The organism is Kouleothrix sp. (genome assembly GCF_046328425.1).
Taxonomy (GTDB): domain Bacteria; phylum Chloroflexota; class Chloroflexia; order Chloroflexales; family Roseiflexaceae; genus Kouleothrix.
Window position 1 is genome coordinate 401,045 of record NZ_JAXLWP010000003.1, and the last position, 57,671, is coordinate 458,715.

Below are 57,671 nucleotides of genomic sequence, written 5' to 3' on the forward strand. Positions count from 1 at the left end.
CGATCACGTTTCTGCCGAGCACGATACCGCTCGAGATCACGCCCACCCACGTGCTGCTCGCGCCCGCAGCCGGCGGCGCGCCGGTCGCCCACGCCACCGACTTCGTGCTGCTGAATACCGGCTTCCGCGGCGACCAGCAGCTGCTCGAAATGGCCGGCGTCGAGCTGCGCGGCGAGAATCGCGTGCCCTGCTTCGACCCGGACACCATGGAGACGAATGTGCCCGGCCTGTACCTGGCCGGCACCGTGGCAGCTGGCGTGCAGCAGCGCTACACCCTGTTCATCGAGAACTGCCACGCCCACGCCGGCAAGATCGCCCAGGCGATCACCGGCAGCTGGCCGGCGCGTCTGGGTGGCCCGACCGCGCGCAATTATGATCTGGCCTTCGAGCACATCCAGGCCAACTAGCCCGTGAACCAGCCCACGCCGACAAAAGTGAAGCGCGCCGCCGGCTGCGTGGTATACCGCCACGACACCGCCGGCGCGCTGTGGCTGCTGCTCATTCACGATCGCTACGGCGCCTGGACGCTGCCCAAGGGCCACCTCAAACTCGGCGAGAGCGACGCCGACGCGGCAGCACGCGAGGTGTGGGAGGAGACTGGCGTGCGCGGCCAGCTTGGCGCGCTCGTCGCCGAGATCGAGTACTCAGTGCTCTCGAAGCGGGGCCAGCCGCGCCTGAAGCAGGTGGCGTTTTTCCTGATGCGCGCCGCCGCCGCCGAGGCCACGCCCAGCGCCGACGAGGGCATCACCGCAGCTGAGTGGCACGCCCCAGCCGACGCGCTGGCGCTGATCGGCTACTCGCAGGTGCGCGAGGTGCTGCGGCGCGCCCTGGCGCTGTTGGTATGAGCCGCCCGTCATTCCAATGGCCTACCGCCGATCACCCTGCCGGCCGATGCTGCGCCGCCACGCCCGCGCTATACTGCACTCATCAATCTTGATATAGATCCGGTGCAGCAGCCCCACCGAATCACCAGCCAGGCGCCGAGCGTGCGCCGGCCCAACTGCCATCCAGCGCTGCCGCTCCTCCTTCCACTTTCAGGCCGCCCACGCGCGCGGCCTTTTTGATACCCTCGGCCGTTGTTTGCAGCCACTGAAAGCGCTTTCGGCGGAAGCGCGTAGTTGCGCGCATTACACACATAGTTCGCCGGCATCGCGCCGCAAACATACGCAAATACGCCGTAGCGCCACAGCAGCAATACCTGCCAAAAGAAACAATGTGGTAGCTAATCGAAGCAACAATACCTATTGAGATAATCATCACAATATCGAACAATATATACAAACCAGCCGCAAACACCGTTCGCCTTGACAGAAGAAGCGAACACCGAGTATTATTAGGCAATCATGGATCGAGAATAAATCTGGATACCATTTTTCCTGGTTGCACGCATGACGGTTCGGCCAGCTGAACCGCCGTCTGCTGCACCTTAAAAAGTAAATAGGAGGACACTGTGGATTGGCTCCTATTAGCTGTGCTATTGGTGGTCGGTTTGGCCGCCGGTTATGGCATCAGCTTTTTTGTCTACACGAGCAATTCCAAAAACCGCATCCAGCAAAACGAAGCCGAGGCAAAGCTCAAGCTTGAGGCCGCCCGTTCCGAGCAGAAGGAGATCATCCTGAATGCGAAAGACGAGGCGCTGCGGCTACGGAACGACGCCGAGGCCCAGTTGCGCGAAATGCGCGCATCGATCGCCAAGCAAGAGGAGCGGCTACAGCGCAAAGAGGAAAATCTCGATCGCAAGCTCGAAGGCTTGGAGCGGCGCGAGCGCCAGGTTCAAACCCGCGAGCGGCAGACCGAGCAGATCCAGCGCGATGCCGAGCAGCTCCGCGTACAGCAGCACACCGAGCTCGAGCGCATCTCGGCGCTGAGCCAGGACGAAGCCCGCACCATTATTCTCAAACGGGTCGAGGAGGAGGCCCGCGACGAGTCGGCGCGGCGGATCCGCGAGATCGAGAAGGCTGCCCGCGACGAAGCCGATAAGCTTGCCCGTAAGGTTATCGGCCTGGCCATCCAGCGCTGCGCCTCCGAGTATGTGGCCGAAGTCACGGTTTCGACGGTGGCGCTGCCCAGCGAAGAGCTGAAAGGGCGCATCATCGGGCGCGAGGGCCGGAATATCCGCGCCTTCGAGCAGATCACCGGCGTCGATATTATCGTCGACGATACCCCCGAGGCGGTGACGCTCTCGTGCCACGATCCGGTGCGGCGCGAGGTTGCGCGGGTCGCGCTGATCAAGCTGCTCAAGGACGGCCGCATCCACCCTACCCGCATCGAAGAGGTCGTATCAAAAACCCAGCAGGAGATCGAGCAGATCATGCGCGAGGAAGGCGAGCGCGTGGCCTATGAGGCCAATGTGCAGGGCCTGCACCCCGACTTGATCAAGCTGCTTGGCAGGCTCAAGTATCGCACCAGCTACGGGCAAAACGTCCTCCAACACTCGCTCGAGTGCGCGCTGCTCGCAGCTCATATGGCAGCCGAACTCGGCGCGAATATCAGTGTCGCCAAGACAGCGGCGCTGCTTCACGATATCGGCAAGGCCGTGGATCACGAAGTCCAAGGGCCACACGCGCTGATCGGGGCAGATATCGCGCGGCGGCTTGGCCGATCGCCCGCGATCGTTCACGCTATCGCCGCACACCACAACGACGAAGAGCCACAAACCGTCGAGGCTTTTCTCGTGCAGGCCGTCGACGCGATCTCGGGCGGGCGCCCGGGCGCGCGCCGTGAAACGCTCGACCTGTATATCAAGCGACTGGAAGCACTGGAGACCGTCGCTACGTCGTTCACCGGCGTCCAGCGCGCCTTTGCCATCCAGGCAGGCCGTGAAGTTCGTGTGATGGTTCAGCCCGACTCAATCGACGACCTGGGGAGCATTCACCTCGCGCGCGATGTCGCGAAAAAGATCGAGGAAAGCTTGCAGTACCCCGGGCAGATCAAGGTCACGGTTATTCGTGAAACGCGCGCCGTCGATTATGCTCGGTAAGAGCTATTCCAGTGCAGGGTTGCGGGGTATACGCGAACCCCATTGCCCTGGCTCTTAGAGGAGTCTCGACTATGAACCCCGACATCCACGACTCGGAGACCATCCGACCGGCTTCTACACTAAATTCAACACCACCGGAGGAGGAACGTATGACTACCAATACATCGCAGGCTGCGCCAATCGCACGCGCCGTCGGTGACAGCACCGGCGCCGCGCCCGAGCGCCACACCGCGGAAGTGCTTAAGGTCTCCACGCGATCGCGGCCCAGCGCCGTGGCCGGCGCCATTGCTGGCGTCATCCGCGATAGCGGCATGGCCGAGGTACAGTCGATCGGCGCCGGGGCTACCAACCAGGCGATCAAGGCAGTGGCGATCGCCCGCAGCTACCTGAGCGAAGAGGGTGTCGATATCGTCTGCACCCCGTCGTTCATCGATGTCTCGATCGACGACGAAGAGCGCACCGCTATTCGGCTGTTGGTCGAGCGCCGCGCCTAGCTGTTCTGGCGTCCCCGCAAAACCTACGATCAGCGATCGTATGCCCGCACATAGCGCGGGCGTGCGGTCGCTTTTTGCTGCGCTCGCTAGCGCCGCGGCCCACCGCGCGAGATCACCACCGATACCAGCATCCCGGTGGTAATCGCACCACCCAGGTTCACCGCATCCTGCCACGAGATCAGCCCGCTGAGAATTGGCGCGCCCAGCGCCAGCGCCAGCCATGGCAGCCACGAAGGGATCAGCAGCAGCCGCTTGCGCCGGCCGCTGAGCTTCGAGCGGCTGATCACAATGATCGTGGCAAACCACCCCACCAGCGCAATAACTATCGCACCGGAGACAATCGTAGACATGATCTATTTACTCCTTTGCCATATCGATGCCGGCATTGTACCAGCCTCAGCGCGCCACGGCAACGCATAACGTAGCCCGATAGTACTGAAACACGCCGGTACTCTTGCTTCACAGCACAAAAAGTTCGGCCAAACGGCCGAGCTCGCAAGCCTTGACATTGCGCTACGGGCTGGCTACAATGCTCGCAATGGTGTTCGCGTGATGAGTACGCGCCGTGCCCTCACAGAGATGAAGCGCCGCCGGCTGAGAGCTGCTTCAAGTGCGCACGCGCCGAACGTGGCCCGCGAGAGACCGCGCCGGGGAACACGCGCAGGGTTGAGCCTGGATCGTCTGCTCAGCCAGCGCGCCCAGTAGCCGGCGCCGGGGGTGCCCGTTACAGCACGCACGAGGGTGGCGCACGGCGCCGCCGAATCGGGGTGGTACCGCGGAGGCATGCCTTCGCCCCTGGCCGGGGCGAGGGTTTTTTCGTTGGAAGGGGCCTGTTGTGCGCTTGTTGATCCAGACCACGCGCCGCCTACTTGTTGGCGCGGCATGCTGCTACTGCGTTGTTCTTATGGTTCTGGCTACGCTGTGGGCGCTCGATCCGCGCGCGGCCTGGTGGGTCGAGCTGAGCGCGATGATCGCGCCGTTGCTGTTCGTGCCGCTGCTGCTGCTGCTGCCGCTGGCGCTGGCAGTGCGCTCGTGGCCGCTGCGCGGCGCGGCGCTGCTCACGCTGGTGCTGTTCCTGGCGCTGTTCGGCGGGCGCTTTCTGCCGGCCGCCAGGGCTACGCCCGAGGGTAGGCCGCTGCGCGTGATGACATTCAACCACCTGTTCAGCAACGGCCGCGCCGCCGATGTGCTGGCGGCTATTCGCGCGCAAGACGCCGACGTGGTGGCGCTGCAAGAGCTCTCGAAGCCGGTGGCCGCCGCCATCCAGGCTTCGCTGCGCGACATATACCCATACCAGTACCTGCGGCCGTTCGAGAACCAGCAGGGCCTCGGGATCATTAGCCGCCAGCCGTTCATCAGCGCCGACGAAGTGCAGAACAATGTGCGCGGCCAGCAGGTGACGCTCTCGATCGACGGGCAGACCCTCACAATTATGAATATCCACCTTGGCGGCCCGGTGATCGACACGCGCCATATCGCCGGCATACCGCTGGTGGTGGGCTACGATCCGCAATCGACGGATCGGCAGGTCGGCCGGCTGGCGAGCCTGACCGACGCGATCGACGGGCCGCTAATTGTGATGGGCGATTTCAACACCAGCGACCGCGAGCCACGCTACAGCGTGCTGGCCGCACGTATGCACGACGCATTTCGCGAGACAAGCTGGGGCTTCGGCTTCACATTCCCCGATCACAAGCGCTTCGGCCCGATCACGGTGCCGTTCCCACTGCTGCGGATCGACTATGTGTGGAGCAAGAACGGCGTGCTGCCGGCCGCGGCGCACGTCGAGTGTAATAACACCGGGGCCGACCACTGCTTTCTAGTGGCTGATCTGCGGCTCGCCGCCGCGAATGGAAGGGGGTGATCGCATGCCAGGCGATCATGTAGGTGCCGTTTGCAACGCTCGTATCTACTACAAGGAGCATCGATTATGGGCCTTTCACCACGCTACGACGCGGGCGCCGCCGAGCGCCGCTGGCAAGCAACCTGGGCGCAGCTGGGCCTGCACGAGTTCGACCCGCGCGACCCGCGCCCGCTGTTCGCGATCGACACCCCGCCGCCCACCGTCTCGGGCGAGCTGCATATCGGCCACGTGTACTCGTATGTCCAGGCCGAGGCGATGGCGCGCTTCTGGCGTATGCGCGGCTACAATGTCTACTACCCGTTCGGCTTCGACGACAACGGCCTGCCAACCGAGCGCTATGTCGAAAAGCTGCGCGGCGTGCGCGCGCGCGACCTGAGCCGCGGCGAATTCATCGCAATGTGCCTCGAGGTGTCGCAGGCGGTTGAGGATCGCTTCGAGGCATTCTGGAAGCGCTTAGGTTTCAGCGCCGACTGGCGGCTGCGCTACTCGACAATCGACCCGCAGGCGCGGCGGATCTCGCAGTGGTCGTTTCTCGATCTTTATCGCCAGGGCCTGATCTACCGCGCCCAGGCGCCCAACCCCTGGTGCGTCGAATGCCAGACCGCGATCGCCCAGGCCGAGATGGACGACGCCGAGCGAGCGACGGTCTTTTACACTCTCGCGTTCGCAATCGAAGATGAAAGACGAATGAACAATGACGAAGGTGGGTTCGCGGCTGGCGAGCCTTCGTCCTTCGTCCTCGATTCTTCGTCCTCGCTGCCGATCGCCACGACGCGCCCCGAGCTCCTGCCGGCCTGCGTCGCCGTGCTCGTGCACCCCGACGACGCGCGCTACGCCGCGCTGATTGGGCATTCGGCGATCGTGCCGCTGTTCGGCCGGCAGGTGCCCATCGTCGCCGACGCAGCGGTCGACCCACAAAAGGGCAGCGGCGCGGTGATGTGCTGCACATTCGGCGACGCCACCGACGTGGCCTGGTGGCAGGCGCACGCGCTGCCGCTCATCCCGCTGCTGACGCGCGCGGGCCGGCTTGGCGCCGATGGCGGCGCATACGCCGGGCTGACGCTCGCCCAGGCGCGCCAGCGGATCGTCGCCGACCTGGGCGAGCGCGGGCTGCTGCTGGGCCAGCAGGCCAGCCGCCAGTCGGTGCGCATCCACGACCGCTGCAAGACGCCGCTTGAGATCCTTGAGACCAGCCAGTGGTTCGTGCGTGTGCTCGACGCCAAGCCGGCGCTGCTGGCGGCTGGCCGCGCGATCGAGTGGCACCCGGCGCATATGCAGGCGCGCTACGAGCACTGGGTGGCCAACCTGGGCTGGGATTGGTGCATCTCGCGCCAGCGCTTCTACGGCGTGCCCTTCCCGGCTTGGCACTGCGGCGCCTGCGGCGCGGTGGTGCTGGCCGATGAGTCGCAGCTGCCCGTCGACCCGACCAGCGCCGCACCGCCACGCGCCTGTGCCTGTGGCAACGCCGATCTGCGACCCGACACCGACGTGATGGACACATGGGCCACCTCGTCGGTGAGCCCGCTGATCGCTGCGCTGCGCTGGGACGACGTGGCCGGCGAGCGGCAAGGGGCGCCGATCGGCGAGCGGGCGCGCGCCACGCAGCTGCTGCCGATGCACCTGCGCCCGCAGGCCCACGATATCATTCGCACCTGGGCATTCTACGCCATCGTGAAGTCGCACTACCACTTCGGGCGTACACCCTGGAGCACGGTGATGATCTCGGGGCACGGGCTCGACCCGTCGGGCCACAGTATTCACAAGTCGCTGGGCAACTCGCCGATAACCCCCGAGGCGCTGATTGCGCGCCACAGCGCCGACGCGGTGCGCTACTGGGCATGCAGCGGCAGCGTCGGCGCCGACCAGTCGATCGACGAGGCGACGATGCGCCAGGGCGTGCGGCTGGCCAACAAGCTGTGGAGCGCGGCGCGGCTGATCGAGGCGCAGCTCGCCGACGGCGAGCCGGCAGGCTCAGCGGCGCTGTGGTGGAGCGATCGCGCGCTGCTTTCGTGGCTGCAGCGGCTGGTTGGCCGCGTCACAGCCAGCTTCGAGGGCTACGAGTACGCCGCAGCGCTGGACGCGACCGAGCGTTTCTTCTGGAATACGTTCTGCGATAACTACCTGGAGTGGGTGAAGAGCCGGCTGTACGACGCCGGCGGCGCCGAGCGCGACGCCGCGCGCCTGGCGCTGGCGCGTACGCTGCGCACGATCCTCAAGCTGCTCGCCCCGGTGCTGCCGTTTGTCGCCGAGGAGATCTACCAGCAGCTGTTTGCGGCCGATGGCGAGCGCTCGATCCATACCAGCGCCTGGCCTGCAGCGGATCAAGCGCTGATCGACCCGGCAGCGGAGCGCGCCGGCGAGGCGCTGCTGGCGCTCACCGGCGCGGTGCGGCGCTTCAAGAGCAGCCAGCAGCTTGGGCTGGCGGCGCCGCTGGCGCGGCTGACGATCGCCGCCGAAGCGGAGGTGCGCGACCAGCTCGCGGCCTGCGCCGCCGACATCCGCAGCGTTACGCGCGCCCAATCCCTAGCCTTCGCCGACACGCCCGCCGATGGCTTCGAGCAGCTCGGGCCGGGCTTGTGGCTCACAATCGAGCGCTAGTAGCTTCTGTGGAAGGTTTGGAGGGTCTGCGGCCCTCCAAAGGTTTCCGTTTTTCGGGCTCTGGCAGAACGGCGGCTCTGCCAGAGCCCGAAACAGCATCTGCCGGGCGTCAAAGCCGCCCCGCAGCATCAAGCAAGTGATCAGCCTGATGCCGGGTTCTCGGGTGGTGGTTCCGGGCTCCTGGCGCGGCGCAGCCGGCGCACAAGCACGGCGATAAAGAAGTCGAGCGCCTCGACGCGCAGCAGCACGCAGACGCCGAAATAGATCGCTGCGCCCGCGCCGCCGGCCAAAACCAGCCGCAGCAGTGCGCCGCCCGGCAGCACGCGCGCCAGCAGCACGATCGCGCCGGCCATCGCCGCGCAGCCCAGCAGCGACTTCAGCAGCGCTTCGCCCAGCCGCAGGCCACGCAGGCTCACCAGGCCGCGCGAGAGCAGCAGCAGCAGCAGCAGGTGGCTGACCCACTGCGCCGAATTGCCCAGCACCAGCGCGCCAAAGCCCATGTTCGAGAACGCCAGCAGCGGCAGCGCGGTGAGCAGGTAGGCGCCAATCGCCGCGCCCTGCACCAGGTTTGGCGCCAGCGTGCGCTTGTGGGCGTAGAACGCGAACAGCAGCATCTGATCGAGCGCGGCGGCTGGCAGGCCCGGCAGGTACAGCAGCAGCGCCTGTGCGGTGAGCAGCGTGTCGGCGCTGGTAAAGCGCCCGCGCTCAAACAGCAGCGCGGTGATCGGCCCGGCCAGCGCCGCCAGCCCGGCGGTGGCCGGCAGAATCAACAGCAGCACGACCTTCAGGCCCATGCCAAGCGTGCGGCGGAAGGCGCTCTCGTCGGCGGCGCTGGCCTGCCGCGAGAGGGTTGGCAGCACCGCGAACGATACCGCGGCCGCCACCAGCCCCAGCGGGAACTGTATCAGCGTAGTGGCGTAGCGCATAGCCGAAAGCGCGCTTGGGAAACGTGAGGCCAGCGTGCGGTCGATCACCACGCCGATCGTCGAGAACGTGATGCCAAGCGCCACCGGCGCGTACAATCGCATGATCCGGCGCACGCCGGGGTGGCGCAGATCGAGCGCGGGCCGGTAGTGCATGCCGCGCAGCCCCGGCAGCTGTAGCAGCACCTGCAGCAGCGCGCCGATCAGCACGCCGGCCACCAGGCTCAGCGGCCCCAGCAACGGCGCCAGCAGCAGCGCGCCAAGGATGATGCCGGTGTTGTAGGCGCTGGTGGTGAAGGACGGCAGCAGAAAGCGCTGGCGGGCATACAGCAGCGCCGTAACAAGGCCCGACAGACCCATCAGCACCACCGCGGGCAGCAGCAGCCGCACCATCAGGATCGTCTCGGCGCGGGCGGCGCCCACAAAGCCACTGGCCAGCACCGACACAACCTGCGGCGCGAGCAGCGCCAGGAACGCCGCGAGCGCCGCCATAGCCAGCAGCACCAGGTTGATCATGCTCGACGCGACACGCCAGAACTCGCGCTCGTCGCCCTCGGCATACTCGCTGAACACCGGGACGAGCGCAGCGCTGATCGCGCCATTGATCAGCAAGTCGTACAGCTGGGTCGGCACGGCCGACGCGGCGGTGAAGGTGTCGACGCCGGTACCAAACGTGCCGGCGATCACCGACTCGCGGGCAAGGCCAAGCACGCGGCTGGCGATATTGCCGGCGGCGATCAGCACGGCGGCAATAGCAATCCGGCGCGCGAGGCTCGCGGCCGGATTGGCGGGAGTTTCAGAGGCGGTTTGGCTCATGAAGTTAGCTGAACGGGCGGGCTCGATAGGGCGCTAGCGCGCAGGCTCTTCGCCGCCAGCCGAGGCGACGCTCGGATCGATCATCTGGCTCACCAGGCGGCGCAGCGCCTTTTGGTCTTTCAGCAGCAGCACGTACGCCGGCTGGGTGCGCGGAGTCACCATCTTGGCGTCGATCGCGAAGCGCTGGATATCCTCGGGGTGCAGCCGGGTGCCCACGCTGGCGAGGCCAAGCATTTCGCCGCGCGAGATATCGGTGCGAATGTAGTTGCTGAGCACGTCGGTGTAGTCGTCGAGGCTGGTGAGCTGGCTCAGCAGGCCCTGCTCGCGCACGCGGTCGAAGATCGCCATGAGCACCTGCTGTTGGCGCTGGTTGCGGCCGAAGTCGCTGTCGGCATGGCGCGTGCGAGCGTAGATCAGCGCGCGGTCGCCGTCCATGAGCTGGCGGCCTGGGTCGAAGTGTATCTTGATCGTGCGGTAGTCGTCGGTGGGGTAGGCCGGGTCGTCGATCGTCTTCGGCACGTCGACATAGATGCCGCCGAGCTTGTCGATCACTGCGCGGAAGCCCTCGAAGTTGATCAGCATGAACCGATCGATCCGCAGGCCAGTCAGGTCGCCGACGGTTTGCTTCAGCAGCGCCGGGCCATAGCCCTTGCCAAGCTTGGTTTCGCCAAGCAGGTAGGCAGTGTTGATCCGGTTCTGGGCAAAGCCAGGGATATTGACCCACAGGTCGCGGGGGAACGAGAGCATGCCTACGCGGTTCGAGTGGCTATCGAGGTGCACCAGCACCAGGGTGTCGGTGCGGCTCACGTTTTCGCCGGGGCGAGCGTCGGTGCCGACGAGCAAGATATTCGACACGCCCTCGGGCTCGGGGATCGCGGTAGGCATAGGCTCGGCGGTGGGCGCCGCCCCGGCCGGCGACGACGCGCCCGCAGCCTGCGCGCCAGGCGTGGCGGTTGGCAGCGTGACGGTGGGGACGATCATTTTGTCGACGTTCGACAGCGCCCGGTTCCATTTCGAGCCCAGCCAGATCGCCGGCAGTGCAGCTATCAGAAGGGCAACCGTGGTGATACCCAAAACCATCCGTCGTCGCGAAACGCGCATCCAATCTCTCCGTAGCTCAACATGTGACCGCCAGACCGCTACACTCGCGTACGCACAACTCGTGCCGCGATTGCATGCCAAAACGCCTGGCAAAGCGTCGTCGCCGGTTCATGTTGGTGTGTCAAATCGGCTCGTCGTGAGCCTGTGGGAAGAATGCGGCCTGGCATTCAGCCCGGTCGAATTTATACGCCGCCGAAGTAATATGCGTACTATACCATAAATTCCGCACTGGTATCATACGCATAGCTGATAGGACGGTGAGACTGCGGCTTTTCCGGGCCATTGCGCGTAGAAATACCGGCGCCTGGATGGGCTGCGTGCCTCCAAAGCACTCTTTTCAGCGCTCTAGCCGGCGCTGCCGGGCGCCGCAGGCGTTTCGATCTCGCGCGGGTCGACGGGCGTGAGGCGCGGGATGAAGCGCGGCACCAGCTGGCAGTAGCGAATGTAGGCGCCGCCGAAGCGCGCGCGCAGTTCGCGCTCTTCCAGGCGCAGCTGCATGATCAGCTGGGTGATATACGCCGCCAGCAGCAGCACAATGCCCCAGTTTTGCGTCAGCAGCGCGGTGGCGGCGATCAGGGTCATGTCGGTGTCGTACAGCGGGTTGCGCACGTAGCGATACGGCCCCTGCACCACCAGCTTCTGCGGGATGTTCTGCTCTTCGGCGCCGCGGCCAGGCGGGAACAGCGCAGCGGCGAACAGCACGCGCGCCCAGCCCATCTGCCCCACCGCCCAGACGCCAATCAGCACCGAGGCCGCCAGCAGCAGCGCGCCAAGCGCCTGGAGCGCGCGCGGCCCCTGCCAGCTCCACTCGAGCCAGCGCGGGCCAACAAGGCCCACGATCGCCAGCACGATCGTCGTCCCGATCCACATCAGGCCAACTTCGACGAAATACCAGGCCCACACGCCGCGCGGCTGGAGCCAGGCGCGCCAGCGCTCGAGCATGGGGTAGGTGAACAGGTCGATCACGATCATGCCGCCGTAGAAGCCGGCGATGTACAGCGGCAGCAGCACCCAGCGGCCAAGCAGCACGTCGGCGCCAATGCAGATGAAGAACGAGAGCAGCCAGAGCCAAGCCGGGCCGTGATGCCACGCCGGGCGCGCCGATGGACGGGTCGCGGTCTGGGTTGACATACGCTCCTCTTTGTTTACAGGGCCTGTGCGGACGCTAGTATCTTCTCGTACGCCGCCGGGGTATGCGCCGGATCTCTGCGCAGCGGCTGCGCGCACAATGCCTACGCGACAACAAAGACGCGGTCGCCGGGGCGCACCTCGGCGCCGGGGCCATCGGCAAGGCGCGCGTAGAAGCCGCGCACGCCGTCGTTCAGGAACTGCAGCGCCGCACGCAGCTGCTCGGGCGTGAGCGGCCCATCGGCGAGGCAGGCGAACTGGCTGAACTCGACGCACGGCGCGGCGACGATCAGGTCGGTCAGGCGCGCTTCGCGGCCGTCGTCGCCGCGGATCAGCAGCGCCGCCCCCAGGTCGGCCAGTGCAAACGCGCGCTCGCTGGCGATCAGAATATTTTCGCCTGCCACGCCGTCGGCCAGGTGCTGGCCGAAACGATCGCGCATGGCCGCGTAGTGGCTGGTGAAGCCGAACGAGAGGCTGTTCGGCCCTTGATTGCGGGTTGCGGCGTGCTGGCGGTTGTGCACGTCGAGCAGCTCGTCATCGCCGCTGATGCCAACCGCGCCGCTAGGCGTCAGGCGCAGGCGCGGCACCGCCAGCAGCGGCGCCGGGTCGTAGTAGCGAAACGGCTTCTGCCCGACCTTCAGCGACGAGCGCTGGATCTGCGCCAGCGCGACGCGGCCGATCTCGATCATTGGGGTTCCTCCGCTGGTGGCCTCAGGCGTATTTCGCCGAACTGCTCGGGGCGCTTGCCGACCACGCCGATGTAGAAGGCGCGGATCGCGGCCATATCGGCCTCGGCGTCGCCGCTGGGCATGATCGCCGGGCCAAGCCCGCCGACCTTGCGGCGGTAGTCGGCGAAGCCAAGCACCATTGGCACGCGCGCACCATTGGCGATGTGGTAGAAGCCGCTCTTCCAGTAGGGCGTGCGCTTGCGGGTGCCCTCGGGCAGCACCGCCAGCACCAGCCGGTCGCTCGTGCGAAACGCGGCCACCGCCTGATCGACGACATTATGGCGCGCGGTGCGGTCGATCGGCAGGCCGCCCAGCCGGCGCAGGATCCAGCCAAACGGCGGCCGGAACAGGGTGTGCTTGCCCATCCAGGTGGCTTTGATGCCAAGCGCGACCGCCAGCAGCAGCATCACCGGGAAATCCCAGTTCGAGGTGTGCGGCGCCACCACCAGCACGATCGTACGCGCGTCGGGCAGGGCGCCGACGGCACGCCAGCCGAACAGCGCCAGAACCGCGCGCGCGAGCTGTCGCCTCATACGTCGCCTAGCTGCTGAATGCGCTCGCGCAGCTTGGCTGCCGTCTGGCGCGCAGCCGCAAGCCCGTCGCGCTCGCGCTGCACCACATTGGCCGGCGCCTTGTCGGCGAAGCCGGGCTTCTCGAGCTTGGCCGCGCGGCGCTCGGCCTCGGCCTCGGCCTGCTCCAGCTCTTTCGCCAGGCGCGCGCGCTCGGCTGCCAGGTCGATCAGGCCGGCCAGCGGCAGAAACACCTCGACATCGCCAACCACCAGCGCCGCGGCGTTGGCCGGCTTGGCAGCGAGCGCATCGACAACCAGCAGCTGGTCGTCGGCGACGCGCGCCAGCCGCACGATCTGCGCGCGCTGGTCGTTCAGCAGCGCGGCGCGCGGGCCAGCCGCCACCGTGGCCGCAACCCAGCGCGCCGGCTCGACTTTATACTCGTTGCGGACATTGCGCACGCCGCTGATCAGCTCGCGCAGCAGCGCGAAATCGCGCTCGGCGGCATCGTCGAGCGCACCCGCATCGGCGGCGGGGTAGGGGGCCACCATAATCGACGCAGCACGAAGGGCGAACGACGAAGGAGCATTTGCTTCATCGCTACTTTCGTCTTTGGTCATTTGTCCTTGGTTCTGTGTGAGGTACTGCCAGGCCTCTTCGGTGACAAATGGCATGAACGGGTGCAGCAGCCGCAGCGCGCCTTCGAGCACCTCGTACAGCACCGCGCGGGTTGCCGCCTGGCGCGTCGCGTCGCCCTCAAGCTGCACCTTGGCCAGCTCGACATACCAGTCGGCGAACTCGCTCCAGAGAAACTCGTGGATCTGGCGGCCGGCCTCGCCGAAGTTATAGGCGCGCATCAGGCGGTCGACATCGCCGAGCAGCCGGTGGTAGCGCGAGCGGATCCATCTGTCGGCAAGTGTGAGCGACGAAGGGCGAAGGGCAAAGGGCGAAGGATCGCCTGCAGTGGCGTTGCTTTCGTCTTTCGCGATTGGCCTTTCGCTGCCAAGCTTGCTGATCACAAACCGCGTGATATTCCAGATCTTATTGGCGAAGTTGCGCGCGGCCTCGATCCGCTCGGGGTTGAGGTTCAGATCCTGGCCGGGCGTGCCGCTGGTGGCAAGCGTGAAGCGCAGCGCGTCGGTGCCCTGCTGTTCCATGACTTCGAGCGGGTTGACGACATTGCCGAAGCTTTTGCTCATCTTGCGGCCCTGCTTGTCGCGCACCAGGCCGTGCAGGTAGATCGTGTGGAACGGCGCGGCGTCGGTGAGGTAGCAGCCGAGCATCATCATGCGCGCCACCCAGAAGAACAGGATGTCGTAGCCCGTCTCCATCACGCTGGTGGGGTAGAAGTAGCCCAGATCCTCGGTGGCATCGGGCCAGCCCAGCGTCGAGAACGGCCACAGCCCGCTCGAGAACCAGGTGTCGAGCACGTCGGGATCCTGGTACACCCCCTCGCCCTGCGGCTCGGGGTCGTCGGGGCCAGGCACGATCATCTGGCCATCGGCGGTATACCACACCGGGATGCGGTGGCCCCACCACAGCTGGCGGCTAATGCACCAGTCCTGGATGTTCTCGAGCCAGTGGAAGTAGACTTTCTCAAAGCGCTCGGGCACGATCCGCGTATGGCCCTCGCGCACGGCTGCGAGCGCGCGATCGGCGAGCGGCTTGGCGCGTACAAACCACTGCTCGCTCAGCAGCGGCTCGATCACCTCGCGGCCGCGCTGGCTGATGCCCACCGACAGCGTGTGCTGCACCGTCTTCACCAGCAGGCCCTCGCGCTCGAGGTCGGCCACCAGGTTTTTGCGCACCTCGAAGCGATCCTGGCCGGCATACGGCCCGGCCTCGTCGTTCAGCGTCGCATCCTTGTTCATGATATTGATCATCGGCAGGGCGTGGCGCTGGCCCATGGCGTAGTCGTTCGGGTCGTGCGCGGGCGTGACTTTCACGGCGCCGGTGCCAAAGCTGGCGTCGACGTAGCTGTCGGCGATGATCGGAATGCGCCGGCCAAGCGCGGGCAGAATGGCGTAGCGCCCGACAAGCTCGGCGTAGCGCGCGTCGTCGGGGTTGACGGCGATCGCCGTATCGCCCAGGATCGTCTCGGGCCGGGTGGTGGCCACGGTGATCCACTCGGCCGCGCCGCCGGCCCAGTGGCCACTGCCCCAGGCGTTGGACAAAGAACCAACCACCAAAGACGAAGGCTCTGCCCCTTGGTCGTTGGTCTTTCGTTCTTCGTCGTTCGTCGGCAGAAGCGGATAGCGCACATACCACAGATGCCCCTGGCGCTCTTCGTGCTCGACCTCAAGGTCGCTCACGGCGGTCTGGAGATTCGGCGACCAGTTGACCAGGTAGGTGCCGCGGTAGATCAGGCCGTCGTCGTACAGGCGCTTGAAAGCGGCACGCACCGCGCGCGAGAGGCCCGGGTCGAGCGTGAAACGCTCGCGCGACCAGTCGCACGACGCGCCGAGCCGCCGCAGTTGGCGGGTGATCTCGCCGCCGTACTTGGCCTTCCACTCCCACGTGCGCCGCAGGAACTCCTCGCGCCCGACCTGCTGGCGGCTAGTGCCCTCGCTGCGCAGCAGCTTCTCGACCTGCGACTGCGTGGCGATGCCGGCGTGGTCGGTGCCGGGCAGCCACAGCGTCGGCTCGCCCAGCATGCGGTGCCAGCGCACGATCACGTCCTCGATCGTCACAAACATCGCGTGGCCCATGTGCAGCTCGCCGGTGACATTGGGCGGCGGCATCGAGAGTGTAAAGGGTTTACGTTCTGGGTCGATGCTCGGCTTGAAGAAGCCCGATTGCTCCCACCAATCGTAGAGCCGCTGCTCGACCTGCTGGGCTTCGTATGCTTTCGCCATCTCGGCGGGGCGCTGCGTCGCGGGGTTTGTCATGATCCGTAGCCTTTTGCCTTGCTTGAGAGCCTGTTTGAAAAGGGGGTCCGCGAGGAGCTATGCCCCCGCATTTCCCTTCTGGAGCCGTTTGTGGCCGCCACCCGCCAGAAAAAGTGAATACTTGGAGGGACTTCGTCCCTCCAAACCACCCTTTTCAAACAACTTCTGAGCGATCGTCTGTGTTTTGGCGCGATCAGTGAGCGCGCCAGCTGAGCGCAGGAAGCGACAAACTACCTTGCACAAGCCATTCTTTTCCAGAAGATTATACCCGGTTTTGGGGCATGCGCAACGCGCGGGCCGATCGCGCCAGGGTGCTAGCCGCCCAGCACCTCCGAGAGCTTCTTCACCTCGAAGCCCATGGCCGCGAAGCGATCGAGGATTTGCGGCAGCGCCTCGGCGGTGGGCTGGCTGCCACAGTGCGCCAGAATGATCGCGCCGCGCAGCTGCTCGGGCGTGAGCTTGGCGGTGACGCGCTCGAGCAGGAACTCGGGCGTCTTCGGCTCGCCGACCGAATCGAGGCTGTCGAGCGTCCAGTACACCGGCAGGTAGCCGCGCGCCTCCGCCAGCTGCAGCACGCGCTCGTCGTAGGCGCCGTAGGGCGGGCGAAAGAACGGCCGGATCGACGCGCCCGGCGCCGTCGCGCTCAAGATCGCCTCGGTGTCGTCCAGCTCATTGCCGATCGCCTCGGCGCTCAGGTTGCGCATGTCGGGGTGGTTAAAGGTGTGGTTGGCGATCTCGTGGCCCTCGGCTACAATCCGGCGTGTCAGCTCGGAGTTGTCTTTGATCCATTTGCCGGTGAGAAAGAACGTGATCGTCACGCCGCGCTCGCGCAGAGTATCGAGCATACCGGCCACCGGCTCGGCGCTAGCGCCAGCGTCGAGCGTCAGCGCGACCCACGGCCGTGTTGCGGGGCCGCGCTGCACCAGCAGCGGCTGGCTGGGCAGAGTACTGGTGGCGCCCGCCAGCTGCGGCACGATCAGCGCGCGGCCGGGCTGGGGCGCGCCCGCCAGCCGGTTGTAGCGCGCGATCAGGTCGGGCGTGCTGCCGCCGGCGGCCGCAAGTGTATCGAGCGTTTCGCCCTCGGCCAGCGCGTGCCCGGCGTAGCCCGTGATTTCCGGGGCAGGCGTGGCGCTCGGCGCCAGTGTGGGCGGCACGGTAGGCTGTGCAGTAGGCAGAGCAGTGGCGGACGGGGCAGCGGCGGGCATGGCGCTGGCAGCCGGCGGCGTGGGGGCAGCCGCGCCCAGCGTAGGCGCCGGCGCGGCTGCCGGGGTGGCGCTGGCTGGTGGCTGGGCAGGTGAGGGAAGCAGCCAGGCGCTCAGGTCGCGCAGCAGCCAGCCTAGCGCGATGCCGGCCAGCAAGGTCAGCGCGATCAGCGGCAGGCTGGTGTTGCCCAGCGGGCGATTGCGTGGCTCGCTCATCTAGGGAATCACCAGCTCTTGCCCAACGCGCAGCGAGTCGGCCTCGGCCGGCGTCAGCCGGTTGGCGTCGATAATCGCCTTCACCGATACCTTAAACTGGTCGGCAATCGAGCGTAGTGTGTCGCCGGGCTGCACGGTATACTTGCGCTGGCCGCTGGGAGCCGGGGGTGGCGCAGCGGTTGGCGCCGCGGTCGGCACGGCGGTTGGCACTTCCGTCGGCGCGGCAGTAGGCGCGGCGGTTGGCACTTCCGTCGGCGCGGCGGTGGCCGTGCTCGTCAGCACGGCTGTCGCGAGCGAGGCCGGCGTTGCAGCGGGAAGGCTGGTGGCGCCTGCGGCCGGTGCGGTGGCCAGATCCTCGGCCGGCGGCGTGGCAGGCAGGTTCAGCTCGGCGTCGCCCGGCGACGACACCGGCAGCAGGATCGACAGGCTGCCGATCTGCAGGCTTGGCACATCGGCGCGGGCCAGCAGCAGCACGCTGATCAGCACCAGCGCCAGCAAGCCGGCCGCAAAGCCGTAGAAGCGCACAGGCGTGAGGCGCGGCCCCAGCAGGCGCAGCGCAATCGCGCCAAGCACTGGCAGCACAAGCGCGAACAGCAGCAGAATGTAGACAACCGTTTGGGGCATAAGACGTTGCGAGCGCTAGGCTTGGAGCGCAGCGCCGTACCTTTATCGCTCGGCAAGGCGCGCGACCGTCACGCCTTCGCCGCCATCGGCGCCGCCGCCGCCAAACGAGGCAACCAGCGGGTGGCCTTTGAGCACATCGCGCACGATCTGGCGCAGCGCCCCGGTGCCCTTGCCGTGGATGAGCCGCACAAACGGCAGCCCCGCCAGGTAGGCATCGTTCAGGTAGCGCTCGAGCTTGTCGGGCACATCGCCGGCGCGCCAGCCGCGCATGTCGAAGTTCATCGCGACATCGGGCGTAGCCGGCAGCGTGGCGCGCGCCGGCTCGGCGCGGCGCTGGACGGCCTGCTTGCGCTCGGCACGGCTGGGGCGGCGCAGCTCGGCCAGCTCGGCCTGCATGCGAAACCCGCCGACCTGCACTTCAGCGGTGCCATCCTCTTCGTCGATCGACAGGATCTCGCCCTCGAGGCCAACCGAGCGCACCAGCACGGTGTCGCCCACCTGCAGCGGCCGCGGCGCCTGGGGCTGCTCGGCGGGCGCTGGCGCGGCCACCACCTCGGCAATACGCGGCGGCTGCGGGCGCTGCGCCTCTTTGGCCTGGCTCTGCACTGTCTGCAGACGCTGCTCGGCCTCTTCCATCCACTGGCGCGTCAGCGACACCGAGCGGAACTCGTCGCGCAGGCGGCGCAGCTGGCCGCGCACCTCGCGCAGCTCGTCGTCGATCTGCGCGCGCGCGGCCTGCCACTCGGCATCGCGACGGCCCTCGAACTCGTGCAGCTCGGTCGCCAGCCGGTCGCGGTACTTTTCGGCGTCGGCGCGCAGCTCTTCCACGCGCTTTAGCTCGGCCGCGCTGGCGGCGCGCTCGCGGTGGATGCCGGCCAGCAGATCTTCGACCTGCGCATCTTCGCGCGCCATCATGCCGCGCGCCCGGCCTACCAGGTCGGGGTCGAGCCCCAGCCGGGTGGCGATCGCCAGCGCGTTTGAGCGCCCGGGGATGCCGATCGTCAGGCGGTACGTCGGCGCCAGCGTCTCGACATCAAACTCGACCGAGCCGTTCTCGACGCCCTCGGTGGCATAGGCGAACGCCTTCAGCTCGGCGTAGTGCGTGGTGGCCACGCCCAGCACGTCCAGGTCGAGCAGCCGCTCGATGATCGCGCGCGCCAGCGCCGCGCCCTCCACCGGGTCGGTGCCGGCCCCAAGCTCGTCGAGCAGCACCAGCGCGGCCGTAGGCTCGGCCGACTGCCAGTCGGCGCGGGCGGCCTCGAGCGCGGCAAGGATGCGAATGATATTGCTCATGTGCGACGAGAAGGTCGAGAGGCTCTGCTCAATGCTCTGCTCGTCGCCGATGTCGGCGAAGACCTGGCCGAACACCGGCAGCCGGGCCGGCGCCGACGCCGGGATGTGCAGGCCGGCCTGAGCCATCAGCGCCAGCAGCCCGGTGGTCTTCAGCGCCACAGTTTTGCCGCCGGTGTTTGGGCCGGTGATCAGCAGCATGCGGAACTCGCCGCCGAGGTGCAGGTCGGTCGGCACCACCGTCGCCTGGTCGAGCAGCGGGTGGCGCGCCTGCGTCAGCAGCAGCGGGGCATTCCCAGGCGGCACGTTCGAAGACTGCACGTTGGGTACATTCGCGGCGTCAGAACCTTCAACGTTGGCAATCTCCGGCGCGACGCACTTGAGCGCCAGCGCGTACTTAGCCTTGGCGAACGCCAGGTCGATCGCGGCGATAGCCTCGACGCCGGCCACAATCTGCGGGGCGAACTCGCCCACGCGCTCGGAAAGCTCGGCCAGAATACGCGCGACTTCCTCTTCCTCGGCCAGCTGCAGCTCGCGGTAGCGGTTGTTCAGCTCGACGATCACCAGCGGCTCGATATACAGTGTCGCGCCGCTGGCCGACTGGTCGTGCACCAGGCCGCGGATGCTGCGCTTATTGCCGGCCTTCACCGGCACCACGTAGCGCCCGTTGCGAACGGTGATGATCGGCTCCTGCAGCGCGTCGGCGTACTGCGACGAGCTAATCATGCTCTGGAGCTTGTCTTGCAGGCGGCCGAACGCCACGCGCACCTCGCTGCGCAGGCGCGCCAGCGTGGGGCTGGCGCTATCGAGCACAGTGCCGTCGTCGCCGATCGTCGTGGTGATCGCGTCTTCGACCGCCGGCAGGTTCGGCAGGTCGTGCCCAAGCTCCTGCAGCAGCGGGAACTGCGCGGCGTCGAGCTTGAGCAGCAGAGCGCGCAGCCGCCGCCCGCTGGCGAGCGTAGCCGCCACCTCGAGCAGCGCGCTGGCCTCGAGCACGCCGCCGCGCCGCGCCAGCCCGATCGGGCCGCGGATGTCGCGCGCGCCGCCAATGCTGGTGTCGGGCCGGTCGTCGAGCAGCCGGCGCGCCTCGCTAGTCAGCGCGATCCCGCGGCGGATCACATAGGCGTCGGTGCTCGGCAGCAGCCCCAGCGCCAGCTCGCGCGAGGCCGAAAACGAAGTGTGGCGAGCCAGCCGTTCAAGGATCTTAGAGAACTCGAGGGTTTCGAGGGTTTGCGCACTTATTGCCATCTATCGTACCCGGAAAATAATATCGGCCTCGCGCGGCAGCACCGGGCGCACCGACGTATAGATCAGCGGCAGGATGTTATCGCCAAAGAAGCGCACCAGCGTCGATGCGCGCACGCTGCTCTGCGTCGCGATCATGAACGGCAGCGACGCGCTCGAGGCCGGGCTGCGAAACACAAACAGATCTTTCAGCAGCACCGCCAGCATGCCCATGAACAGCGCGGCCATCAGCAGCCCCAGCAGCGTGCCCAGGATTTTATCGATGAAATCGAGGCTGACCGGCATTCGAAAGTACCGAAATGTGTACAGTCCGGCGATCGTCAGCAGCAGAAAGCTCACCATCAGCACCACCGCGAACGCAGTGATCTGGCCGACATCGGCGGTGGTGTTGAAGCGCAGGCGAAAGAAGTTCCCCACCGACTGAAAGTACAAGCTCGCCAGCACGATCGCCACGTAAAACGCGACGATCGCCACCAGCAGCTTCACCGTGCCTTGAAAGAAGCCCAGCGCAAGCCCGCCTAGCAGTATCAGGATGAAGATTAGGTCGACGCCGTTCATCGCGCTCCTCCGGCACTAAAGCCTTTCTTCCGCACGCGCCGCGCCATTATAGCATAGCGCCTGCCCAGGCGCATAGCGCGGCGCCATGCGCCCCCTGGCAACGCCGCCTGGCACGCGCGGCAACAAACCTGGCACGCGCGGGCTGCCGCGCCGCCCAACTGCCACTGCGGCTTTCGCCCGCACGAATGCCCCTTTTTACACTTTTTTAACATTTCTCGCAGCCGGCGCGCGGCGCTGAACATTTGCCGAGCATCCAGCCGTAGACGCTGGCCCTTGCGCGGTGCTACCCTGGTGCAGGGTTAAGGAGCCGTTAAAACACATCGCAGCCACCCGGCTTCGCACCTTAACAACCAGGGAACACACCAGGCAGGTTCCGCGAGCCGCCCAAGCGGCGTGCGGAAACGCAGCCGGCGCGCCGGGCCTACCGCCCACGCGCCCGGCCCAATCCAGCCCTTCGTCCCGCCCGACACAACGCCCGTACCACTTTCACATCGCCCGCAACGTTTAAGGAGGCACACGATGAACCATCGTATCGCAACCGAAGCGCAGCACCCCAGCCACTCGCGCAAGCCGGGGCTGGCCAAGCTGCTCGGCACCATCTTCCTGCTCACCTGCCTGATCGCCAGCGCCGTGGCGGTTGGCCTGCCGCAGTTCTCGAAGGCCGCCAGCGGCTCGGCTACCGTCAAGGCCGCCGCCGACACCTTCGCCACCAGCCGCCGCCCCGACAAGGGCTACGGCCGCACGAGCCGGCTCGAAGCGCGCGGCGACCCACGCACGCTGATCTTCCTGCGCTTTGCGGTGAACGGCCTTGGCGCGAACAGCGTGGCCGCCAGCCACCTGCGCCTGTACACGATCAAGGGCAGCGACCAGCCGGTTGGCCTGAAGCTGTTCAGCGCCGCCGCCGACTGGGACGAGCAGGCCCTGAGCTGGCAGCAGCAGCCCGCGCTTGGCGCGCAGGTGGCTGAGCTGGCGCCTGCGCCGCTCGCCAAAGGCCAGTGGGTCGACTTCGACCTCGGCCAGCTGATCACCGGCGACGGCACCTACGCCTTCGCGCTCAGCGCCGACACAGCCTCGGGCGTGCAGTTCCGCTCGCGCGAGCGCGCCGAAGCCCCCGAGCTGGCGCTCACCACCCAGCCTGGCGTGGCGCCGAGCGACTCGACCGCGCCTGCGCCTACCGCTGTAGCCGACCCGGCCGATGACGCCGATATTGCCGACGACGCGGCCGACACCGCCGCCCCCGACGAGGGCATGCCCGTCGCCGACGCCGCGCTCGCAGCCGACACTGCCGCCACTGCGGCGGCCGGCGGCCCGCTGGTGCTGGTGCAGCCCGCCACCGGCGGCTACCTCGGCAGCAGCGCCGAGCTTGCCCAGCGCATCCAGCTCGCCAACCAGGGCGTCGAGCCCTACAAATCGGCCTACTCCAACGTCGTCGCCTTCGCCAATGGCAAGCTCGGCAGCAATCCTTCGCCGCAGAACCCGCTCAACATCGGCGGCACCACTGGCCCGTTCGTCGACGACACCGCCACCGCCTATGGCCTGGCGCTCGCCTACAGCGCCACCGGCGACGCCCGCTACGCCCAGAAGGCCCGCGCCTTCATCATGGCCTGGGTCACGACCACCAAGAGCACGACCAACACCTGCACCAACAGCGGCTCGTGCCAGACATCGCTGATCATCAGCCGCGTGGCGCCGGGCTTCGTGTTCGCCGCCAACCTGATCAAGCCCTCGGGCGCGTTCAGCGCCGCCGACGATACCGCCTTCCGCGGCTGGCTGCGCAGCGTCATCCTGCCCACCGCCTCGACGCGCACGAACAACTGGGGCGACGCCGGCACGTTTATGCGCATCGCGGTGACCGACTACCTCGGCGACGCGGCCGGCTTCAGCGCCGCGATTGCCAAGTGGAAGTCGCTGGTCGACCTGATCGCCGCCGACGGCCACATCCCCGAGGAGACGCGCCGTGGCACCAGCGGCCTGAACTACACGCAGGAAGCGCTCGACTACAAGGTCGCAGCGGCGGTGATTGCGCAGCGGCGCGGCATCGACCTGTGGAGCTACGGCCGCTTCAAGCTGGCGATCGACTACGCCGCCAAGTATGTGACGAACCCGAGCGCGTGGCCGTGGGCCAGCGGGGCCTCGTCGAGCATCCACCCGCTGTGGGAAGTGGCGTACCAGCGCTGGCAGAACCCAGCCTACCAGCCGATCATCAAGCAGCGCCGGCCGTATGGCGCCGATGGCCACTCGGCGGTGCGCTGGACCACCCTCACCAACGGCCTGCCGTTCTAATACCGGCCGGCGGCCTTCCCCGCATCACCCCCCGCTCCCTCCCCCATCCCCCTCGCCCACCACGGGCGAGGGGGCTTCTCGTTGGCTTTGCGCTATTGGCATGCGGCGCGTGGCGCAGCCACGAGCGAGCATTGCGCCAAACTTCGGAAAAGCATAGGGCTTGACGTTTGCCCAAGCTTGATATATACTCAGCCTCGGATACTACAATGTATCCAAGCCCATATCCACAGCTCTCAACTCCGCCAGATAGCTATACATCGACAGGGAACCGTTTCAGCGATGAGTTCGGTGCTCTCAACGACATAGGCGTCGGTTGCAGTATGGTGCTCGCTCGAGCGCCAGCACAATGTCGATTCGTCTCATCATCACCCGGCAACCCGTCAATATGCGTTTATATCTCGCCCGCAGGGCGAGAGTTCTGTGTGTGCCCGGCGCTTGTGCCGCTGGCACCGCAGCGCGGTGCTGTGTCCAACGAGGTGGTGATGAGCCAGATATTCGCGAGTCTGGTCGAGCTTGCGCGCGCGCGCGCGCACGCGCAGCCGGCTCAATCCGGCTACACATTTCTGCGCGACGGCGAGCGCGACGAGGCCACCCTTTCGTACGCGGCGCTCGACCGGGCGGCGCGCGCGATTGCCGCACAGCTTCAGCAGCACGCCGCGCCAGGCGACCGGGCGCTGCTGATCTTTCCTCCCGGCCTTGAGTTTATCGCCGGGCTGTTTGGCTGCCTGTACGCGGGCGTGGTTGCCGTGCCGGCCTACCCGCCCAACCCCGCGCGCCTCGGGCGCACCCTGCCGCGGCTGCGCGCGATCGTGCGCGACTGCCAGCCCGCGCTGGCGCTGACGACCCAGCCGAGCATGGAGCTGGCCGGGGCGCTGGCCGCGCAAGACCCGCTGTTTCAGCCGATCCGCTGGATCGCGGCCGACGGGCTGCCCGGCGCGCAGGCCGACGAGTGGCGCGAGCGCAGCATTGAACCCGACGACATCGCGCTGATCCAGTACACCTCGGGCTCGACCGCCGACCCCAAGGGCGTGGTGCTGACGCACGCCAACCTGCTGCACAACTCGGCGCTGATCCACCAGGCGTTCGGCCATACGCCGGCCAGCCAGGGCGTGATCTGGCTGCCGCCGTACCACGACATGGGGCTGATCGGCGGCATTCTGCAGCCGCTGTACGGCGGCTTCCCGGTGGCGCTGATGGCCCCGGCGGCGTTTCTGCAGCGGCCGGCGCGCTGGCTTCAGGCGATCACACGCTTCGGGGCCACCACCAGCGGCGGCCCGAACTTCGCCTACGACCTGTGCGTGCGCAAGATCGCCGACGACGAGCGCGCGGCGTTCGATTTGCGCTCGTGGCAGGTGGCTTTCAGCGGCGCCGAGCCAATCCAGGCGGCTACGCTCGATCGCTTCGCCGCAGCATTCGCGGGCAGCGGCTTCCGGCGCTCGGCTTTCTTCCCCTGCTATGGCCTGGCCGAGGCCACGCTGCTGGTGTCTGGCGGGCCGCCGACCGCCGAGCTAGTGGTGGCAGAACTCGACGCGGCGGCGCTCGAGCAGCATCGCGTGGCCGACGGCGGCAGGCAGGCGCGCCGGCTGGTGGGCTGCGGCCGCGCCAGCCTCGACGTGCAGATCGCCGACGCCACGACGGGCGAGCCGCGCGCGCCCGGGCAGGTTGGCGAGATCTGGGTGCGCGGCGCCAGCGTGGCCGCAGGCTACTGGGGCCAGCCCGACGCGACGCGCGAAACCTTCGCGGCCAGGCTCGCCGGCGGCGACGGGCCATTTCTGCGCACCGGCGACCTGGGATTTGTGCGCGCGGGCCAGCTGTTCGTCACCGGCCGCATCAAAGACCTGATCATTCTTCGCGGGCGCAACCACTACCCGCAGGATATCGAGCAGACGGCCGAGCAGGCGCACCCGGCGCTACAGCGCGGCGGCTGCGCCGCGTTCACCGTCGAGCGCGACGGCGACGAGCTGCTGGTGGTGGTTCAGGAGGTCGACCGGCAGCAGCGCCGGGGCAGCCTTGAGCCTGCGATCGATGCCATTCGCCAGGCGGTGGCCGAGGCCCACGAGATCTCGGCCGGCGTGGTGGCGCTGATCAAGCCGGGCACGCTGCCGAAGACGACCAGCGGCAAGATCCAGCGCCGCCGCTGCCGCGAGCGCTTTCTCGCGGGCGAGCTTGAGCTGCTGGCGCTCAGCGATCGGGCCGAGGTGGCCGAGGTGGCCGAGGGCGTGGCACCGGCGGCCAGCCCTGCGGCGCGGCGCGCGCAGCTGCAGGAGTACCTGCGCGATCAGGCCGCGCGCGCGCTGCGCGTCGCCCCCGCCGCGCTCGACATGGCGCGGCCGATCAGCGCGTATGGCCTCGACTCGCTGGCGGCGATCGAGCTGCAGCACCAGGTCGAGAGCGACCTGGGCGTGCCGCTGGCGGCGGTCCGGCTGCTCGAAGGCGCCAGCCTGGCCGAGCTGGCCGACGATCTGCTTGCGGCGCTCGACGCGCCAGCACGCGGCCAGCCCGCGCCGGCCGCGCCGGCCAGCGCGGAATTCGAGCTGACCTACGGCCAGCGCGCGCTGTGGTTCCTGCACCAGCTCGCGCCCGAGAGCCCGGCCTACAACATCGCCAGCGCCGTGCGCCTGGCCGCCGACCTGGACGCCGAGGCGCTGCGGCGCGCGTTTGTGGCGCTGGCGAGCCGCCACGCGGCGCTGCGCACGACGATCAGCACCGCGCGCGGCCAGCCGACGCAGCGCGTGCATGCCAATGCCACGCTCGATCTTGCAACTCACGATGCCAGCGGCTGGAGCGAGGCCGAGCTGCGCGAGCGGCTCGACGCCGCGGCGCTGCGGCCGTTCGACCTTGAGCGCGGGCCACTGCTGCGGATCGAGCTGTTCGGCCGGGGCGCGCGCGAGCACGTGCTGCTGCTGGTGATACACCACCTGGTGGCCGACTTCTGGTCGCTGGCGGTGCTGCTGCGCGAGCTGCTGGCGATCTACCAGGCCGAGCGCGCGGGCACACCAGCCCAGCTGCCGCCGCCGCAGATCGAGTACGCCGAGTTTGTGCGCCGCCAATCGGCGCTGCTGGCCAGCCCCGAGGGCGAGCGCCTGTGGAGCTACTGGCGCGGCCAGCTGAGCGGCGCGCCGCCATCGATCGAGCTGCCAACCGACCGGCCGCGCCCGCCGGTGCAGACCTACCGCGGCGGCGCGCGCGCGCTCCGCCTCGGCGCCGAGCTGTCGCAGGCCGTGCGCGACCTCGGCCAGGCGCACGGCGCCACGCTGTATATGACGCTGCTGGCGGCATTTCAGGTGCTGCTGCTGCGCTACACCGGCCAGGACGATATGCTGATCGGCTCGCCCACGGCCGGCCGCACCTCGGCCGATACCGCCGATCTGGTGGGCTACTGCGTGAACCCGCTGGTGCTGCGCGCCCAGCTCGCGGGCGACCCGACCTTTGCCGAAGTGCTGCACCAGGCACGATCCACCGTACTGGCGGCATTCGAGCATCAACAATTTCCATTCGCATTATTAGCGGAAAGATTGGATACAATACGGGATACAAGCCGATCGCCGCTATTTCAGGTTATGTTTACGCTGCAGCAGGCGCCGCACGCCGGCGAGCTAGACATCGCGCCGCTGGCGCTGGGGCTGGAGGGCGCGCGGGTGGCAGCTGGCGAGCTGGTGCTGGAGTCGGTTGAGCTTGCCAGGGCGGCGCAGTTCGACCTGACGCTGATGGTGGCGGCCGACGGGGCCGAGCTGACCGCGGTGATGCAGTACAACGCCGACCTGTTCGACGGCGACACGATCGCGCGCATGCTCGAGCACTACCAGGTGCTGCTGGCCGGGGCAGCCGCCGACGCCACGCGCCCGATCGGGCGGCTGCCGCTGCTAGGCGCGGCCGAGCGCCGGCGGGTGCTGCACGAGTGGAATGCCACCGACACCAGCTACCCGCGCGAGCGCTGCATTCACCAGCTGATCGAAGCGCAGGCCGCGCGCGCGCCCGGCGCCACCGCCGTGATCTTCAACGACCAGCAGCTGAGCTACGGCGAGCTCGACAGCCGCGCGAACCGGCTGGCCGCGCACCTGCGCGAGCGCGGCGTCGGGCCTGATGTGATTGTGGGCGTGTGCCTGGAGCGCTCGCTCGACCTGGCCGTCGGGCTGCTGGCGATCCTCAAGGCCGGCGGGGCCTACCTGCCGCTCGACCCGAGCTACCCGCGCGAGCGGCTGGCGTTCATGCTGGGCGACGCGCGCGCCGCCGTGGTGCTGGCGCAGCGGCGGCTGGCCGAGCGCCTGCCCGACCTGGCGGCCGCGGGCGCGCCGCAGGTTGTGTGGATCGACGACGACTGGCCGGCGATAGCGCGCCAGCCTGGCGAGCGCGCGGCGTGGGGCGCCAGTGCCGAGCAGCTGGCGTATGTGATCTACACCTCGGGCTCGACCGGCCGGCCCAAAGGCGTGATGATCGCGCACCGCAGCGTGGTGAACTTCTTCGCGGGCATGGACGCGCGGGTGGGCTGTGGCCCAGGCGACACGCTGCTGGCGGTGACGAGCATCTCGTTCGATATCTCGGTGCTCGAGCTATTCTGGCCGCTGGCGCGCGGCGCGCGCGTGGTGCTGATGGCCGAGGGTGGGCTAAGCGCGCCGCCAGCCGCAGCCACGCAGGCGCGGCCGCTCGATTTCAGCCTGTTCTACTTCGCCAGCAGCGACACCGCCGGGCGCGAGCGGTACCGCCTGGTGATGGAGGGCGCGCGCTTCGCCGACGAGCACGGCTTCGCGGCGATCTGGACGCCCGAGCGCCACTTTCACGCATTTGGCGGGCTGTACCCGAGCCCGGCAGTGATGGGCGCCGCGCTGGCCGCCATTACGCAGCGCGTGCAGATCCGCGCCGGCAGCGTGGTGCTGCCGCTGCACCACCCAATCCGCGTGGCCGAAGATTGGTCGCTCGTGGACAACCTGTCGGGCGGAAGGGTTGGCGTGGCATTCGCGGCAGGCTGGCACGCCGACGATTTTGTGTTCTTCCCCGAGCACTACGACCAGCGCAAGCAGCTGCTGGCTCAGGGCATCGCAACCGTGCGCCAGCTCTGGCGCGGCGAGCGCGTCGCGGCGCGCGGCGGCGGCGGCAACACGATCGACATCGCGATCTTCCCCAGGCCGATCCAGCCAGAGCTGCCGATCTGGATCACCGCAGCCGGCAACCCCGAGACATTCGAGCAGGCTGGCGCGCTGGGCGCGCACGTGCTGACGCACCTGCTGGGCCAGAGCCTGGACGAGGTGGCCGAAAAGATCGCGCGCTACCGCGCGGCGCGGGAGCGGCACGGCCACGACCCGCAGGCCGGTCGCGTGACGCTGATGCTGCACACGCTGATCGGCGCCGACCGCGAGGCGGTGCGCGAGCTGGTGCGCGCGCCGTTCACCGAGTACCTGCGCTCGTCGGTGGGGCTGATCGGCAACCTGGCGCGCAGCCTGAACCTGCCGGCCGACCTGAGCAAGCTCGGCGCGCAGGACATGGACGACCTGCTGGCGTTCGCGTTCGAGCGCTACTTCGAGAGCAGCGCGCTGTTTGGCAGCGTCGCGAGCTGCCGGCCGATGATTGAGCGCCTGAAGGCGATTGGCGTCGACGAGGTGGCCTGCCTGATCGACTTTGGCATCGACGCCGACGTGGTGCTCGAGGGGCTGCGCGCGCTCGACGCGCTGCGCGCCGACGCGAACGCCGCGCCGGCCGCCGACTACTCGCTGGCGGCGCAGGCCGCGCGCCACGGCGCGACGCTGCTGCAGTGCACGCCCTCGCTGATGCGCATGCTCGCGCTCGACCCGGCGGCGCTGGCGGCGCTGGGCGGCCTGCGCGCGCTGCTGCTGGGCGGCGAGGCGCTGCCGCAGGCGCTGGCGCGCGAGCTGCTGGCGGCGCTGCCGGGCTGCCAGCTGATCAACATGTATGGCCCAACCGAGACGACGATCTGGTCGGCTACGCAGCCGGTGGCCGAGCCGGCCGACGCCGCGCTGATCGGCCGGCCGATCGCCAACACGCGCTGCTATATTCTCGACCGCTGGCTCGAGCCGGTGCCGGTGGGCGTGGCCGGCGAGCTGTACATCGGCGGGGCGGGGCTGGCGCGGGGCTACCTGGGCCGCCCGGAGCTGACCGCCGAGCGATTTGTGCGCGACCCGTTCGGCGCCGAGCCTGATGCGCGGCTGTACCGCAGCGGCGACCTAGCGCGCTTCCGGCCCGGCGGCGCGATCGAGTTCCTGGGGCGCGCCGACGACCAGGTGAAGCTGCGCGGCCACCGGATCGAGCTTGAGGAGATCGAGCGCGTGCTTGGCGAGCACCCCGATGTCGGCGCGGCCGCGCTGGCTGTGCGCGCGCTCGGGCCCGACGACCAGCGGCTGGTGGCGTACGTGGTGCCGCGCGGCGGCCAGGCCGGCGGCGAGATCGAGCGCGACGCGCTGATCGGCACGCTGCGCGCGTTCCTCGGGGCGCGGCTGCCCGAGTATATGCTGCCCTCGGCGTTTGTGCTGCTCGGCGCGCTGCCGCTCACCGCCAACGGCAAGACCAACCGGCGGGCGCTGCCGGCCCCCGAGCCGCGCCAGATCAACGGCGCGAGCGGCTTCGTGGCGCCGCGCAGCCAGCTCGAGCAGCAGATCGCCGCGATCTGGCGCCAGGTGCTCCAGGTCGAGCAGATCGGCATTCACGACAGCTTTTTCGACCTAGGCGGCCACTCGCTGCTGATGGCCCAGGCGCACAGCCTGCTGCGCGAGGCGCTCGGCCGCGACCTGCCGCTGATCAAGCTGCTGGAGCACCCGACCGTCGGCGCGCTGGCGCAATACCTCAGCCAGGACCAGCCGGCGCAGCAATCGTTCGAGCCGAGCCACGACCGCGCCAAGAAGCAGCGCGAGATGCTGGCGCGCCAGCGGCAGCGCGTGAAGTATGGAGCATAGGGCAGCATGACCGATGCATCGAGCAGCGCGGCGCGCGAGGGCCTGGATGTGGCGATCGTCGGCATGGACGGGCGCTTCCCCGGCGCGCCCGACCTGGCGACATTCTGGCGCAACCTGCGCGACGGCGTCGAGTCGATCAGCTTCTTCAGCGACGCCGAGCTGGCGGCCATGGGCGTCGACGCGGCGGCGCTGCGCCACCCCAGCTATGTGAAAGCCGCGCCGGTGCTGGCCGACGCCGACCGCTTCGACGCGGCATTCTTCGGCTACAGCCCGCGCGAGGCCGAGCTGATCGACCCGCAGCAGCGCGTGTTTCTGGAATGCGCCTGGGCCGCGCTCGAGCACGCCGGCTACGACCCCGAAGCCTACCCTGGCCTGATCGGCGTGTTCGCCGGCGCGAGCCTGAGCACCTACCTGCTGTTCAACCTGCTGGGCCACCCGCGCTTCTCGGCGGCCGAAGACAGCTTCCCGGTGATGCTGGGCAACGACAAAGACTTTCTGGCCACGCGCGTGGCCTACGAGCTGAACCTGCGCGGGCCGTGCATGAGCGTGCAGACCGGCTGCTCGACCGCGCTGGTGGCGACGCACCTGGCCTGCCAGAGCCTGCTGAGCTACCAGTGCGACATGGCGCTGGCCGGCGGGGTGTCGATCCACATGCCGCAGCGCACCGGCTACTTCTACCAGGAAGGCGGCATCAACTCGCCCGACGGCCACTGCCGCGCGTTTGACGCTGACGCGCAGGGCACGCTGTTCGGCAGCGGCGCGGGCGTGGTGGTGCTGAAACGGCTGGAAGACGCGCTGGCCGACGGCGACAGCATTCTGGCGGTGATCCGTGGCTCGGCGATCAACAACGATGGCGGCCACAAGATCGGCTTCACCGCGCCGGGCGTCGACGGGCAGGCCGAGGTGATCGCGCGGGCGCTGGCGGTGGCCGGCGTGCCCGCCGACACGATCGGCTATGTCGAGGCTCACGGCACCGGCACCGCGCTCGGCGACCCGGTGGAGGTGGCGGCGCTAACGCGCGCGTTTCGCGCCGAGACCAGCGCCCGCAGCTTCTGCGCAATTGGCTCGGTGAAGACCAATATCGGCCACCTCGACGCCGCCGCCGGCGCGGCCGGGCTGATCAAGACGGTGCTGGCGCTTCAGCACGGCGAGATCCCGCCGAGCCTGCACTTTCGCCAGCCGAACCCGCGGATCGACTTCGCCGCCAGCCCATTCTACGTGAGCGCCCGCCTGGCCGCGTGGCCGGCCGGCGACACCCCGCGCCGCGCCGGCGTCAGCTCGTTTGGCATTGGCGGCACGAACGCCCACGTGGTGCTCGAGCAGGCGCCCGCGCCCGAGGCCGGCGCGCCGGCGCAGCCCTGGCAGCTGCTGGTGCTCTCGGCCAAAACCCCGGCGGCGCTCGAGCAGGCCGGCGCGAACCTGGCCGGCTTCCTGAGCGCGAACCCCGGCGCGAGCCTGGCCGACGTGGCCTATACGCTGCAGGCTGGCCGCAAGGCGTTCGCCTACCGGCGCGCACTGGCCGCGCGCGACCACGCCGGCGCGCTGAGCGCGCTGGCGGGCCAGGCGAGCACCGCCAAGGCCGATCCAGGCGAGCGGGCGGTCGCGTTTCTGTTCCCCGGCGGCGGCGCGCAGTACCCGAACATGGGCCGCGAGCTGTACGCCGGCGAGCCGGTGTTCCGCGCGGCCGTCGACACATGCGCCGAGCTGCTGGCGCCGCGCCTGGGCTACGACCTGCGCGCGGCGCTCTTCCCCGCCGACGAACGCGACGCCGCCGAGCGCATGCGCCAGACCGCGCTGGCCCTTCCCGCGCTGTTCACGGTCGAGTACGCGCTGGCGCAGCTGTGGATGGCCTGGGGCGTGCGGCCGCGCGCCATGATCGGCCACAGCTTGGGCGAGTATGTGGCAGCGTGCCTGGCCGGCGTGCTGACGCTGGAAGACGCGCTGGCGCTGGTGGCGCTGCGCGGCCAGCTGTTCGAGCAGCTGCCGGCGGGCGCAATGCTGAGCCTTCCGCTAGCCGAGGCCGAGGTAGCGCCGCTGCTGGGCGGCCAGCTCTCGATCGCGGCAGTCAACGCGCCCGAGCAGTGCGTGGTGTCCGGCCCGGCCGCGGCGATCGACGAGCTGGCGGCGACGCTGGCCGCGCGCGGGCAAGAGTTCCGGCGCATCCCGATCGACGTGGCCGCGCACTCCGCGATGGTCGAGCCGATCCTGCGGACACTGAGCGCGTTCGCGACGCGGCTGCGGCTGCGCCCGCCCACGATCCCGTACATCTCGAATGTCACCGGCGATTGGATCACCCCGGCCGAGGCAACCGACCCGAGCTACTGGGCCAGGCACCTGCGCGCGACGGTGCGCTTCGCCGACGGCCTGCGCGCGCTGCTGGAGCAGCCCGGGCTGGCGCTGCTCGAGGTGGGGCCGGGGCACACACTGAGCACGCTGGCGCGCCAGCAGCTGGCCGACGCGCGCGAGCGGCCGGTGCTGGCGTCGATCCGCCACCCGCACGACCGCCAGCCCGACCAGGCGTTTCTGCTCGGCACGCTGGGCAAGCTGTGGTCGGCCGGCGCGCAGATCGACTGGGCGGCGCTGCACGGCGGGCCGCGCCGGCGCGTGCTGCTGCCGACCTACCCGTTCGAGCGCCGGCGCTTCTGGATCGATCCGCACGCGCCCGTGCCCGCCGCCCGGCAGGCCGACCTGGGCGACTGGTTCTACCTGCCGAGCTGGAAGCGCACGCCGGCGCCGCGCGCGGCCGATGCGGGCGGCCCGGCCGAGCGCTGGCTGATCTTCGCCGACGCGTGCGGCCTCGGCGACGAGCTGGCCGACGCGCTTGAGCGTGGCGGGCACCAGGTGGTGCGCGCCCGGCCCGGCGGCTCCTTCGCGCAGGAGAGCCTGCGCAGCTACACGCTCGACCCGCGCGCGCGCGAGCAGTACGGCCGGCTGCTCGCGGCACTGCGCGAGTCCGGCGCGTGGCCCGACTGCATTGTGCACGCGTGGAGCGTCAGCGGGGCCGAGCAGCCCGGTCTCGACCCGGCCGCCATCCGCGCGACGCTCGACGCTGGCTTCTATAGCCTGCTCTGGCTGGCGCAGGCGCTGGGCGAGCAGGCCGGCGACCAGCGGCTACGCCTGTGGGTGCTGGCCGACGGCGCGCAGCGGGTGGAGAGCGGCGACGCGACCTGCCCGACCAAAGCCACGCTGCTGGGGCCGTGCCAGGTGATCCCGCAGGAGTACGAGCAGCTCGCCTGCGGCCTGGTCGACATAGCCGTGCCGCCCGCCGCATCGGCGCGCCGCCGGCAGCTGATCGCGCAGATCGCGGCCGAGCTGCGCGCCGCCCCCGACGCCAGCGTCGTGGCGTACCGTGGCGGCCAGCGCTGGGTGCGGGCGTTCGAGCCGGCGCGCATAGCTGCGGCCGGCCCGGGCGCGCTGCGCCAGCGCGGCGTGTACGTGATCACCGGCGGGCTGGGCGGCATGGGCATGGCGCTGGCCGAGCACCTGGCGCGCACCGCAAGCGCGCGGCTGGTGCTGCTGGCGCGCACGGCCCTGCCCGCGCCGGCCGAGTGGGATGCGTGGCTGGCTGGGCACGGCGAAGAGAGCCCGGTCGCCCGCGCGATCCGGCAGGTGCGCGCGCTCGAGGCGCTTGGCGCCGAAGTGCTGGTGCTGAGCGCCGACGTGACCGACGCTGAGCAGCTTGGCGCGGCGCTTGAGCTGGCGCGCGCGCGCTTTGGCACGATCCACGGCGCCATCCACGCCGCAGGCGACCCAGGCGGCGGCGTGATCCAGCTCAAGACGCTCGCGATGTGCGAGCGCGTGCTGGCGCCGAAGATCGCCGGCGCGCTGGCGCTTGAGCGGCTGCTGCGCGACGACCGGCCCGACTTCGTGCTGCTGTGCTCGTCGCTCAACGCCATATTGCCCGAAGTCGGCCAGGCCGACTACTGCGCCGCCAACGCGTTTCTCGACGCGCTGGCCGCCGAGCGCGCGGCCGAAGGCGCCAGCCCGATCGTGTCGGTCAACTGGAACCGCTGGCAGGGCGTGGGCATGTCGGTAGCGGTCGAGCAGCTGCACCACCAGATCACCGGCCGCGCGCTCGAGGGCGGCATGAGCACGGCCGAGGCCACCGAGGCGTTCGAGCGGATCGTGGCGGGCAACAGCGCGGCCCAGCTGATCGTCTCGACCGCCGACCCGGCCGCGCTCGACGCGCAGCGCCGCGCCTTCAAGCTCTCGCAGTCGCTCGACGAGCTGGCCTCGGCCCGGCTGGCCCAGCCGGCGCACCAGCGGCCGAACCTGGCCACCGACTACGTCGACCCGGCGAGTGCGACCGAGCGCACGCTCGCGGCGATCTGGCAGGAGTTGCTCGGAATCGAGCAGCTGGGCGTGCACGACAACTTCTTCGAGCTTGGCGGCAACTCGCTGATCGGGCTGAAGGTGATCGCGCGGATCAAGCACGAGCTGCAGGTCGATATCCCGATCGTCAGCCTGTTCGAGGGCCCGACCGTCAGCACGCTGGCGCGGCTGATCGACCAGGGCGGCAGCCAGCCGAGCAGCTATGCCGAGAGCCAGAGCCGCGGGGCGCGCCGGCGCGAGAAGCGGCTGCAGCAGCGCACGCTGGCAGGGGGTGAGCATGCCTGAGGAGCTGCTTGGCACCGAGATCGCGCTGATCGGCATGGCCGGGCGCTTCCCCGGCGCGCCCGACATCGACACGTTCTGGCGCAACCTGCGCGACGGCGTCGAGTCGATCGTGCGCTTCAGCGACGACGAGCTGCTCGCGCGCGGCCTCGACCCGGAGGTGCTGCGCGACCCGGGCTTTGTCAAGGCCGGCGCGCCGATCGAGCATTCCGAGATGTTCGACGCGGCGTTCTTCGGCTACTCGCCCAAAGAGGCCGAGATGATCGACCCGCAGCAGCGCGTGTTTCTGGAATGCGCCTGGGCCGCGCTCGAGCACGCCGGCTACCACGCCGAGGGCTACGGCGGGGCGATCGGCGTATATGCCGGTTCGTCGCTCAACACCTACCTGCTGGTGAACCTGGCGACCCACCCCGAGGTTCAGCGCGCGCTCGACCGGCGCCTGGTGAACAAGCAGATGGCGATCAGCGTCGAGAACGCCGGCGACTTCCTGACCACGCGCGTGTCGTACAAGCTGAACCTGCGCGGGCCGAGCCACCTGGTGCAATGCGCCTGCTCGACCGCGCTGGCGGCGGTACATATTGCCTGCCAGGGGCTGCTGAGCGAGGAGTGCGACATGGCGCTGGCCGGCGGCGTGTCGATCAACCTCAACCAGCACACCGGCTATTTCTACCAGGAAGGCGGGATCGCCTCGCCCGACGGCCACTGCCGCGCGTTCGACGCCGACGCCGCAGGCACGATCCTGGGCAGCGGGGTGGGGGTGGTGGTGCTGAAGCGGCTGGAGGACGCGCTGGCCGATGGCGATACGATCTATGCCGTGATCCGCGGCTCGGCACTCAACAACGACGGCGCGCTGAAGGTCGGCTTCACGGCGCCCAGCGTCGACGGGCAGGCAGCCGTGATCGCCGAGGCGCTGGCGAATGCCGGCGTGCCCGCCGACACGATCGGCTATGTCGAAGCCCACGGCACTGGCACCCCCTCGGCGACCCGATCGAGATACAGGCGCTGACAAAAGCATTTCGCGCCAGCACCGCGCGCAGCAGCTTCTGCCCGGTCGGCTCGGTGAAAACCAATATCGGCCACCTCGATATCGCCGCCGGGATCGCCGGGCTGATCAAGACGGCGCTGGCGCTGCATCATCGCCAGATCCCGCCGAGCCTGCACTTCCACCAGCCCAACCCGCAGATCGACTTCCCCGCCACGCCGTTCTATGTCAATACGCACCTCGCCGACTGGCCCGCCACCGGCGCCCCGCGCCGCGCCGGCGTCAGCTCGTTTGGCATCGGCGGCACGAATGTGCACGTGGTGCTCGAAGAGGCGCCGCCAGCGCCAGGCCGCCCGGCGCCCGAGCGCGCACAGCCGCAGCTGCTCGTGCTCTCAGCCAAGACCGCACCGGCGCTGGCGCTGGCCGCCACCCGCCTGGCCGCGCATCTCGACGCGCATCCCGACCTCGCGCTGGCCGATGTCGCCTTCACGCTCCAGGCCGGCCGCCAGGTATTTGCGCATCGCCGCGCGGTGGTGGCGCACGACGCGCCCGAGGCCGCCCGCCTGCTCAGCGCCAGCGTCGCCGCCCCAGCCCAAGCCGCGAGCGAGCGGCCGATCGCCTTTCTGCTGCCGGGGCAGGGGCGCAGGCGGCGGGCATGGGCCTCGCCCTCGCCCAGACCACCCCTGCCCTCGCCCAGACCCTCGCCCTCGCCGACCGCGTCCTCCTCCCGCTCCTCGGCCGCTCCATCCACGCCATCCTCGCCGACCCGGCCGCCCTCGCCCACACCGCCCTCGCCCAGCCCGCGCTCCTCGCCCTCGAATATGCCCTTGCCCACGTCGCCCTCGCCGCTGGCCTCCGCCCCGCCGCCCTCCTCGGCCACAGCCTCGGCGAGCTTACCGCCGCCACCCTCGCCGGCGTCTTCTCCTTCCCCGACGCCCTCGCCCTCGCCGTCACCCGTGGCCGCCTGCTCGAAGCCGCCCGCGGCGGCCAGATGCTCGCCGTCGCGCTCGCTCCCGACGCCCTGGCCGCCTGGCTCGCCCACGCGCCCGCCCTCGACCTCGCCGCCGTGAACGGCCCGCAGCAGTGCGTGCTCAGCGGCCCGGCCGCCGCCGTCGCCACCTTGGCCCAGCGCCTGGCCGCCGCAGGCATCACCACGCGCGTGGTGCAGACCGACTACGCCTTCCACAGCGCGCAGCTCGACGGCGCGGCGGCGGCCTTCAGCCAGGCAGTCGCGCAGGTGCGGCGCGCGCCGCCTCAGCTGCCGCTGCTCTCGAACGTGCACGGGGCGTGGCTGGACGCGGCGACGGCGCAGGAGCCGGCGTACTGGGGGCAGCAGCTGCGCGCGCCGGTGCAGTTCGCGGCCGGGCTGGACTGCCTGGTGGCAGCTGGCGTGACGCTGGGCGTGGAGGTCGGGCCGGGGCAGGTGCTGCGCGGGCTGGCGGGAGGCAGGCTGGCGGGAGTGGCGCTGCTGCCACGAGCCGGCGCGCCCGACGAGGCGGCGCAGGTGCTGGCGGGGGTGGGCGAGGCGTGGGTGCGCGGCGCGGCGGTGGCGGGGGAGGAAGTGCGCGGCGCTGGCCAGAAGCGGCGGGTCGGGCTGCCGACCTACCCCTTCGCCCGCCAGCGCTTCTGGGTCGAGCCACGCCAGCAGGGCCGGGCAAGCGCGCCTGGCCGCGCACCCGACATTGCCGACTGGTTCTACATGCCGGGCTGGAGGCCTACGCTGCCGCCGCCGCCACCCGAGAGCGACCGAGCCGAGCAGCCAGGCAGCTGGCTGGTGCTCGCCGACGACTCTGGAGTTGGCGCGGCGCTGGCCGCGCGGCTGGGGCACACTGCCACGCTGGTAGCGGCCGGCGAGCGCTTTGCCGGCGACGCGCAGGCCGGCTACACGATCGAGCCGCGCCGGGCCGAAGACTACGCGGCGCTGCTGGCCGATCTGCGCGCGCGCGGCCGGGCGCCGCGCACGATCGTGCATTGCTGGAGCATCACAGCGGGCGAGGCCGAGCCAGGCCCGGCGCTCTTCGATGATTGCCAGACGCGCGGCTACGGCAGCCTGATCTTGCTGGCGCAGGCGCTGGCGCAGCAGCCGCCTGGCCACGATCTGCGCATTGTGGTGGTATCAAGCGGCATGCAGTGCGTCTACGGCGAGCGCGAGTTCCAGCCCGCCAAGCGCACGCTGCTAGGGCCGTGCAAGGTGCTGCCGCAGGAGCAGCTGGGGATCGCGTGCCAGAGCATCGACATCGCGGAGCCGCCGGCCGACGCAGAGCGGCGCGAGCTGCTGGCCGAGCAGCTGCTGGCCGAGATCGCCGCGCGCACCCCCGAGCCGGTGCTGGCCTACCGCGGCCACGAGCGCCTGGCGCAATCGTTCGAGCGCGTGCGGCTCGAGCGCGCGCCGCGCCCGGCACGGCCGCTGCGCGAGCGCGGCGTGTACATGATCACCGGCGGGCTGGGGCGCGTGGGCCTGCTGCTGGCCGAGCACCTGGCGCGCGCGGTGCGGGCGCGGCTGGTGCTGCTGGGCCGGGCGGGGCTGCCCGCACCCGAGGCGTGGGAGGCCTGGCTGGCGGCGCACGACGCGGACGAGCCGACCAGCCGGCTGATCGCGCGGCTGCAGGCGATTGAAGCGCTCGGCGCCGAAGTGCTGGTGCTGCGCGCCGACGTGGCCGACGCGCCGGCCATACGCGCCGTGCTGCAGCAGATCGACGCCCGCTTTGGCGCGCTCCACGGCGTGATCCACGCCGCCGGGGCGCTGGCAGAGCGCTCGGGGTTCGGCCCGATCGCCGCGCTAGGCCAGCGCGAGGCCGCGCTGCACTTCCCGGCCAAAGCCCACGGGCTGTATGTGCTCGAGCGCGTGCTGCGCGAGCGCCGGCTCGACTTCTGCCTGCTGCTGTCGTCGAACGCTGCCGTGCTGGGCGGGCTGGGGCTGGTTGCGTATGCCGCCGCGAACCTGTTCCTGGACGCGTTCGCGCAGCGCCAGAGCCAGCGCGGCCCCACGCCCTGGATCAGCGTGAACTGGGACACCTGGCTGATGCCCGGCGAGCAGCCTGAAAGCGCCGCCCGGCCCGGATCGGACGAGTACGCGCTGACGCCGCAGCAGAGCACTGAGGCATTCGAGCGGATCGTGACCCAGGCGCGCGCCGCGCAGGTGGTGGTGTCGGCCGGCGACCTGGCGGCCCGGCTGGATGCCTGGATCGGGCGCAAGCCCGCCCCGGCCGAGCCGGCCAGCCTGTACCAAAGGCCCGACATGCCGACGCCCTATGTCGCGCCAGCGACCGAGCTGGAGCAGGCGCTCGCGCGCATCTGGCGGCAGGCGCTGGGCGTCGAGCAGGTCGGGCTCGACGACAACTTCTTCGACCTGGGCGGCCACTCGCTGCTGGCGATCCAGGCGCTGGCGCAGCTCAAGCAGGAGCTTGGGATCGACCTGCCGGTGGCCAGCCTGTACGAGCGGCTGACGATCCGCGCGCTGGCCGAGCTGCTCGACCCACGCCGCGAGGAAGCCGCCGCCGAGCGCGACAGCGCGGAGTTCGAGGAAAAAGAGCGCCGCGCTAGCTGGCGCAAGCAGTACCAGCAGAGCCGGCGCGACCGCAAGCAGAGCGCTAGCTAAAGGACACGCGATCATGGCGGATCGAGAACCATCAGCGCCGACAGACGGCTCGGAGATTGCGATCGTCGGCATGGCCGGGCGCTTCCCCGGCGCGCCCGACATTGAGACGTTCTGGCGCAACCTGCGCGACGGCGTCGAGTCGATCAGCGCCCTGAGCGATGCCGACCTGGCGGCGGCGGGCGTGCCAGCCGCGCTGCGCGACGACCCGCGCTATGTGAAGGCCGCCCCGCTGCTCGACGACATTGAGCTTTTCGACGCCGAGCTGTTCGGCTACACGCCGCGCGAGGCCGAGCTGATCGACCCGCAGCAGCGCCTGTTCCTCGAGTGCTCGTGGGCCGCGCTCGAGCACGCCGGCTACGCGCCCGGTGTATTCGACGGCGCGATCGGGATATTCGGCGGCGCGCGCACCGACACCTACCTGCTGAACCTGTACGCCAACCCGGCGTTCCAGCAGTCGCGCGACACCACTCAGATCGCCCTTGGCAACGACCTGGCCTACCTCAGCTCGCGCGTGGCCCACCGGCTGAACCTGCGCGGGCCGAGCCTGAGCATTCACACCGCCTGCTCGACCGCGCTGGCGGCGGTGCATCTCGCCTGCCAGAGCCTGCTGATCGACGAGTGCCAGCTAGCGCTGGCCGGCGGCGTGGCGGTGAATGTGCCGCAGCGCGTCGGCTACCTGTACCAGGAAGGTGGCATCCTGGCGCCCGACGGCCACTGCCGGCCATTCGACGCCGACGCGCGTGGGACGGTGTTCGGCAGTGGGGTGGGGGTGGTGGTGCTGAAGCGGCTGGAGGACGCGCTGGCCGATGGCGATACGATCTATGCCGTGATCCGCGGCTCGGCGCTCAACAACGACGGCGCCGTAAAGGCCAGCTTCACGGCGCCTAGCGTCGACGGGCAGGCGGCCGTGATCGCCGAGGCGCTGGCGAACGCCGGCGTGCCCGCCGACACGATCGGCTATGTCGAAGCCCACGGCACCGGCACCCCCCTCGGCGACCCGATCGAGATCCGCGCGCTCACGCGGGCGTTTCGCGCCAGCACCGCCCGCAGCAGCTTCTGCCCGATCGGCTCGGTCAAGTCGAACGTGGGGCATCTGGACGCGGCCGGCGGCATCGCCGGGCTGATCAAGACGGCGCTGGCGCTGCATCATCGCCAGATCCCGCCGAGCCTGCACTTCCACCAGCCCAACCCGCAGATCGACTTCCCCGCCACGCCGTTCTATGTCAATACGCACCTCGCCGACTGGCCAGCCTCCGGCGCCCCACGCCGCGCCGGCGTCAGCTCGTTTGGCTTTGGCGGCACGAATGTGCACGTGGTGCTCGAAGAGGCGCCGAGCGCGCCACACCGTCCAGCGCCCGAGCACGCACAGCCGCAGCTGCTCGTGCTCTCGGCCAAGACCGCACCGGCGCTGGCGCTGGCCGCCACCCGCCTGGCCGCGCATCTCGACGCGCTTCCCGACCTCGCGCTGGCCGATGTCGCCTTCACGCTCCAGGCCGGACGCCAGGCGCTACCTTTCCGCCACGCTGTCGCAGCGCATACCCACGCGGACGTAAGCGCCGCCCTGCGCGCGCCTATTCCCGCGCGCGCGCCGGCTCCGGCCCAGCCCGCCACCCTGGCCTTTCTGCTGCCGGGGCAGGGGGCACAGGCGGCGGGCATGGGCCTCGCCCTCGCCCAGACCACCCCTGCCCTCGCCCAGACCCTCGCCCTCGCCGACCGCGTCCTCCTCCCGCTCCTCGGCCGCTCCATCCACGCCATCCTCGCCGACCCGGCCGCCCTCGCCCACACCGCCCTCGCCCAGCCCGCGCTCCTCGCCCTCGAATATGCCCTTGCCCACGTCGCCCTCGCCGCTGGCCTCCGCCCCGCCGCCCTCCTCGGCCACAGCCTCGGCGAGCTTACCGCCGCCACCCTCGCCGGCGTCTTCTCCTTCCCCGACGCCCTCGCCCTCGCCGTCACCCGTGGCCGCCTGCTCGAAGCCGCCCGCGGCGGCCAGATGCTCGCCGTCGCGCTCGCTCCCGACGCCCTGGCCGCCTGGCTCGCCCACGCGCCCGCCCTCGACCTCGCCGCCGTGAACGGCCCGCAGCAGTGCGTGCTCAGCGGCCCGGCCGCCGCCGTCGCCACCTTGGCCCAGCGCCTGGCCGCCGCAGGCATCACCACGCGCGTGGTGCAGACCGACTACGCCTTCCACAGCGCGCAGCTCGACGGCGCGGCGGCAGCCTTCAGCCAGGCAGTCGCGCAGGTGCGGCGCGCGCCGCCTCAGCTGCCGCTGCTCTCGAACGTGCACGGGGCGTGGCTGGACGCGGCGACGGCGCAGGAGCCGGCGTACTGGGGGCAGCAGCTGCGCGCGCCGGTGCAGTTCGCGGCCGGGCTGGACTGCCTGGTGGCAGCTGGCGTGACGCTGGGGCTGGAGGTCGGGCCGGGGCAGGTGCTGCGCGGGCTGGCGGGAGGCAGGCTGGCGGGAGTGGCGCTGCTGCCACGGGCCGGCGCGCCCGACGAGGCGGCGCAGGTGCTGGCGGGAGTGGGCGAGGCGTGGGTGCGCGGCGCGGCGGTGGCGTGGGAGGAAGTGCGCGGCGCTGGCCAGAAGCGGCGGGTCGGGCTGCCGACCTACCCCTTCGCCCGCCAGCGCTTCTGGGTCGAGCCCCAGCCAGCGCAGCCGGCCGCGCGCGGCGATGGCCAGAAGCGGCCCGATCCCTCCGAGTGGCTGTACCTGCCGGCCTGGAAACCAACCGCGCCGCCGCAGCCGCAAGCGCTGAGCGGCAGCTGGCTGATATTCGCCGATGGCCACGGGCTCGGCGAGCAGCTTGCGCTCCGGCTCGAGCAAGAGCAGCAGGATGTCGTGCGGGTGGCGGCAGGCCAGGCGTTTCGCGCCGCCGAGCGCTTGTATACCCTGAACCCCCAGCGGCGCGAGGACTACGCGGCGCTGCTGGCCGACCTGCGGGCGCGCGGCCGGGCGCCAGGTACAATCGTGCATTTATGGGCGCTCACCGCCGACGACCAGGCGGAAGTGACGTACGACGCCTTTGAGCAGGCCCAGCCGCTGGGCATGTTCAGCCTGCTGGCGCTAGCCCAGGCGCTAGGGCGGCCGTCCGGCGAGTCGCCAGCGCGGATCGTGGTCGTCGCAAACCGGCTACACGCGATCACCGCCGCCGAGCCGCTGGCGCCCGAGAAAGCCACGCTGCTGGGGCCGTGCAAGGTCATCCCGCAGGAGTACCCCGGCGTCAGCTGCCAGAGCATCGACGTTGTGCCGGCAGCAGGCGGCTGGCGCGCTGAGCAGCTGGCGGAGCAGCTGCTGGCCGAGATCGCCGCGCGCACCCCCGAGCCGGCGGTGGCCTACCGCGGGCGCCAGCGCTGGGCGCAATCGTTCGAGCCGGCGCATATAGGCCCGGCGAAGCCCGGCGCGGCGGGCCTGCGCGAGCGCGGCGTATACATGATCACCGGCGGCCTCGGCGCGATCGGCCTGGCCGTGGCCGAGGAGCTGGCGCGCGCGGCGCGGGCGCGGCTGGTGCTGCTGGGCCGGGCGGGGCTGCCCGCGCCCGAGGCGTGGGAGGCCTGGCTGGCGGCGCACGACGCGGACGAGCCGACCAGCCGGCTGATCGCGCGGCTGCAGGCGATTGAAGCGCTCGGCGCCGAGGTGCTCGTGCTGCGCGCCGACGTGGCCGACGCGCCGGCCATGCGCGCCGTGCTGCAGCAGATCGACGCCCGCTTTGGCGCGCTCCACGGCGTGATCCACTCGGCCGGCGTGGTCGGCGCGCGCGCGTTTGGGCTGATTGAGGAAGCCGGGCCAGCCGAGTGCGCGCAGCACTTCCAGGCCAAGGTGCGCGGCACGCTGGTGCTGAGCGAGCTGCTGCGCGAGCGCCGGCTCGACTTCTGCCTGCTGCAGTCGTCGCTGGCGGCGGTGCTGGGCGGGCTGGGGCTGGTTGCGTATGCCGCCGCGAACCTGTTCCTGGACGCGTTCGCGCAGTGCCAGAACCAGCGCGGCCCCACGCCCTGGATCAGCGTGAACTGGGACGCCTGGCAGTTTGACGCGCCGGGCAGCCAGCCGGCTGCCGCCGCGCAGGCGGCGCTCGCGCTCACCCCAGCCGAGGGCGTGGCCACGCTGCGGGCCATCCTTGCGGCACCCGCCACCGGCCAGCTGATCGTGTCGACCGGCGACCTCGAGGCGCGCGCCGAGCAGTGGCTCAGCCACGCGAGCCCCGGCGCCCCCGCGCCCAGCCAGCCCGAAGGGCTGAGCCTGCACCCGCGCCCGCAGCTCCAGAGCGCGTACCTCCCGCCCGAGGGCGAGCTCGAGCAGGCCGTGGCGGGGATCTGGCAGCAGCTGCTGGGCATCGAGCAGGTCGGCGCCAACGACAACTTCTTCGAGCTGGGCGGCCACTCGCTGCTGGCGACAGAGCTGGCGGCCCGGCTGCGCCAGGCATTCGACGTCGACGTCTCGCTGCGCAGCCTGTACGAGGCGCCGACTGTCGCCGGGCTGGCGCGCGCGGTTGAAGACCTGCTGATCGCCGAGATCGAAGGTATGGCCGAGGAAGACGTGCTGCGCTCGCTCGGCGATATAGCCTGATTGGAGGGGCAATGCCTGAGGCAGACGCAAACCAGGATCGGCGCGCGGGCCTTTCGGAGGCGCGGCGGCGGCTGCTCGAAAAGCGTATTCGCGGCGAGGCAGCTGGCTCGCGAGCGGCGCCTGCCAAGGCCGCTGCCGCCGAGATCGTGCCGGACGCGGCGGGGCAGTACGCGCCCTTCCCGCTCACCGATGTCCAGCACGCCTACTGGGTCGGCCGCAGCCCCGCCTTCCCGCTCGGCAACGTCGCTGCGCATGGCTACCTCGAGCTGGACGTGACCGGGCTGGATCTGGAGCGGCTGACGGCGGCGTGGCAGCGGCTGATCGCCCGCCACCCCATGCTGCGCGCGGTCGTGCGCCCCGACGGCCAGCAACAGGTGCTCGACCACGTCCCACCCTACCGCATCGCCACCTGCGACCTGCGCGCCGCCGACGAGCCCGAGGCCGCCGCGACCCTCGCCAGCCTGCGCGCCGCCCGCTCGCACGCCCAGCACCCCACCGACCAGTGGCCGCTGTTCCAGCTCACCGCCTCCCTGCTCCCCCGCCACCGCACTCGCCTCCACATCAGCATCGACCTCCTTATCGCCGATGCCTGGAGCTTGCAGATCCTGCGGCGCGAGCTGGGGCAGCTGTACCGCGAGCCGAACGCGCAGCTGCCGGCGCTGGAGCTGGGCTTCCGCGACTATGTGCTGGCCAGCCAGCCCGACCCCAGCAGCGCCGCCACCGCCGCCGCCTGGGACTACTGGCACGCCCGCCTCGCCACGCTCCCGCCCCCGCCCCAGCTGCCCCTCGCCGCCGACCCCGCCTCCGTCCGCGCCCCGCACTTCCAGCGCACCAGCGCCACCCTCCCCCCCGCCACCTGGCGCGCCCTCTCCCAGCGCGCCGCTGCCTGCGGCCTCACCCCCTCCAGCCTGCTCCTCGCCGTCTTCGCCGAGGCGCTCGCCCGCTGGGCCGCCAGCCCGCAGTTCACCCTGACCCTCACCCTGTTCAACCGCGCCCCGCGCCACCCCCAGGTCGCCGCGCTGGTGGGCGACTTCACCGCCCTGACCCTGCTCGCCGTCGACGCCCCGCCCGACGCCAGCTTCCGCGCCCGCGCCCAGCGCCTGCACGCCCAGCTCTGGGCCGACCTCGACCACCAGGCCGTCAGCGCTGTCCCGCTCCTCCGCGCCCTCGCCCGCCAGCGCGGCGCCCCCGTCGCCTTCCCCGTCGTCTTCACCTCCACCCTCGGCCTGGACTCGGGCGAGCAGGGGGTGTTTGATTTTGACGAGGCGACCGAGGCCAGCGCGGCCTTTGCCGTGACCCAGACGCCGCAGGTGTGGCTGGACCAGCAGGTGGCCGAGAGCCAGGGCGCCCTCCACCTCGCCATCGACGCCGTCGACGCCCTCCTGCCCCCCGCCCTCGTCGCCCAGCTCCTCGACGCCCAGCTCACCCTCCTCGCCCACCTCGCCGCCCCCACCGCCGACTGGGACGCCCCGCTCCCCGACCTCCGCCCTGCCTCCCACCAGGCCATCACCGCCGCCCTCAACGCCACCGCCCATCCCTTCCCGCCCTCCCTGCTCCACGCCCCGCTGCTCCACCAGGCCCGCCTGCGCCCGCTCGCCCCCGCCGTCATCACCCCCACCACCACCCTCTCCTTCGCCGACCTCCTCGCCCGCGCCACCCTGCTGGCCCAGTCCCTGCGCGCCCACGGCGCCGCCCCCAACGCCCTCGTCGCCGTCTGCCTGCCCAAAGGCGCCTCCCAGGTCGTCGCCACCCTCGCCACCCTCCTCGCCGGCGCCGCCTACGTCCCACTCGACCCCTCCCTCCCGCCGGCCCGCATCCTCCAGCTCCTCGCCCAGACCCACGCCGCCCTCGTCCTCGCCGACCCGGCCGACGCCGCTGCCTTCCCCTGGCCCGACCACGTCGCCGTCCTCACCGTCCCCGACACCACGCCTGAAACGCCGCCGTCGCTCGACCCCGTCGCCACGCCCACCGACCTCGCCTACGTCATCTTCACCTCCGGCTCCACCGGCACCCCCAAGGGCGTCCGCATCACCCACCACGCCGCCGCCAACACCCTCGCCGACCTGGCCGACCGCTTCGCCCTCGGCCCCCACGACCGCGTGCTCGGCCTCTCTGCCCTCAGCTTCGACCTCTCCGTCTTCGACCTCTTTGGCGTGCTCGGCGCCGGTGGCGCCGTGCTCCTGCCCGACCCCGACGCCGCGCGCGACCCCGCCGCCTGGCACGCCCTCGCCACCGCCCACACCCTGACCTTCTGGAACAGCGTGCCGGCCCTGCTGGCGATGTACCTCACCTACCTGCACGGCCAGCGCCTGCCGCTGCCGCCGTCGCTGCGGCAGGTCTGGCTCAGCGGCGACTGGATCCCGCTGACCCTGCCGGCGCAGCTCTGGGCGCTCGGCCCGCAGGTGCGGCTCACCAGCCTGGGCGGCGCGACCGAGGCGGCGATCTGGTCGATCGCCTACGATGTGCCCGCGGTCGAGGCCAGCTGGACGAGCATCCCCTACGGGCGGCCGCTGCGCAACCAGCAGGTGTGGGTGCTCGACACGGGGCTGCGCGAGCGGCCGCTGGGGGTGGTGGGCGAGCTGTACATCGGCGGGGTCGGGCTGGCAGACGGGTACTGGGGCGACGCGGCGCTGAGCGCGGCGCGGTTTGTGCGGCAGCCGCAGACGGGGGCGCGGCTGTACCGGACGGGCGACCTGGGGCGGTATGGGGCGGACGGGACGATCGAGTTTCTGGGGCGGGAGGACGCGCAGGTGAAGGTGCAGGGGTACCGGATCGAGCTGGGGGAGGTGGAGGCGGCGCTGGCGGAGCACGCGGGGGTGCGGGCGGTAGTGGCAGCAGCGGTGGGCGAGCGCCTCGGCCCCAAGCGCCTCGTCGCCTACCTCGTGCCCGCCGACGCGCGCCTGCTACCGGCAGAGCAGCGCCCGGCTGCCGAAACATCCGAGCCTGAGGCCGATGCCGGCCAGCTGCTCAGCCCGCTTGCGCGGCTGGAGTTCAAGCTGCGCCAGCCAGGCATGCGCCGCGACGCGGGCCGGGCGAATACCGTGCTGGCGCGCCCCGAGCCGAGCGCCGCGCTGGAGCAGGCCTACGCCGCGCGCCGCAGCCAGCGCACATTTGCCGCCGGCCCCGTGGCGGCCGAGCAGCTTGGCGAGCTGCTGGCAGCGCTCATGCCGATGGCGCGGCCAGGGGCGCCGCTGCCGAAATACCGCTACCCCTCGGCCGGCAGCCTGTACCCGGTGCAGGCCTACCTGTATGTCAAAGCAGGCCGCGTGGCCGGGCTGTCCGGCGGTGTGTACTACTACCACCCCGCCGAGCACAGCCTGGTGCTGCTCGACGAGCACGCTGTGTTCGAGCGCGACATTCACCACGCGGCGAACCAGCCGATCTTCGACCAGTCGGCGTTCGCGATCTTCCTGATCGGCCAGCTGCACGCGATTGAGCCGATATATGGCCCATTGGCGCGCGACTTCTGCATGCTCGAGGCCGGCGCGATCACCCAGCTGCTGATGACTGCGGCGCCGGCCAGCCAGCTCGGCCTGTGCCCGATCGGCGACTTCGATTTCGAGCGGGTGCGCCACGCATTCGCGCTCGACGACGGCCACGTGCTGCTGCACAGCCTGCTGGGCGGCCGCGAGGGCGAGGCCATGCTCGGCGCGCCTGGCCCTGAGCAGCCCGACGCCGCCCGCTTCATCGACGAGCTGCGCGCCTGGCTACGCGAGCGTCTGCCCGAGTATATGCTGCCGTCGGCGTTTGTGCTGCTCGGCGCGCTGCCGCTCTCGGCCAATGGCAAGGTCGACCGCAACGCCCTGCCCGCGCCCGGCGCAGCTGATGCCGAGCCAGCATCCAGCTACGTGATGCCACAGACCGCAGCCGAGCGGACGATCGCCGCGATCCTTCAGGAGATACTGGGGATCGAGCGCGTCGGCATCCACGACAACTTCTTCGACCTGGGCGGCAACTCGCTGCACATGGTGCAGGCCTACAACCGGCTGCGCGAAGTGTTCAGCCAGGAATTCCCGGTGGTGGCACTGTTCGAGCACCCCAGCGTAAGCCTGCTGGCGGGCTACCTGAGCAGCGCCGCGCCCGAGCGCCCGGCCCAGCAGCAGGGCGCCGAGCGGGCCGCGCTGCGCCGCGCGGCCGGGCAGCGGCGGAAAGGAGCCGGCAATGAGTGACGCGCCAGCCAGCATCGCGATCGTCGGCATGAGCGGGCGCTTCCCCGGCGCGCCCGACCTCGGCACATTCTGGCGCAACCTGCGCGACGGCGTCGAGTCGATCAGCGCGCTCTCCGAGCAGCAGCTCGCGGCGGCGGGCGTTGCCCCCGAGCAGCTGGCCGACCCGCAGTTCGTGCGCGCCAGCCCGGTGCTGGAAGACGAAGACCGCTTTGACGCGGCGTTTTTCGACTTCACGCCGCGCGAGGCCGCCACCACCGACCCGCAGCAGCGCGTGTTTCTTGAGTGCGCCTGGGCCGCGCTCGAAGACGCGGGCCACACCCCCGCATCCTTCGACGGCGCGATCGGCGTGTACGCCGGCGTGGGCGCCAACACCTACCTGCTGTTCAACCTGCTGCCTAACCCCGAGGTGATGCGCGCGCTCGGCGGCTTCCAGCTGATGATCGGCAACGACAAAGACTACCTGGCCACGCGCACCGCCTACAAGCTGAACCTGCGCGGGCCGAGCCTGAGCGTACAGACCGCCTGCTCGACCGGGCTGGTGGCGGTGGCGCTGGCCTGCCAGAGCCTGCTCGACTACCAGTGCGACATGGCCCTGGCCGGCGCGGTGTCGATCCGCGTGCCGCAGCGCGCAGGCTACCACTACCGGCCCGGCCACATCCTTTCGCCCGACGGCCACTGCCGCAGCTTCGACGCGCTGGCCCAGGGCACGGTGTTCGGCAGCGGGGCCGGCGTGGTAGTGCTGCGGCGGCTCGAGGACGCGCTGGCCGATGGCGACCAGATCTACGCGGTGGTGAAGGGCTGGGCCGTGAACAACGACGGCGCACTGAAGATCGGCTACACCGCGCCCAGCGTCGACGGCCAGGTGCGCGTGATCGCCGAGGCGCTGGCGGTGGCCGAGGCCGCCCCCGCGACGATCGGCTATGTCGAGGCCCACGGCACCGCCACGCCGCTGGGCGACCCGATCGAGATCGCCGCGCTTGCCAGAGCCTTCGGCCCGCTCCCGCCCGGCTCGTGCGCGATCGGCTCGGTGAAGAGCAACGTTGGGCACCTCGACACTGCCGCCGGCGTGGCTGGGCTGATCAAGACCGTGCTGGCGCTTCAGCACGGCCAGATTCCGCCGAGCCTGCACTTCAGCCAGCCAAACCCGCAGATCGACTTCGCGCACAGTCCTTTTTATGTCAATACGCGCCTGGCCGGCTGGCCGGCGCGCGCCCCGCGCCGCGCCGGGGTCAGCTCGTTCGGCATTGGCGGCACGAACGCCCACGTGGTGCTCGAGCAGGCGCCCGCGCCGGCGCCGACCGCCCCGGCGCAGCCCTGGCAGCTGCTGGTGCTCTCGGCCAAAACCCCGGCGGCGCTCGAGCAGGCCAGCGCGAACCTAGAAGGCTTCCTGCGCGCCAACCCTGGCGCGAACCTGGCCGACGTGGCCTACACGCTGCAGGTTGGCCGCGCCGCGTTCGCCTACCGGCGCGCGGTGCTGGCGCGCGACCACGCCGACGCGCTAGTGGCGCTGGCCGCGCGCGACGCGCAGCACGTATTCGACGGCGAGCGCGCGCCCGAGCACCCGCTGGCGGCGTTTCTGTTCCCCGGCGGCGGCGCAGTACCCGAACATGGGCCGCGAGCTGTACGCCGGCGAGCCGGTGTTTCGCGCGCAGATCGACCGCTGCGCCAAGCTGCTGCGCCCGCACCTCGGGCTCGATCTGCGCGCGGTGCTGTACCCACCGGCAGAGGCCGGCGCCGCGCCGCTGACACGAACCTCAACCGCGCTGCCGGCGCTGTTCGCGTTTGAGTACGCGCTGGCCCAGCTGTGGATGGCCTGGGGCATTCAGCCGCAGGCGCTGCTCGGCCACAGCCTGGGCGAGTACGTGGCAGCGTGCCTGGCCGGCGTGTTCAGCCTGGAAGACGCGCTGGCGCTGGTGGCGCTGCGCGGCCGGCTGTTCGAGCAGCTGCCGGCGGGCGCGATGCTGAGCCTGCCGCTGGCCGAGGCCGAGGTGGCGCCGCTGCTGGGCGGCCGGCTCTCGATCGCGGCGACCAACGCGCCCGAGCAGTGCGTGGTGTCCGGCCCGGCCGCGGCGATCGACGAGCTGGCGGCAGCGCTGGACGCGCGCGGCCAGCCGTTTCGGCGCATCCCGATCGACGTGGCCGCGCACTCCGTTATGGTCGAGCCAATACTCGGCGAGTTCCGCGCGTTCGTCAGCCGGCTGCGGCTGCGCCCGCCACAGATCGCCTGCGTCTCGAACCTGACCGGCGGCTGGCTGACGCCCGAAGACGCGACCGACCCGGAGTACTGGGTGCGGCATCTGCGGCACACCGTGCGCTTCGCAAGCGGCCTCGCCACGCTGCTCGGCGACGCCGACCGCGTGCTGCTGGAGGTTGGCCCCGGCCAGGCGCTGGCGGGCCTCGCGCGGCGCAGCCCGGCGCGAACCACGCAGGTCGTGCTGGCGTCGCTGCCGCGCGAGCATGCGGGCGAGCGCGCCGGCGTGCTGGCTGCGCTCGGTCAGCTCTGGCTGGCTGGCCTCGCGCCCGATTGGGCCGGCGTGCACAACGGCCAGCGGCGGCGCGTGGCGCTGCCAACCTACCCGTTCGAGCGCCAGCGCTTCTGGATCGACCCGCCGGCCGCTGGCGCCACAGCCGCGCCGGCGCCCAGGCCCAAGGCCGACATCGCCGACTGGTTCGCGGCGCCTTCGTGGCGGCGCGCGCTGCCGCCCGAGCCGATCGCGCACGACGAGCGCGGCTGGCTGATCGTCGGCGACGACGGCGGCCTGGGCCAGCAGCTCGCCGATCGGCTGGCCCAGGCCGGGCATGCCTGCGCCGTGGCGCGGCCTGGCGCGGCCTTCGCCCAGAGCGGCCCGCAGGCCTACACGCTCGACCCGCGCGATCCGGCGCAGTACCACGCGCTGCTCGGCGCACTGCGCGCGGCGGGCGGGCTGCCGGGCACGATCGTGCATATGTGCAGCCTGGCAGCCGGCCAGGCCCACGCGCTTGAGCTCGGCTTCTACAGCCTGCTCTGGCTGGCGCAGGCGCTCGGCGATCAGCCCTCGGCCGGGCCGCTGCGGCTGGTGGTGGTGTCGAACCAGCTGCACGAGGTGACCGGCGACGAGCTGCTGCTGCCCGAGCAGGCCGCGCTGCTCGGGCCGTGCCAGGCGATCCCGCTTGAGTACCCGCAGATCGCGTGCTGGAGCGTCGATGTCGAGCTGTTCGAGCCAGGCGACCAGCGGCGCGAGCGGCTGCTCGATCAGCTGGTGGCCGAGCTGGCCGGGCGCTCGTCCGACGCGCCGGTGGCCTACCGCGGCGCGCAACGCGGGGTTCGCGCATTAGAGCCGCTGCGGATCGGCCCCGCGCCGCTGCCGAACAGCCGGCTGCGCGAGCGCGGCGTGTACCTGATCACCGGCGGCCTTGGCGCGATCGGCCTGGCGCTGGCCGAGGAGCTGGCGCGCGCGGTGCAGGCGCGGCTGGTGCTGCTTGGCCGCACGGGGCTGCCGGAGCGCGACGCGTGGGACGGCTGGCTGGCCAGCCATGCCGGCGACGACCCGACCAGCCAGGCGATCGGGCGGGTGCGCGCGATCGAGGCGCTGGGCGCCGAGGTGCTGCCGCTCCGCGCCGACGTGACCGACCCGGCCCAGCTGCACGCGGCCGTAGCCGCGGCCGAGGCGCACTTCGGCGCTATCCACGGCGTGGTCCACGCCGCTGGCGTGCCCGGCGGCGGCATGATCCAGCTCAAAACCCGCGCCGCCGCCGAGCGCGTGCTCGCGCCCAAGCTAGCCGGGCTGCGCGCGCTCGAGGCGGCGCTGGCCGGAGCCAGGCTCGACTTTCTGCTGCTGTGCGCCTCGACGATCGGCGTCACCGGCGGGTTGGGCCAGGCCGACTACAGCGGCGCTAATGCGTTTCTCGACGCCTTCGCGCACGATTACGCCCGGCGCGGCGGGTTCGCGGTATCGATCGACTGGAGTGGCTGGCGCGAGGCCGGCATGGCCGCCAACACCGCCGGGCTGCGCGCGCGCCACGCCGCGCCCGAGCCGCTGGCCGCGCGCCCGCTGATCGCGGGTTGCCTGAGCAAAACAGCCGAGCGGGCGGTGTACCAGCTCGATCTGCGCGCCGACGAGCAGTGGCTCCTGGCCGAGCATATGGTCGCCGGGGTGCCGACGCTGCCTGGCACGGCCTTTCTTGAGCTGGCGCGCGCCGCGTTCGAGCAGTTTGCCGGGCCTGGACCGGTCGAGCTGCGCGACGTTGTGTTTCTGGCGCCGCTGATGGTGCCGCCGGGCGAGCGCAGCGAGGCCCAGGTCGTCGTTGAGCGCGCCGGGGCCGGCTACGACTTTCGGGTGGTGAGCCAGGCCGGCGGGCGCCAGCACGAGCACGCGCGCGGCACGCTCGCGCCCGCAGCCGGCCAGCCGGCGCGCGTGGATCTGGCGGCGCTGCGCGGCACACTCGCGCCCGCCGAGCCGCGGCCGGCCGCAGGCGCCGACCCGGCGGCGCTGGTGTACTGGGGGCCGCGCTGGCAGAGCCTGCGCGAGGTATACGCCGGCGGCGAGACCGCGCTGGCGCGCCTGGAGCTGCCGGCCGCGTTCCAGGCCGACCTGGCGCACTTCCCGCTGCACCCGGCCCTGCTCGACGTCGCCACCGCATTCGGGCACCAGGCGGCCGGCGCGGGCCTGTACCTGCCGCTGATGTATGGCAGCGTAACGGTGCGCCGCCCGCTGGCGGGGCAGGTCTACAGCCTGGCGCGCTACCGGCAGGCCGGCGCCGACGACACGCTCACCTTCGACGTGCAGCTGCTCGACGAGCACGGCGACGAGCTGGTCGGCATCGCCGGCTTTAGCCTGAGGCGTGTCGACCCGGCGGCGCTCGGCGTCAGCCGCCCGGCCGGTCTGGCCGAGGGCATGGCGCACGAGCAGGGCGTCGAGGCGTTCCGGCGCATTCTGGCGGGATGCCCAACGCCGCAGGTGGTGGTTTCGCCCACGGGCGTGCCCGAGCTCGTGGCGCAGGCGCGGGCGATCACCCAGGCGAGCGTGCTGGGCGAAATTGAGCAGTCGCGGCGTGGGCTGCCGGCACACCCGCGCCCGCGCATGCACACGGCGTATGCCGCGCCCAGCACCCCGATCGAGCAGACGATCGCCGCGATCTGGCAGGCGGTGTTCGGGATCGAGCAGATCGGCGTTCACGATAACTTTTACGAGCTAGGCGGCGACTCGCTGCTGGCGACGCAGGCGGTTTTTCGGCTGCGCGAGGCGTTCGAGCTCGATCTCCCGCTGCGCAGCCTGTTCGAGACGCCGACGGTCGCCGGGCTGGCCGAGGCGATCGAGCTGGCGCTACTGGCCGCCGCCAGCCCCGACGAGCTGGCGCAGGCGCTTGATGAACTGGAGCTATCCGATGGCAGATCTTGAAGCACGGCTGGCCGGCCTCTCGCGCGAGCAGCGCCTACGGTTGATCGAGCGCCTGCGCGATAAGGGCACGAAAAAGACGCAGGTGATACCGCGCCGCGCCGAGAGCGGCGCGCTGCCGCTGTCGTTCGCCCAGCAGCGGCTCTGGTTTCTGCACCAGCTCGACCCGCTTGGCCCGGCCTACAACATTTTCAAGGCCGTGCGCCTGAGCGGCGCGCTCGACGCCAGCAGGCTGGCGCAGGCTCTGGCCGCGATCGCGCGCCGCCACGAAAGCCTGCGCACAACCTTCACGGCGCCCGAGGGCCAGCCTACGCAGGTGATTCACGCCGAGCTGCCCATCCCGATCGAGCAGGCGGATCTGCGCGGCATGCCCGAGGGCGCGCGCGCGGCCGAGGCGCGGCGCCTGGCCGAGCACGAGGCGCTGCGGCCGTTCGACCTGGAGCGCGGCCCGCTGCTGCGCGTGCTGCTGCTGCGCACCGCCGACGACGAGCATATCGCGCTGCTGACAATGCACCACATCATCGCCGACGGCTGGTCGGTCGGTATTTTCATTCGCGAGCTGGCGGCGCTGCACGCCACAGTTGCTGCCGGCCAGCCGCCAGCGCTGCCCGAGCTGCCGATCCAGTACGCCGACTTCGCGCTCTGGCAGCGCGGCTGGCTGCAGGGCGACGACCTGGCGCGCCAGCTGGCCTACTGGACGCAGCAGCTAGCCGGCCTGGCGCCGCTCGAGCTGCCCACCGACCACCCGCGCCCGCCGGTGCAAAGCTTCCACGGCGCGACGCACGATCTGGTGGTGGAAGGCGCGGTGTTCGATCAGCTGGTGGCGCTCAGCCAGCACGAGGAGGCGACCCCATTCATGACGCTGCTGGCGGTGTTCCAGCTGCTGCTGGCGCGCCTCAGCGGCCAGAGCGACATCGCGGTGGGCGTGCCAGTGGCCGGCCGGCCGCACCGCGAGACCGAGGGGCTGATCGGCTTTTTCGCCAATACGCTGGTGCTGCGAACCAGCCTGGCCGGCAGCCTCAGCTTTCGCCAGCTGCTCGGCCGCGTGCGCGAAGTGGTTGCCGGGGCCTACGCCCACCAGGATCTGCCATTCGAGCGGCTAGTCGACGAGCTGCAGCCCGCGCGCGAGCTCGACCGCAACCCGCTGTTCCAGGTGATGTTTGCCTTTCAGAACGCGCCGGCTGAGGAGTTCGCGCTGGCCGGCCTGGCGATCAGCCCGCTTGAGCTCGAAAGCCCAACCTCGGCGTTTGATCTGACGCTGGCGCTGGTGCGATCGAGCCAGGGGCTGGTGGGTAAGCTCCACTACAATACCGACCTGTTCGAGGGGGAGACGATGGCGCGGCTGGCCGACCAGTTCCTCACCCTGCTCCCCGCTGCCCTCGCCACCCCCGACGCCCCCTCGCCGCCCTCCCTATCCTCTCCCCCGCCGCCCGCCACCTGCTCGTCCACACCTTCAACCACACCGCCACCCCTTCCCCGCCACCCCGCTCATCCCGCGCGCCATCGCCCGCCAGGCGCAGCACGCCCCCCTCGCCATCGCCCTCCGCGCCGCCGACGGCACCTCCCTCTCCTACCACACCCTCCTCGCCCGCGCCACCCTCCTCGCCCACGCCCTCGCCCCCTTCTGCTCCACCCCCGAGCCCCGCGTCGCCATCCTCCTCGACCGCTCTCCCGACCTCGTCCTCGCGCTCCTCGCCACCCTCCTCGCCGGCGCTGTCATCCTGCCCCTCGACCCCGCCGCCCCCCGGCCCGCCTCGCCGCGCTCCTCGCCGATGCCCGCCCTGCTCTCGTCCTCACCCTCCTGCCCCTCCGCCCCCGCATCTCCGCCTGGCCCGGCCCCGTCCTCACCCTCGACGCCGACGCCGACGCCATTGCCGCCGCGCCTCCCGTTCCCTTCCCCTCCATCCTCCCCGATCAGCTCGCCTACATGCTCTTCACCTCCGGCTCCTCCGGCACCCCCAAGGGCGCCCTCAATGCCCACGCCGCCTTCCTCAACCGCCTCCTCTGGATGCAGCGCGCCTTCCCCCTCGCCCCCGCCGACCGCGTCCTCCAGAAGACCCCCGCCACCTTCGACGTCGCCCTCTGGGAGTTCTTCTGGCCGCTCCTCACCGGCGCCACCCTCGTGCTTGCCCGCCCCGGCGGCCACCGCGAGCCCGACTATCTCGCCCACACCCTCGCCGCCGAGGCCATCGCCGTCGTCCATTTCGTCCCCTCCATGCTGCGCGCCTTGCTCGACCTGCCGCACCTCCCCGCCCTGCCACACCTTCGCCACCTGATCTGCAGCGGCGAGGCGCTCGCCCCCGACCTGCTCGCGCGCGCGCGTGCCGCCCTGCCCACCACCCACATCCACAATCTCTACGGCCCCACCGAGGCCGCTATCGACGTCACCGCCTGGACCTGCCCGCCCGGCTCGCCGCCTGCGACCGTGCCGATCGGCCAGCCGATCGCCAACCTGCAGACCTACGTGCTCGACCCGCACGGCCAACCCGTGCCAATCGGCGTGGTGGGCGAGCTGTACCTCGGCGGCGTCGGGCTGGGGCGCGGCTACCACCAGCGGCCCGACCGCACCGCGACGAGCTGGCTGCCCGACGGCGTGAGTGGCGCGGCGGGCGCGCGGCTGTACCGCACCGGCGACCTGGCGCGCGTGCGCGCCGATGGGATGCTGGAGTACCTGGGGCGGCGCGACGGGCAGGTGAAGCTGCGCGGGGTGCGGATCGAGCTGGGCGAGATCGAGGCGGCGCTGCGGGCGCACGCGGCGGTGGCCGAGGCGGCGGTGGTGCATCAGGAGGACGCGCACGGCGGGGTGCTGGTGGCGTGCATCGTGCCGCGCGCCGGGGCGGAGCGGGGGTGGCGCTGGCGCGGGAGCTGGCGGGGTGGCTGGGGCAGCGGCTGCCGGCGGCGCTGGTGCCGGGGCGCTGGGTGGAGCGGGCGGGGCTGCCGCTGACGAGCAGCGGGAAGCTGGACCGGCGGGGGCTGGCGGCGGCGGTGCAGGCGGAGGGAGCGGAGGCGCTGAGCGGCGGGGAAGGGCGGGTGGCGCCGCGAACGGCGGTGGAGCGGGAGCTGGCGGGGCTGTGGGCCGAGCTGCTGGGGCTGGCGGTGGAGCGCGTGGGGGTGGGCGACAACTTTTTCGCGCTGGGCGGCCACTCGCTGCTGCTCACCCAGCTCGCCGCCCGCATCCGCGATACTTTCGGCGTCGAGCTATCGCTGCGCGAGCTGTTCGACGCGCCAACCATCGTCGATATCACCGTCGCGATCAGCACCCGGCAGATCGCGCAGGAAGACCCGGCGGAGGTCGCGCGGCTGCTGGCCGAGATCCAGCAGGCCTCCCCCGACGACCTGCAGTCGCTGCTGGCGGCTGAAGCGGGAGATGGCGAATGAAAATTCTGCTGACAATGAACCTGCCCTACACGCGCTCCCACGGCGGCACGAACCGCTCGAACCGCTGCCTGTGCGAGGGCCTGGCTGCGCGCGGGCACGCCGTGCACGTGGTAGCGCCGGCGCTGGCCACGCCGCCCAACGGCAGCTACGAGCAGTTTCGCGCCGGGCTGGCGGCCGATGGCGTGGCCGTGAGCGAGCACGCCGGCGTCGCCAGCTTCAGCCTCGGCGGCGTCGAGGTGCACGCGGTTGCCGATCCGGCGCGGCTGCGCACGCATTTCGCCGCGCACATCGCTGCGTTCGATCCCGACTGGGTGCTGGTTTCGGCCGAGGACCCATCGCAGAGCCTGCTTGAGGCGGCGATCGAGCTGCGCCGCGCGCGCACGATCTATCTGGCGCACACGCCGCAGATGTTCCCGTTCGGCCCGGCCAGCCTGTACCCCGGCCCGGCGCGCGCCGAGCTGGTGCGCCAGGCGGCCGGGATCGTGGCGATCAGCCAGTTTGTGGCCGAGTATGTCAAAACTTGGATCGGCCGCGACGCGTTCGTCAACCACCCGCCGCACTACGGCGCTGGGCCGTTCGCGCGCCTCGGCCGCTTCGACGCCGGCTACGCCCTGCTGATGAACGCCTGCGCGGTGAAGGGTTTGCCGATCG

Annotated in this window: 26 protein-coding genes and 4 pseudogenes (2 of these 30 running past the window's edge); 19 read left to right on the top strand and 11 right to left on the bottom strand. The window is 70.8% G+C overall.

All coding sequences use genetic code 11. The features are described 5' to 3' along the window. The 4 genes from U0177_RS01655 to U0177_RS01670 form a co-directional block, all read left to right on the top strand. Positions 1 to 407, top strand: the end of a protein-coding gene (locus tag U0177_RS01655) for an NAD(P)-binding domain-containing protein (protein WP_409568840.1). It extends 673 nt beyond the left edge of the window; only the last 407 of its 1,080 coding nucleotides appear in the window; its start codon lies beyond the left edge, outside the window; it ends in the stop codon at positions 405 to 407. A gap of 3 nt (positions 408 to 410) precedes the next feature. Beyond that, positions 411 to 845, top strand: coding sequence for an NUDIX hydrolase (locus U0177_RS01660; protein ID WP_409568841.1), 435 nt, complete (start codon positions 411 to 413; stop codon positions 843 to 845). Between the two features lie 605 nt (positions 846 to 1,450). Beyond that, a complete protein-coding gene (gene rny / locus U0177_RS01665; RefSeq protein ID WP_409568842.1) occupies positions 1,451 to 2,980 on the top strand; it encodes a ribonuclease Y in 1,530 nt (509 codons plus the stop codon). Between the two features lie 149 nt (positions 2,981 to 3,129). Next, positions 3,130 to 3,474 carry a stage V sporulation protein S gene (locus tag U0177_RS01670; protein ID WP_409568843.1) on the top strand — a complete coding sequence of 115 codons (345 nt, stop codon included), beginning with the start codon at positions 3,130 to 3,132 and terminating at the stop codon, positions 3,472 to 3,474. A gap of 86 nt (positions 3,475 to 3,560) precedes the next feature. On the opposite strand, the gene U0177_RS01675 is transcribed toward U0177_RS01670, so the two are convergent. Further along, positions 3,561 to 3,824: a hypothetical protein gene (locus U0177_RS01675; protein ID WP_409568844.1), complete on the bottom strand. Its 264-nt coding sequence runs from the start codon at positions 3,822 to 3,824 to the stop codon at positions 3,561 to 3,563. Between the two features lie 485 nt (positions 3,825 to 4,309). Between U0177_RS01675 and U0177_RS01680 the strand changes: the two genes are divergently transcribed. Together U0177_RS01680 and U0177_RS01685 are read left to right on the top strand one after the other, a co-directional pair. Continuing rightward, the gene (locus U0177_RS01680) at positions 4,310 to 5,338 is read left to right on the top strand and encodes an endonuclease/exonuclease/phosphatase family protein (RefSeq protein WP_409568845.1); all 1,029 of its coding nucleotides are present in this window, start codon (positions 4,310 to 4,312) and stop codon (positions 5,336 to 5,338) included. A gap of 66 nt (positions 5,339 to 5,404) precedes the next feature. Continuing rightward, the gene (locus tag U0177_RS01685; protein ID WP_409568846.1) at positions 5,405 to 7,936 is read left to right on the top strand and encodes a valine--tRNA ligase; all 2,532 of its coding nucleotides are present in this window, start codon (positions 5,405 to 5,407) and stop codon (positions 7,934 to 7,936) included. Between the two features lie 140 nt (positions 7,937 to 8,076). Here U0177_RS01685 and murJ read toward each other — a convergent pair whose 3' ends face one another. From murJ to U0177_RS01735, 10 genes are all read right to left on the bottom strand, one after another. Next, on the bottom strand, positions 8,077 to 9,675 hold the full coding sequence (gene murJ / locus U0177_RS01690) for a murein biosynthesis integral membrane protein MurJ (RefSeq protein ID WP_409568847.1): 1,599 nt from the start codon (positions 9,673 to 9,675) through the stop codon (positions 8,077 to 8,079). 33 nt (positions 9,676 to 9,708) lie between these two features. Next, complete coding sequence (locus U0177_RS01695; protein ID WP_409569074.1) at positions 9,709 to 10,755, bottom strand: LCP family protein; 1,047 nt, start codon at positions 10,753 to 10,755, stop codon at positions 9,709 to 9,711. A 366-nt stretch (positions 10,756 to 11,121) separates the two neighbouring features. Continuing rightward, the gene (locus tag U0177_RS01700) at positions 11,122 to 11,907 is read right to left on the bottom strand and encodes a methyltransferase family protein (RefSeq protein WP_409568848.1); all 786 of its coding nucleotides are present in this window, start codon (positions 11,905 to 11,907) and stop codon (positions 11,122 to 11,124) included. Positions 11,908 to 12,008: 101 nt separating this feature from the next. Further along, positions 12,009 to 12,593, bottom strand: coding sequence for a hypothetical protein (locus U0177_RS01705; RefSeq protein ID WP_409568849.1), 585 nt, complete (start codon positions 12,591 to 12,593; stop codon positions 12,009 to 12,011). Further along, positions 12,590 to 13,165 carry a lysophospholipid acyltransferase family protein gene (locus tag U0177_RS01710; RefSeq protein WP_409568850.1) on the bottom strand — a complete coding sequence of 192 codons (576 nt, stop codon included), beginning with the start codon at positions 13,163 to 13,165 and terminating at the stop codon, positions 12,590 to 12,592. The genes U0177_RS01705 and U0177_RS01710 overlap by 4 nt, the downstream gene beginning before the upstream one ends. Next, complete coding sequence (locus U0177_RS01715; RefSeq protein ID WP_409568851.1) at positions 13,162 to 16,029, bottom strand: valine--tRNA ligase; 2,868 nt, start codon at positions 16,027 to 16,029, stop codon at positions 13,162 to 13,164. The genes U0177_RS01710 and U0177_RS01715 overlap by 4 nt, the downstream gene beginning before the upstream one ends. 314 nt (positions 16,030 to 16,343) lie before the next feature. Beyond that, entirely contained in the window at positions 16,344 to 17,447 is a 1,104-nt protein-coding gene (locus tag U0177_RS01720) for a polysaccharide deacetylase family protein (RefSeq protein WP_409568852.1), read from the bottom strand. Further along, positions 17,448 to 18,071: a LysM peptidoglycan-binding domain-containing protein gene (locus tag U0177_RS01725; RefSeq protein ID WP_409568853.1), complete on the bottom strand. Its 624-nt coding sequence runs from the start codon at positions 18,069 to 18,071 to the stop codon at positions 17,448 to 17,450. A gap of 42 nt (positions 18,072 to 18,113) precedes the next feature. Beyond that, positions 18,114 to 20,609: an endonuclease MutS2 gene (locus U0177_RS01730; protein WP_409568854.1), complete on the bottom strand. Its 2,496-nt coding sequence runs from the start codon at positions 20,607 to 20,609 to the stop codon at positions 18,114 to 18,116. After that, positions 20,610 to 21,164, bottom strand: coding sequence for a CvpA family protein (locus U0177_RS01735; protein WP_409568855.1), 555 nt, complete (start codon positions 21,162 to 21,164; stop codon positions 20,610 to 20,612). A gap of 519 nt (positions 21,165 to 21,683) precedes the next feature. On the opposite strand from U0177_RS01735, the gene U0177_RS01740 reads away from it, so the two are divergent. From U0177_RS01740 to U0177_RS01800, 13 genes and pseudogenes are all read left to right on the top strand, one after another. Continuing rightward, the gene (locus tag U0177_RS01740; RefSeq protein WP_409568856.1) at positions 21,684 to 23,447 is read left to right on the top strand and encodes an alginate lyase family protein; all 1,764 of its coding nucleotides are present in this window, start codon (positions 21,684 to 21,686) and stop codon (positions 23,445 to 23,447) included. Between the two features lie 482 nt (positions 23,448 to 23,929). After that, complete coding sequence (locus tag U0177_RS01745; protein WP_409568857.1) at positions 23,930 to 30,349, top strand: MupA/Atu3671 family FMN-dependent luciferase-like monooxygenase; 6,420 nt, start codon at positions 23,930 to 23,932, stop codon at positions 30,347 to 30,349. A 6-nt stretch (positions 30,350 to 30,355) separates the two neighbouring features. Then, positions 30,356 to 34,966, top strand: coding sequence for an SDR family NAD(P)-dependent oxidoreductase (locus U0177_RS01750; protein ID WP_409568858.1), 4,611 nt, complete (start codon positions 30,356 to 30,358; stop codon positions 34,964 to 34,966). Positions 34,967 to 35,000: 34 nt separating this feature from the next. Beyond that, a pseudogene (locus U0177_RS01755) lies at positions 35,001 to 36,469 on the top strand (type I polyketide synthase); the annotation flags it as partial. 131 nt (positions 36,470 to 36,600) lie between these two features. After that, complete coding sequence (locus U0177_RS01760; protein ID WP_409568859.1) at positions 36,601 to 39,543, top strand: acyltransferase domain-containing protein; 2,943 nt, start codon at positions 36,601 to 36,603, stop codon at positions 39,541 to 39,543. Between the two features lie 13 nt (positions 39,544 to 39,556). Further along, complete coding sequence (locus tag U0177_RS01765; RefSeq protein WP_409568860.1) at positions 39,557 to 44,098, top strand: SDR family oxidoreductase; 4,542 nt, start codon at positions 39,557 to 39,559, stop codon at positions 44,096 to 44,098. Between the two features lie 11 nt (positions 44,099 to 44,109). After that, positions 44,110 to 48,267, top strand: coding sequence for an amino acid adenylation domain-containing protein (locus tag U0177_RS01770; RefSeq protein WP_409568861.1), 4,158 nt, complete (start codon positions 44,110 to 44,112; stop codon positions 48,265 to 48,267). Between the two features lie 28 nt (positions 48,268 to 48,295). Beyond that, positions 48,296 to 49,723, top strand: a pseudogene (locus tag U0177_RS01775) (type I polyketide synthase); the annotation flags it as partial. A 151-nt stretch (positions 49,724 to 49,874) separates the two neighbouring features. Then, positions 49,875 to 53,645, top strand: a complete 3,771-nt coding sequence (locus U0177_RS01780) for an SDR family NAD(P)-dependent oxidoreductase (RefSeq protein ID WP_409568862.1) — start codon at positions 49,875 to 49,877, stop codon at positions 53,643 to 53,645. Continuing rightward, positions 53,632 to 55,029 (top strand): annotated as a pseudogene (locus U0177_RS01785) (condensation domain-containing protein); the annotation flags it as partial. The gene U0177_RS01780 and the pseudogene U0177_RS01785, both read left to right, overlap by 14 nt. Positions 55,030 to 55,177: 148 nt before the next feature. Next, a pseudogene (locus tag U0177_RS01790) lies at positions 55,178 to 56,586 on the top strand (amino acid adenylation domain-containing protein). An 86-nt stretch (positions 56,587 to 56,672) separates the two neighbouring features. Then, a complete protein-coding gene (locus U0177_RS01795; RefSeq protein WP_409569075.1) occupies positions 56,673 to 57,020 on the top strand; it encodes a phosphopantetheine-binding protein in 348 nt (115 codons plus the stop codon). Further along, a protein-coding gene (locus tag U0177_RS01800; protein WP_409568863.1) for an amino acid adenylation domain-containing protein crosses the window boundary here: on the top strand, positions 57,017 to 57,671 show its beginning. The gene runs 6,629 nt beyond the window's last position; the window shows 655 of its 7,284 coding nt (coding positions 1-655); it begins with the start codon at positions 57,017 to 57,019; its stop codon lies off the right edge, out of view. The genes U0177_RS01795 and U0177_RS01800 overlap by 4 nt, the downstream gene beginning before the upstream one ends.

Bases quoted from the DNA above. Each gene is read 5' to 3' on its own strand.
- U0177_RS01670 (WP_409568843.1), top strand. From the start codon at position 3,130: ATGACTACCAATACATCGCAGGCTGCGCCAATCGCACGCGCCGTCGGT.
- U0177_RS01675 (WP_409568844.1), bottom strand. From the start codon at position 3,824: ATGTCTACGATTGTCTCCGGTGCGATAGTTATTGCGCTGGTGGGGTGG.
- U0177_RS01685 (WP_409568846.1), top strand. From the start codon at position 5,405: ATGGGCCTTTCACCACGCTACGACGCGGGCGCCGCCGAGCGCCGCTGG.
- murJ (WP_409568847.1), bottom strand. From the start codon at position 9,675: ATGAGCCAAACCGCCTCTGAAACTCCCGCCAATCCGGCCGCGAGCCTC.
- U0177_RS01695 (WP_409569074.1), bottom strand. From the start codon at position 10,755: ATGGTTTTGGGTATCACCACGGTTGCCCTTCTGATAGCTGCACTGCCG.
- U0177_RS01700 (WP_409568848.1), bottom strand. From the start codon at position 11,907: ATGTCAACCCAGACCGCGACCCGTCCATCGGCGCGCCCGGCGTGGCAT.
- U0177_RS01705 (WP_409568849.1), bottom strand. From the start codon at position 12,593: ATGATCGAGATCGGCCGCGTCGCGCTGGCGCAGATCCAGCGCTCGTCG.
- U0177_RS01710 (WP_409568850.1), bottom strand. From the start codon at position 13,165: ATGAGGCGACAGCTCGCGCGCGCGGTTCTGGCGCTGTTCGGCTGGCGT.
- U0177_RS01715 (WP_409568851.1), bottom strand. From the start codon at position 16,029: ATGACAAACCCCGCGACGCAGCGCCCCGCCGAGATGGCGAAAGCATAC.
- U0177_RS01720 (WP_409568852.1), bottom strand. From the start codon at position 17,447: ATGAGCGAGCCACGCAATCGCCCGCTGGGCAACACCAGCCTGCCGCTG.
- U0177_RS01725 (WP_409568853.1), bottom strand. From the start codon at position 18,071: ATGCCCCAAACGGTTGTCTACATTCTGCTGCTGTTCGCGCTTGTGCTG.
- U0177_RS01730 (WP_409568854.1), bottom strand. From the start codon at position 20,609: ATGGCAATAAGTGCGCAAACCCTCGAAACCCTCGAGTTCTCTAAGATC.
- U0177_RS01735 (WP_409568855.1), bottom strand. From the start codon at position 21,164: ATGAACGGCGTCGACCTAATCTTCATCCTGATACTGCTAGGCGGGCTT.
- U0177_RS01740 (WP_409568856.1), top strand. From the start codon at position 21,684: ATGAACCATCGTATCGCAACCGAAGCGCAGCACCCCAGCCACTCGCGC.
- U0177_RS01745 (WP_409568857.1), top strand. From the start codon at position 23,930: ATGAGCCAGATATTCGCGAGTCTGGTCGAGCTTGCGCGCGCGCGCGCG.
- U0177_RS01750 (WP_409568858.1), top strand. From the start codon at position 30,356: ATGACCGATGCATCGAGCAGCGCGGCGCGCGAGGGCCTGGATGTGGCG.
- U0177_RS01760 (WP_409568859.1), top strand. From the start codon at position 36,601: ATGGGCCTCGCCCTCGCCCAGACCACCCCTGCCCTCGCCCAGACCCTC.
- U0177_RS01765 (WP_409568860.1), top strand. From the start codon at position 39,557: ATGGCGGATCGAGAACCATCAGCGCCGACAGACGGCTCGGAGATTGCG.
- U0177_RS01770 (WP_409568861.1), top strand. From the start codon at position 44,110: ATGCCTGAGGCAGACGCAAACCAGGATCGGCGCGCGGGCCTTTCGGAG.
- U0177_RS01780 (WP_409568862.1), top strand. From the start codon at position 49,875: ATGGGCCGCGAGCTGTACGCCGGCGAGCCGGTGTTTCGCGCGCAGATC.